Below are 56156 nucleotides of genomic sequence, written 5' to 3'. Positions count from 1 at the left end.
CCCGGGATGAGTTCCAGTGCGATGAAGCTGTCGGTGATCGCCTGAAGCTCGTCGCCGATGGCCGGGGTGACCGGGGCGAGGGGCTTGGCGCTACGGGCCAGGGCGCGGCTGGTGACGTCCTGCGGGATCTTCAGCTCCGGCGCGAGGGTGCTGGCTCGCTCCTCGGGATGGGCGATGCCCCAGTCGGTCACCTCGCGGTAGCGCTGGAGGAACGCCCGGATCTCGTCCGACCGCTTGTCCACCGCCCGGGGCGTGGCCAGGACGTACTCGCGGTTGCTGGCCAGGCCGGTCGCGTCGGCGAGCACCTGGACCCCCGGTTGCTCGGCCAGGGCGAAGTACGGGTCCCAGATCACCCACGCGTCGATCTGGCCGCCGTCGAACGCGGGTCGCCCCTCGGCGGGCCTGAGGTACTTGACCTGGATGTCCTTCAACGTCATGTTGTTGGCCTCCAGCAGCCGCACCAGCAGCCAGTGCACGTTGGACCCCTTGTTGAGGGCCACCGTCTTGCCCTTGAGGTCGGCGAAGCTGCGGTAGCCCCGGTCGGCCTTGACCAGCACGGCCTCACCCTGCGGAATCGGCGCCGAGGTGCCGATGACGGAGAACCGGATCTTCCCGGCGGCGGCGAAGACGGGCGGCGCCTCGCCGACCTGTCCGATGTCGATGGAGCCGGCCTTGAGCGCCTCGGTGAGCGCGGGGCCACTCTCGAACAGCGACCACTCCACATCCGGTGCGGCGCCGCGCGCCTTGACCAGGCTCAACCCGCCGAAGCGCTGGTAGCCGATCCGGAGCTTGTCCTTGGTGCCGACCGCATCGGCGGACCCGCCGCACGCGCTCACCGCGACCGTGGCGAGCAGCGCCACGGTGGTGAGCACGGCCGTCAGGAGGCGGCGTTGCGGGGGACGGCTCGTCGACGGGGTGGGCATGGCGGCTCCTCGGGTCGGGGCAGGCGGACAGCAGCGCATCGACAGGTGTCGGCGTCGGCGGTAGCCTACTAACCCGATAGGTTTTATGGGTAGGCTGTCGGCGGGATCGTCCCACCCCTCAGGAGGTGCCCGCCTCGCCGCGTGCGCCGACCGCCCCCGCTGGAGGAAAGAGCCCCGATGACCCTCACCTTCCACTGGTTCCTGCCCACCAACGGCGACAGCCGGGACATCGTCGGCGGCGGCCACGGCGTACCGACAGGCGCCGCCGGAGGCGCCCGCCCGGCCAGCGTCGCGTACCTCGGGCAGATCGCCCGCAGCGCCGAGCAACTCGGCTTCGTCGGCGCGCTCACCCCGACCGGCGCCTGGTGCGAGGACGCCTGGCTCAGCACCGCGATGCTCGCCGAGGTGACCGAGCGACTCAAGTTCCTGGTCGCCTTCCGGCCCGGGCTGCTGGCCCCCACACTCGCCGCCCAGATGGCCTCGACCTTCCAGCGGCTGTCCCGGGGCCGGCTTCTGCTCAACGTGGTCACCGGCGGTGAGTCGCAGGAGCAGCGGGCCTACGGCGACTTCCTGGACAAGGACGCCCGATACGCGCGGGCCGACGAGTTCCTGCACGTGGTGCGTGCGCTGTGGCGCGGCGAGACCGTCGACCACGACGGCACCCACGTCCGCGTCGAACAGGCACGGCTGCACCGACTGCCCGACCCGGTGCCGCCGGTCTACTTCGGTGGCTCCTCCGCCGCCGCCCTCCCGGTGGCGGTACGGCACAGCGACGTCTACCTCACCTGGGGCGAGCCGCCGGCCCTGGTCGCCGACAAACTGGAGCGGGTCCGGGCGCTGGCCGCCCGCGCCGGACGGCAGCTGCGCTTCGGCATCCGGCTGCACGTCATCGTGCGCGACACCGCCGAGCAGGCCTGGGCGCAGGCCCAGCGTCTGCTCGACGGAGTCTCCGAGGCCGACATCCGGGCCGTGCAGGAGGGGCTACGCCGCAGCGAGTCCGAAGGGCAGCGCCGCATGCTCGACCTCAACGGTGGCTCCCGCGACGGCCTGGAGGTCGCCCCCAACCTGTGGGCGGGGGTCGGGCTGGTCCGTGGTGGGGCCGGCACCGCGCTGGTGGGCAGCCACGCCGAGGTCGCCGACCGGATCGCGGAATACCACGCGCTCGGCATCGACGAGTTCATCCTCTCCGGCTATCCGCACCTGGAGGAGGCGTACTGGTTCGGTGAGGGCGTGCTGCCGATCCTGCGCGACCGAGGGCTGTGGCGGCACCCCGACGGCCAGCCGGGGACCGCGAACCACGTCGACGTCCCGTTCGCCGGCGTGCCAGCGCCGCAGCCCGCCGGAGTCGGCTGACCGGTCGACCCGCGGCAACCGGCGCCACGGCCGCCTACAGGTCCATCGCGTAGACCCGGACCTGGCGGCCCGTGTCCGGCTGCACGGTCTCGCGCTCCAGTGACATGCCCAGCTTGACCATCACCCGCGCGGACGCCTCGTTGCCGACGACGTGGATGCTGACCAGCCGCCGCAGGTCGAGCTCGGCACGAGTGTGGGCGACAACGGCCCGGGCCGCCTCGGTGGCCAGGCCCCGACCCCAGTACGCGCGGCCGAGCCGCCAGCCGATCTCCACGGCCGGCATGATCTCGGGCAGGAAGGTCGGCACCGCCAGTCCGGTGAAACCGGCCAGCTCGCCGGTCTCTCTGATCTCCACCGCGTACAGGCCGAAGCCGTGCTCGTCCCAGTGCCGCTGATAGGTGGCCAGACGCTCCGCGGTCGCGGCCCGGTCCAGGGTGCGGCCGTCATGGATGTAGCGCATCACCTCGGGCTGCGCGTTGACCGCGGCGAACCCGTCCAGATCATCGCTTCGCCAGCGGCGCAACAGCAGGCGCTCAGTCGTGAGGGACGTGGCATCAAAGGGGCTTGTCAGGTCAGGCACGTCCCCTTCGTAGCATTTCGGCGTCCACGGGGCGATGCGTTATCTCTACGTGGGTCGGCCGGCGAATCGCTGGCCGACCCGCCGCGCCGCGAGGCTCACCACAGTGCTGCCGGCCGCCATCCCGAGCAGCACCAGAATCCCCCCGACCACCCACAGCCCGCTGTCGTCGGTCGACGCCGCCCGCCACGACCAGGCCGCCGTGAACGCCACGGTCATCACCGGCGCCACCAGCCACGGGCTGAGCCGCGTTGCGGCGAGCGCGGCCAGCACCACGAGCGTCAGCACACAACCGATCACCTGCCACGGCTCGTACGGGCCGCTGCTCGCGCCCGTCTGCGCGTCGACCGTGTACTCGGTGTCCCAGCCCAACCAGAGGATCCACACCCCGACCGTGGCCGCCGCCAGGAACAGAACACCGAGCAGTGCGCGGGTACCCCTCGTCGCCGTCATCCGGCGATCATCCCCTGCCTGCCGCTCAACGGGAACACGGGCCGGCACCCGGCCGCCGACCGGCGTGATCCCCAATGGACTGTTGCCTCGGTCGGTGGCGATCCTCTACGGTCTGCTCAGCGGTGGGCGGTGCGGTCCGCATCCGACCCGACACCGCCGGTTGCCCGTCGTGCGGGCCGGGATGGTGGAGTCTCGGGTCGCCCCGTCGGCGGTGACCCGGCGGTCGTGTGACTCCCAGCTCGTCCCCTCGGGTCCTGGTGCCCGGGTGGCTCCGCGTGGAGCCGACGGCGAGCCGGGGCACGCCGACCCACCGGGAGAGCCCCGTGTTCCTCAGCCCCCACGAGCAGGACCGCCTACTCGTCCACGTCGCGGCCGATGTCGCCCGCGCCCGCCGCGAACGCGGCCTGCGCCTCAACTACCCCGAAGCCGTCGCGGTGCTCACCGCGTTCCTCCTCGAAGGAGCCCGCGACGGCCGGTCGGTGGTCGACCTGATGTCCGCCGGCCGGACGGTGCTCGGTCGTGACGACGTCCAGGACGGCATCCCCGAGCTGCTGAGGGAGGTGCAGGTGGAGGCAACGTTCCCGGACGGCACCAAGCTCGTGACGGTGCACCACCCGATCCCGTGATCCCCGGGGAGATCCTGCCGGCAGCCGACCCGGTCGAGATAAACGTGGGCCGTCCGGTGACCACAGTGCTCGTGGTCAACACCGCCGACCGCCCGGTCCAGGTCGGCTCGCACTACCACTTCGCCGAAGCCAACCCGGCGCTGTCGTTCGACCGGGGCGCGGCCTGGGGGCAACGACTCGCCGTTCCGGCCGGCACCTCCGTCCGGTTCGAGCCAGGCATCAACCGCAGCGTCGACCTCGTACCACTTGGCGGCGCACGCGTCGTGCCGGGCCTGCGCGGAGAGTGCGCGGGACCGTTGGACCCGCCGCCGCACGCGGTCACTGCCGACGGGGCGCCGCGGTGAGCGCCGTGCGGCGGGACCGCTACATCGACCTGTACGGGCCGACGACCGGTGACCGGATCCGACTGGCCGACACCAACCTGCTGATCGAGGTGGAGACCGACCACTGCGTGGGCGGCGACGAGGCGGTCTTCGGCGGCGGGAAGGTGATCCGCGAGTCGATGGGGCAGTCCCGTGCTACCCGCGCCGAGGGGGCACTGGACACCGTCATCACCGGCGCGGTGGTGCTCGACCACTGGGGCGTGGTCAAGGCCGACGTGGGGCTGCGCGACGGGCGCATCGTGGCGCTCGGCCGGGCCGGCAACCCGGACACCATGCCCGGTGTCCACCCCGACCTGGTCATCGGCCCGTCGACCGAGGTGATCGCCGGCAACGGGCGGATCCTCACCGCCGGCGCGGTCGACACCCACGTGCACTTCATCTGCCCGCAGATCGTCACCGAGGCACTGGCCAGTGGCATCACCACGATGGTCGGCGGTGGCACCGGCCCGGCTGAGGGGACCCGCGCGACCACTGTCACCCCGAATGCCTGGCACCTGGCCCGGATGCACGAGGCGCTGGACACCATGCCGGTCAACGTGCTGCTGCTCGGCAAGGGCAACACCGTGTCCAGCGAGGCGCTGTGGGAACAGCTCCGGGCCGGTGCGGGCGGCTTCAAGCTGCACGAGGACTGGGGCACCACACCGGCGGCGATCGACGCCTGCCTGCGGGTGGCGGACGCGTCCGGTGTCCAGGTGTCGATCCACACGGACACCCTCAACGAGGCCGGGTTCGTCGCCGACACCCTGCGGGCGATCGGTGGACGGGCGATCCACTCGTACCACACCGAGGGAGCCGGTGGCGGGCACGCACCGGACATCATCACCGTCGCCAGCGAACCGAACGTGCTGCCGTCGTCGACCAACCCGACCCGGCCGTACACCGCCAACACCCTGGCCGAACACCTGGACATGTTGATGGTCTGCCACCACCTCAACCCGTCCGTGCCGGAGGACCTGGCCTTCGCCGAGAGCCGGATCCGACCGTCCACGATGGCCGCCGAGGACCTGCTGCACGACCTCGGCGCGATTTCGATCATCGGCTCCGACGCGCAGGCGATGGGCCGGGTCGGCGAGGTGATCATGCGGACCTGGCAGAGCGCCCACGTGATGAAGGACCGGGTCGGCGCGCTGCCCGGCGACGGGCCCGCCGACAACCACCGGGCCCGACGGTACGTGGCGAAATACACCATCTGCGCGGCGATGGCCAACGGGCTGGAACGGGAGATCGGCTCGGTCGAGCCGGGCAAACTCGCCGACCTGGTGCTCTGGGACCCGGCGTTCTTCGGCGTCCGGCCGCACCTGGTCCTCAAGGGCGGCATGATCGCGTACGCCCAGATGGGCGACGCCAACGCCTCGATCCCGACACCGCAGCCGATGCTGCCGAGGCCGATGTTCGGGGCGTACGGCGCGGCGGCGGCCGCCACCAGCCTGGCTTTCGTGGCCCCGGCGGCCCTCGACGCCGGGCTCCGACTGGACGTGCGTCGCCGGGTGGTGCCGGTGAGCGACGTACGGTCGCGGGGCAAGGCCGACCTGCCGGAGAACAACGCGATGCCGCGTATCGAGGTGGACCCGGACACCTTCACGGTGCGGATCGACGGGCAGGTGGTGGAGCCGGACCCGGTGACCCGGCTGCCGATGGCCCAGCGGTACTTCCTGTTCTGATGGCGACGCCGAGCCTGCTGTTGTTGTTGGCCGACGGACGCTTCCCGGCCGGGGCCCACGCGCACTCCGGTGGTCTGGAGGCGGCCGTCGCCGCCGGCCGGGTCACCGACCTGGCCTCGTTGGAGGCGTTCCTGGCCGGCCGGTTGGCCACCGCCGGGCTGGTCGGCGCGGCGTTCGCGGCGGCCGCACACCGGGTGGCGATGCCCGAGACGGTCGGCTCGGCGCACCCGGCCCGGTCCGCCCGGCCATCGGAGGCGCCGGCCGGGTCTGCCGCTCGGCCGGACGCGCCGGCCGGGTCTGCCGCCCGGTCGGAGGCGCTGGCTCGGCTCGACGCGGAGCTGGACGCGCGTACCGCCGCCCCGGCGTTACGGGCGGTCTCGCGCCGACAGGGCCGGGCGCTGCTGCGGGCCGGCCGGACCATCTGGCCGGACGCCCCGTTCGCCGACCTGCCCGCGACGCCCGCTGGCGCACACCAACCGCTGGTGCTCGGGCTGCTCTGCGCCGCGGCCGGGCTGTCCCGCGTCGAGACCGCCACGATCGCCGCGTACGGGACGCTGACCGGGGCGGCCAGCGCCGGGGTACGTCTGCTCGGCCTCGATCCGTACCAGGTCCAGGCCCTGCTGGTCGACCTGGCCGACGCTTGCGACGGCACGGCCGCCGACGCGGCGCAGGCGGCCGATGACCCACCGGAGCGGCTGCCGGCCGCCGCCGCTCCACTCGCCGACATCCATGCCGAAATCCATGCCACCTGGGAGGTGCGTCTCTTTGCGTCCTGACACTGTTGTGCCGAGCGCTGTGCCCGCCGTCGAACTGATCACGCCGCCGGCCACCCCACCCCACGACGAGACCGTTCCGCACACCCATCCGGAGCCGGGGGTGGACCCCCATCCGCCGTTGGCGCGTGCCGGCCGTGCCCTGCGGGTCGGCATCGGCGGCCCGGTCGGTTCCGGCAAGACGGCACTGGTGGCCGCGCTCTGCCGTGCCTTCGCCGACGAGTTGCGGCTCGGCGTGGTGACCAACGACATCTACACGACCGAGGACGCCGACTTCCTCCGGCGGGCTGGCGTGCTGGACCCGGCCCGGATCCGCGCGGTGGAGACCGGTTGCTGCCCACACACAGCGATCCGCGACGACATCGGCGCCAATCTGGACGCCATCGACGAACTGGCCGAGGCGGTCGGCCCGTTGGACCTGGTCCTCGTGGAGAGCGGTGGGGACAACCTGACCGCGACCTTCAGCCGGGGGCTGGTCGACCGGCAGATCTTCGTGGTCGACGTGGCGGGCGGGGACAAGGTGCCCCGCAAGGGCGGGCCGGGGGTCACGGCCGCCGACCTTCTCGTGATCAACAAGACCGACCTGGCGCCGATGGTGGGCGCCGACCTCGCCGTCATGGATCGTGACGCGCGGGCGCGGCGCGGCGACCTCCCGACCCTCTTCCTGTCCATCGTGGGAGACCCCACGGCAACGTCGGTCGCGGACTGGATCCGGCACGAGTTGGCCCACCACGCCGCCCTGCACCCACTGGCCGTGCCGGTCGGCCCGGCCTGATGCGAGCGCTCGCTCGGCTGGTCGCCCGGACCGACGGCCGGGGCGGCACGGCCCTGGTCGAGTTGCACGGCGAAACGCCGTTGCTGCTGCGCCAGACCCCGACCGACGGTGGTGTCGCCACTGTGCACCTCGTCGGCGGGGCGGCCGGTCCGCTCGCCGGCGACGATCTGCGCCTGGAGATCGAGGTCGGGCCGGGCGCGGCGGTCCGGGTGCACAGCGTCGCCGCGTCGATCGCCCTACCCGGTCGCGCGGGTGCCGTCTCCCGAATGGCGGTGCGGGCGGTCGTGCACACCGGCGCCACGCTGCACTGGCTTCCGGAACAGTTGGTCGCGGCGGCCGGCTGCGCGCACCTCGCCGAGTCCCGGATCGAGCTGGCCGCCGGTGCGAGCCTGCGGTGGCGCGACGAGCTGATCTGCGGCCGGTACGGCGAGGCGCCCGGCGGCGCCGTCGTGCACACCCAGGTCGACTACGCGGGTCGGCCACTGCTCCGCCAGTCTCTCGCGGTGGGACCGCACGCGCCGGGCTGGGCCGGCCCGGCCGTACTCGGCGGCGCTCCGGCCACCGGATCACTGCTGGTGGTCGACCCGTCGCAACCCGCCCAACCTCCGACGGCCGAGGGCAGCGTCGCCCGGTTACCGCTGGCCGGCGGCCCAGCGACACTGTGGACCGCCACCGCTCCCGACGCACACACCCTGCGCGCCCACCTGACGCCCTAGCAAGACCGACGCCGGTCGTCGTGCGGGCCACTAACTCTGTGGGGCCGGTTGTCGTGTGGGGGCCGGTGGTCGTGCGGTGCCGGTCGTGGTGCGCGGCTGGCGGTCGTGTGGGGCTTGCGGTCGTGCGGCGCCGGTCGTAGTGCGGTGGCCGGTTGTCGTGCTGGGCCGGTGGTCGTGTGGCGCCGGTCGTCGTGCGGGGCTGGTGGTCGTGTGGGGCTGGTGGTCGTGTGGGCTGGCCATCGTGCGTGGTGTCGGCTGTGGTGGAGGTCCGCCCGGCGGCACTTCCGCTCACGAGGGCTATACCTGTAAGTCATATTTATGCCTCACAGGTATATCGCTCTCCGGGGTGACCGACCTCTGAGGCAACCCGGGCGACTGCAACCCGGGCGACGGTCGGGACTTCGGCCCGGCGTGCCGGCCCGGGGCGACGACTGCCGCTGTCCTGCAGGCGGTCCGGCGCGACCTGAGTGAACAGTTGCCGTCCGACGTTGCCCGGCCGGCCTACCGGTCGGCCCAGCAACGCCTTGCCCGCAGCGGCCGCTAGCGGTGGGGGCCACCGGCGGCGCGAGCATCGACGCGATCGTCGCGGAGGGCGGGGTCCTGGCGGAGGGCGGGATCGTGGCGGCGGGCGGGGTCGTGGCGGCGGGCGGGGTCGAGGCGGCGGGCGGGGTCGAGGCGGCCGATCAGGTCGTCGAGCTGACTCACCAAATCGGCGGCCGGTGGCACATCCGGGTTGCTGCTCTCTGCGGCGCCCAGCCCTGCGCTGTCGAGCCCTGCGCTGCCCAGCCCCGCAGTGCCCAGCCCCGCAGTGCCCAGTCCCGCGCTGCCGAGTCCCGCGCTGCCGAGTCCCGCGCTGTCGAGCCCCGCGCTGCCCAGCTCGGCGATGCCCAGTTCGGCGATGCTGGCTCGGACCCGTTCGTCCAGGCGGGCGTACTCGCGGCGGCCCCGAGCGGTGAGGTACGCCCGGATGCGTCGGCGGTCGATCGGATCGATCCGGCGGAAGACAAGGTTGCGGTCGACGAGTTGGTCGACCAGCTTGGTGAGGGTGCCCGGCGGCAGTGACGCCTCGGCGGACACCTCGCTCATCGGGTGACCCTGGCCGTCGGCGAGCAGGCAGAGCACCCGCCACGCCTCGATGCTGATCGCGTCGTCGGCCAGAACGGCGCCCAGCCGGCGGGAGAGCAGCCGTTCGGCGCGGGTGAGCGAGCGCAGCAGGTCGGCTGGCGCCCCGGGCACGTCTGACATGAAACTCCCTGGTCCGGTGGCCCTGTCATGGTAGCGAGTCGTCCCGGTCAGTGGTGAGTGCTGGTCTTCCGTCGTGGGCCGGACAATCATGTGCTCATGTCCGCGCCGGCACCGCCGTGGCTGACCGTCGACCGTGCCGTGGTCAGCATCGCGTTGGTCTACCCGATGCGCGGGCCGGCCGGCATGTTCGGCCCCACCTGTGAGCTCTGTGCGCAGCTCGCGGTCGAGGAGATCAATCGGTGCGGTGGCGTGCTGGGCCGGGAGGTTCGGCTGGTGCCGGTCGACGGTGGCGCACCGCCGGCCGAGGTGGCGGCCGAGGTCGAGGCGTTGGTGTCGGTGGGGGCCGTGCAGGGGGTGACGGGGTGGCACATCTCCTCGGTGCGCCAGGCGTTGGCGCCCCGCGTCGCGCACCGGGTGCCGTACGTCTACACCGCACTCTACGAGGGCGGCGAACGCACCGAAGGGGTCTTCCTGACCAGCGAGACGCCGGATGCCCAACTGTGGCCCGCGATGCGGCTGCTCGCCGGGGAGCAGGGCGTGCGCCGCTGGTTCGTGGTGGGCAACGACTACGTGTGGCCGCGCCGTACGTCGCGGGCGGCCCAGCGGTACGCGCTGCGCGGCGGTGGGCAGGTGGTGGGCCGGCACTTCCTGCCGTTGGACGCGCACGACTTCACCGAGGTCCTGCGCCGCATCGAGCACAGTGACGCGGACGCAGTGTTGATGCTGCTGGTCGGCGCCGATGCGGTGCGGTTCAACCGCGCGTTCGCCCGATCCGGCCTGGACCAGCGCTGCCTGCGGCTGAGCACCCTGATGGACGAGAACATGCTGCTGGCCAGCGGCGCCGGCGCGACCCGGAGGCTGTACAGCACGGCGGGTTTCTTCGCCGGGCTGGTCACCCAGGAGAATCTCGACTTCCACGGCGAGTTCGCGCGGCGCTTCGGGGTGGAGGCGCCGCCGCTGGGCAGCCTGGGGGAGTCCTGCTACGAGGGCGTCATGCTGCTCGCCGCGCTGATCGGCCAGGCCCGCACCCTCGACGTGCGGGCCATCGAGACGGCCGCCGACACGGTCGCCTACCAGGGGCCGCGTGGGCGGTTGCGGCTGCGCCAGCGGCACGTCCGGCAGCGCATCTACCTGGCCGAGGCCGACGGGCTCGACTTCACAGTGCTCGCCCAGCTCTGAACCGGGCACTACCGGTCGGCCCGTCCGACCCTTGACAGCGCCACCCGACACCGCCCTAAGATGCTTCCTGGGTGAAGTATCCGGCCACGGGGCCAGATCTCACCATTGCGTGCCCACCGTCGGCGGATTCGTCCGTCGGCCATTGTGGTGGCACCTATTCTGCGGTTTTCCCAACGGCCGACACCGTTTCCTCCCCAACGGTGTCGGCCGTTTTTCGTGCGCGCCCCGACGGTCCCTCGGAAACAGTCAATTAAGGACCGGGAAACACCCACGCAATCATGGCGGTCGACGCTTTCGGTGCCCATATCCGATCCGGTGCCCTGCGCGGCGTCCACCCGTCGACCTTGGTATCGCCCACGTCAGCTCAATCGGACCGCACCGACCGTCCTAACGCCACTTGAGTGCACCGCAGGGAGAGTAGATGTCATTATTCCGGGGCCGCCGCATCCTGGCGGGTGCCATGACCCTGGTCGCCGCGGCCGCGATGACCGCGTGCGGCAGCAAGACCACCGACGAGGGTGGCGCGACCGGCGTGACCGCCGACGTCTCCGGCGACACCGTCAAGGTGGGCCTGCTCAACTCGCTCTCCGGGACCATGGCGATCAGCGAGGTCACCGTCCGCGACTCCATCATGCTCGCCGTCGAAGAGATCAACGCGGCCGGCGGCGTCCTCGGCAAGAAGATCCAGCCGGTCGGTGAGGACGGCGCCTCGGACTGGCCCACCTTCGCGGAGAAGGCCGAGAAGCTCATCTCCGAGGACCGGGTGGCAGCCGTCTTCGGCTGTTGGACGTCGGCCAGCCGCAAGGCGGTCAAGCCGGTGTTCGAGAAGAACAAGGCGTTGCTGTTCTACCCGGTGCAGTACGAGGGACTTGAGCAGTCGCCCTACATCTTCTACACCGGAGCGACGACCAACCAGCAGATCGTTCCCGGGCTCGACTACCTCAAGTCGCAGGGCGCGAAGTCGGTCTATCTGGTCGGTAGCGACTACGTCTTTCCCCGTACCGCCAACAAAATCATCAAGGCGTACGCCACGGCGAACGGGATGACCGTGCTGGGTGAGGATTACGCGCCGCTGGGCTCCACCGAGTTCGGCACCATCGTCAACAAGGTCAAATCGTCCGGCGCGGACGCGGTTTTCAACACGCTCAACGGTGACAGCAACGTGGCCTTTTTCAAGGAGTACAAGTCCGCGGGCCTGAGCGCCGCCGCGATGCCGGTGGTGTCGGTGTCCATCGCCGAGGAAGAAGTCAAGGGCATCGGCACCCAGTACCTGGAGGGCCAGTTGACGGCCTGGAACTACTACCAGACCACCCCGGGCGCGGCGAACTCGAAGTTCGTGGCCGCGTACAAGGCGAAGTACGGCGCGGACAAGCCGACCAGCGATCCGATGGAGGCCGCGTACGTCGGCGTGCACCTGTGGAAGGCGATGGTCGAGAAGGCCGGCGCCTTCGACGTGGAGAAGGTCCGCTCCGCCTCGGACGGGATCACCTTCGACGCGCCGGAGGGTCTGGTCACCGTCGACGGCAAGACCCAGCACATCGCCAAGACCGCCCGGATCGGCAAGATCGGCGCGGACGGCCTGATCACCGAGGTGTGGAACTCCGGCAAGCCGGTCGCCCCGGACCCGTACCTCAAGACCTACCCGTGGGCGAGCGGCCTGAGCTGACGACGCCGGCCCGGGCGGAACGCGTTGCCGCGCGCTCCGCCCGGGCCACCCGACCAGCAGTTCGGAGTACCCACCGTGACAGTCCTCTTCGGTCAACTCTTCACCGGCATCAGCATCGGCGCGGTGCTGCTGCTCATCGCGCTCGGCCTCGCGCTGACCTTCGGCCAGATGAACGTGATCAACATGGCGCACGGTGAGTTCATCATGGCCGGCGCGTACACCACCTACGTTCTGCAACAGAGCATCACCGGCGCCGGCCTGTCGCTGGTGGTCGCGCTGCCGGTGGCGTTCGTGGTCGCCGGCACCATGGGTGTCCTGCTGGAGGTGCTGCTCATCCGCCGGCTCTACGCCCGGCCACTGGACACCCTGCTGGTCACCTGGGGTGTCTCACTGATCTTGCAGCAGCTGGCCCGGGACATCTTCGGCAGCCCGAACGTGCAGACCCGCGCGCCCGAGCTGCTCACCGGCAACGTGGCGCTGCCCGGCGGGCTGACCATCGCCAACAACCGGCTGTTCATCCTGGCCCTGGCGCTGGCCGCCGTCGCGGCGCTCACGCTGGCGCTACGCCTCACCCCGCTCGGGCGGCGTATCCGCGCTGTGGTGCAGAACCGCGACCTCGCCGCGGTGTCCGGCATCGCCACCTCCCGGGTCGACCGGACGACCTTCTTCCTCGGCTCCGGCCTGGCCGGGCTCGCCGGGGTGGCCCTCACCCTGCTCGGCCCGATCGGCCCGACCATGGGCACCAACCTGATCATCGACGCCTTCCTGGTCGTCGTGGTCGGCGGGATCGGCCAGCTCAAGGGCAGTGTGATCGTCGCCTTCGCCCTCGGCGTGCTCCAGGCCACCGGGGAGTACCTGACCACCCTCAGCGTCGCCAAGGTGATCGTGTTCGTGGCGATCGTCGCGTTCCTCCAGTGGCGGCCACAGGGCCTGTTCACCCTGCGGACCAGGAGCCTCGCATGACCGCCGTCACTCCCGCGCCACCGAGCACCGCCGTCCGCCCGGCGCCTGCCGGCCCCGTACCACCGGGTCGGCCCGCCGGCCGCTCGCGGCTACGGACCCTGGCCGGCTTCGCGTTCGGCGCGGCGCTGCTGTTCGCCGTTGCCCCGCTGGTGTTGTCGGACTTCCGGTTGGCGTTGCTCGCCAAGTACCTCTGCGTCGCCATGGTCGCTGTCGGCATCGGGATCGCCTGGGGCCGGGGTGGGATGCTCACCCTGGGCCAGGGCGTCTTCTTCGGCCTCGGCGGCTACGCGATGGCCATGCACCTCAAGCTCGCCGACGCGGGCCCGGGTGGGATGCCCGACTTCATGCAGCTGTACGGGCAACTCGACGAGCTGCCGCTGTGGTGGCGGCCGTTCGCCAGCCCGTGGTTCGCGCTGCCCGCCACGGTGCTGCTGCCGATGGCTGTCGCCTTCGGGCTCGGCTCGCTGGTCTTCCGTCGCCGGGTCCGCGGCGCGTACTTCGCCATCCTCAGTCAGGCGCTCGCCGCCGCGATGGTGATCCTGCTGATCGGCCAGCAGGGCACCACGGGCGGCACCAACGGGCTCACCGACATCAAGGGCTTCTTCGGCTACGACCTGGACGGCCCGGTCAACCAGCGGATGGTGTATTTCATCATCGCCGGGACGCTGCTGGCGTTGCTCGCGTTGACCCGTCAGCTCATCCACAGCCGTTACGGCGAGCTGCTGGTGGCGGTCCGCGACGGTGAGGAGCGGGTCCGCTTCCTGGGCTACGACCCGGCGTCGGTCAAGCTGGTGGCGTACGTGGTGGCGGCGGGCATGGCCGGGCTGGCCGGGGCGCTGTTCGTGCCGGCGGTGGGCATCATCTCGCCCGCGCTGATCGGGATCGTCCCGTCGATCGAGTTCGTCATCGGCGTCGCGGTGGGCGGCCGGGCGACACTGCTCGGGCCGGTGCTCGGCGCGGTGGCGGTGGCCTGGGCGCGTACCGCGCTCTCCGAGCGTTTCCCGGGCACCTGGACGTACCTTCAGGGGTTGCTCTTCGTGGTCGTGGTGGCGTTCCTTCCCGGCGGCCTGGCGTCGCTGTGGGCCTTGGCCCGCCGCCGCGACGTCGCCGCGGAGCCGCAGCGGCGCGGGCGGTTGTCGCTGGGCCGACGACGCGCCGAGCGGACGGAGGTGCCGGCGGCATGAGCGGCGAGCGGTTGGACGGGTTGTCCGTCCGGGACGTACGGGTCAGCTTCGACGGCTTCACCGCCGTGGACGGCGTCTCGTTGGAGGTGCCCGCCGGTGACATCCGGTTCCTGATCGGGCCGAACGGCGCCGGCAAGACCACACTGGTCGACGCGATCACCGGTCTGGTCCGGGCCACCGGCTCGGTCCGGTTCGGTGACGAGGAACTGCTCGGCCGGCCGGTGCACCGGATCAGCCGGCTCGGTATCGGGCGGACCTTCCAGACCTCGACGGTCTTCGAGGAGCTGTCGGTGTTGCAGAACCTCGACATCGCGGCGGGCGCCCGACGCAGCTGGGCGACCCTGGCGCGCCGCCGCCAAGGTGTGCCCGACGAGATCGCCGCCGCGCTGGAGACCATCGGTCTGGCCGCGCGGGCCGCGGACCTCGCCGGGACGCTCGCGCACGGCCAGAAGCAGTGGCTGGAGATCGGAATGCTGCTGGTGCAGGACGCGCGACTGTTGCTGCTGGACGAGCCGGTCGCCGGGATGAGCCACGAGGAACGCGATGCCACCGGCACCCTGCTGGAGACGGTGAGCCGGGATCGCACTGTCGTTGTGATCGAGCACGACATGGAGTTCCTGCGTCGGTTCGCGCGCAGCGTCACAGTGCTGCACGCCGGCCGGGTGCTCAGCGAGGGCACTGTGGCGCAGGTCCAGGCGGACCCGCGCGTGCAGGAGGTCTACCTTGGCCACCCGGTCGACGCCGGGTCGGCCCGCACCGGCCTGGAGGCATGATGCTGACGCTGCGCGGGGTGCACGCCGGGTACGGGCGTTCCCGGGTGCTGCACGGGGTCGATCTGGCGGTCCCGCCCGACGGGGTGGCTGCCGTGCTCGGGCACAACGGTGCCGGCAAGAGCACCCTGCTGCGGGTCGCGGCGGGTCTGTTGCGCCCGAGTGCCGGCACCGTCGAGCTGGACGGCGAGGACGTCACCCGCGCCGGGCCGCACGAGCGGGTGGCGCGGGGGATGGCGTACGTCCCGCAGGGTCAGCAGTGCTTCCCGCACCTGACCGCGGCGGAGAACCTGCGGCTGGTCGCCGACGGTCGGCGCGACGGGGCGGTGGCCACGGCGGAGGTGCTGGATCTGTTTCCGGCGTTGCGCCCGTTGCTGCGGCGTCGGGCCGGGCTGCTCTCCGGGGGTCAGCGCCAGCAGTTGGCCATCGCCCGCGCCCTGATCACCCGGCCGCGGCTGCTGATGCTCGACGAGCCGACCGAGGGCATCCAGCCGTCGGTGGTCGCGGAGATCCAGGAGCGGATCGTGGAGTTGACCCGGCAGTCCGGGTTCAGCGTGCTCCTCGTCGAGCAGCACCTGGGCTTCGCGCTGCGGGTGGCGGACCGCTACCACGTGCTGGAGTCCGGTCGGGTCACCTCGCACGGCGACGGGGGTGTCACGGCGGAACGGGAGGTCCGGGCGGCCCTGGCGGTCTGATCGGCGCGGCGTGGGTCAGGTTCTCGGCGCGGGCCCGGTCGAGTCGCGGACGACCAGCAGGTGCCCGGTGGGGCGGCGGCGAGGGCGTGTCGTGCGTGGCTTGAGCGCGAGGGTGAGTGCCGTGCGGCCCATCTCTGTCATCGGCAGGCGGATGGTGGTGAGGCTGGGTGCGAGGTCGGCCGCCACGGAGACGTCGTCGAAGCCGACCACTGACATCCGCGCGGGCACCGGCACGCGGCGGGACCGCAGCGTCGACAGCACGCCCATGGCCATCGCGTCGTTGAGCGCGATGATCGCCGTCGTCTCGGGATGGTCGTTGAGGATCTGCTCGGCGGCGGCGCGTCCACCGCCGCGGGTGAAATCGCTGTGCACGACGGCGAGGTCGGCGGGGGACCGCCCGCGCTCCCGCAGAGCCGACGACACTCCGGCCAGCCGATCGGCGACAGTGGTGAGGCCGGCGCTGCCCGCGGCGACAGCGATTTTTCGGTGCCCGAGATCCATCAGGTGCTGGGCGAGCGCGTGGCCGCCGGCCTCGTTGTCCGGCAGGACGGCGTCGACGCCGAGCGCGTGCCGTCCGATGGCGGCGGCCCGTCCGCCGTGGTCCTGGAACGCGGCCAGCTCGGCGCGCGCCGCGCTCTCCATGCGTGGGTCGTCATAGCCGGAACCGCTGATCAGAACGATGCCGACCCGCTGGGCGATCAGGTGGCGCAGCTGTTGCAGCTCGTAGTCGGGGTCGCGGCCGGACTGGCAGATCTGCACCAGCAGCCCCTGCTCGGAGGCGAGCTGGATGACCCCGGCGGCGATCTCGGAGAAGTACGGGTCGTCGACCTGGTGGACGATCAACCCCACCGTCGAGGTGGCCCCGCTGGCCAGGGTGCGGGCGTACGGGTTGGCCACGTAGCCCAGCTCACGGGCGACCTGCCGGATCCGGTCGGCCACCTCGGTGCTGACCCCCTCACGGCCGGCGAGGGCGCGGGAGGCGGTCGCCAGCGAGACGGCGGCGTGTTCGGCGACGTCCACGAGGCGCGGCCGGTGGCTGGCCCTGGACATCGGCAACCCTCCGAGAACATTCATGTCACCCGATCTGTTGCGAGTGGCATCGATCGAAGCCTAGGGTACGTAAGCGCTTACGTAAGCGCTTACGTGACCGGCATCCGGCATGCCGCGAAACGAGGTGACAGCCATGTCCAGGGCCCGACGAGCGGCCGTCTCCCTCCTGGCGATCGGCGCGCTGACCGGCGCCAGCGCGCCACCGGCGCAGGCGGATCGGAGCATGTCGCCCGACGTCCACCCGGCGCTGCGCGCGCACCTGGTCGCCGCGTACGACTTCGACCACCCGGTGCCCGGCGACCCAGCGCTGGAACGCGACCAGGGGCGTTCCGGCACCGAGATCGAGCTGATCAACGGCGGCACCGCCATGCGGGTGCCGGACCGCGCCTACCGGGGCAGCCGCAACGCCGTGCAGACCCGGCAGGTCGCCCCCGCCGTCGCCGGCAACGACGACTGGAAGGCCGGCACCTGGTCGGCCAGCGGCGTGCGGACGCTGCGTGCCTTCAGCGCCACCGCCGGCACCACGGTCATGGGCTGGTTCAAGCTGAACATGGACAGCCCGCTACCAAACTCCACCACCGCCGACCCGGACGACAGGTACAACGCTATCGGGCTGGCCGGAGTGCTGACCGGCGACTCCGACGGCCACGGCGTCCGCGCCCTGCTGGAGCTGATCGACGTCGACGGAGAGTTGCGTCTCGTCGCGCTCGGCCGGCGGCTCGACGGCGGCAACTCGCAGACCTTCGCCGCCACCCGGGACTGGCGTGAGCTGCTGCCGGTGGGGGAGTGGGTGCACCTGGCCGCCACCTTCGACTTCAACACCGGCGCGCTCGCCCTCTACCGCAACGGCGAACCGGTGGACGGCTTCTACACCCGCGCCGACGACCCGTGGCTGGTGTCCGGGCCGGGCCCGCACGTGACCACCGCGTCCGACCCCCGGGGCATCAAGATCGGCGGCAGCTTCCCCCAGGACACCCTGGAACGCAACCCGTGCGACTGCCGGATGGACGGCCTGATGTTCCTCGACAGTGTGGTCTCCGCCAAAGACGTGCGGAGGCAGTACCGCCACCTTGCCCGCTGACCACCCTCGGCACCGTCCCACCGAGAAGGAGACACGCGTGCGCACCCTGCACCGCCGCGCCGGCACCGTCCGCCGGCCCACAGTGAGGGCCGGCCTCACCGCCCTCGTGCTGATCCTGTCCACACTGGTCGCCACGCCCGCGCGCGCCGCCGACGCGGTCTACGACCCGATCCCCGAGATGCCGGTCCAGTCCCGACTGGGGCTGGTCCTCAGCGAGTACGCCAGCTTCCCGCAGTCGTACCCCACGCCGGCGCCGACCGACGCGCGGCTCATGCGTACCGCGCGGATCAACACCATCATGGAGGTGCCCGACGGCTCCGGCCGGCGGGCGGTGCCCGACCTCAACGGCAGCCTCTACCTGGTCGAGGGCGGCGTGCCGCACGTCTACCTGGACGTGGCCGCTACGTTCGCGCCGCGGTTTTTCTCCGGTCGTGGGCTCGGCCAGGGCTTCGGGTACGTGGCGTTCCACCCGGAGTTCGGGGTGAACGGCCGGTTATACACCATCCACACCGAGTTGGCGTCGACGACGACCGCCACACCGGACTACGCCCAGCCCAACACGCTCTTCCACGGTGTCATCACCGAGTGGACGGCGACGGATCCGGCCGCGGCCACCTTCGCCGGTACGCACCGGGAGGTGCTGCGCATCGGCTTCGGCGGCCAGGTACACGGCATCCAGGAGATCAACTTCAACCCGACTGCCAAGCGCCACGACCGCGACTACGGCCTGCTGTACCTCGCCGTCGGCGACGGTGGCCAGGGCGCCCGCAACACCGACCCGCAGAACCTGGCCCTGCCGCACGGCAAGCTGCTGCGGATCGACCCCCGGGGCACCAACTCCGCGAACGGGCGCTACGGCATCCCGGCGGGGAACCCGTTCGTCGGCCGGGCCGGCGCGCTCGGCGAGCTCTACGCAGTGGGTTTCCGGGACCCGCACCGGTTCAGCTGGGACCGGGCGACCGGCCGGATGTACCTCGGGCACATCGGTGAACACGCCGTCGAGGCCATCTACGAGGTCCGCGCCGGGGACAACTTCGGCTGGAGCGAGCGCGAGGGCTCCTTCGTCTTCGACAAGACCGCCACCAGCCCGTGCGACCGGCTGCTCCCGCTGCCCGCCGACGACGACAGGTACGGCTACACCTACCCGGTCGCTGCGTACGACCACGACCCCCCCGCCGGTTGGAACTGCACCGACGACGTCGGTGTCGCGGTGGCTGGCGGCTTCGTCTACCGGGGGCGGGCGCTGCCCGCGCTGCGCGGCAAGTACGTCTTCGGCGACCTGGTCGACGGCCGGGTGCTCTACACCGAGGCCAATCAAATGCGCCGGGGCCGAGGGCTGGCCACCATCCACCAGCTCGCGCTCTTCGACACGGCCGGCACCCCGGTCCGGATGCGCGACCTGTCCGCGCCGGGCGCGCCCGGTGACCCCAACCGGGTGGACCTGCGCTTCGGCACCGACGCCGCCGGTGAGCTCTACGTCGTCGCGAAGGCCAACGGAAAGGTCTGGAAGGTGACCGGTACCCGGGAGTTCGCCAGCGGTGACGTCGGGGACGTCACAGTCCGCCGCACCGCCGGAGCCGCGAACTGGTCGCCGGTGACGCCGGCGAAGTGGCAGTTCACCGGCGACCAGGTCATCCTGGCCGAGGCCGGGGAGAGCCGGCCGGGCCCGCGCCGGCCCTTCGAGTACGCCGTGCTGACAAACGGCCCGGCGTGGTCGTCGGTGCAGGTCGACGCCCAGGTACGACTCGACACACCAGTGGAGGTCACCAACCGGGACGTGATCATCGTCTTCGGCTGGCGCTCGGACACCGAGTTCTACTACGCCCACCTCTCCACCGACAACACGATCTATCCGCACAACGGCATCTTCAAGGTGGACAACGCCGACCGGGAGCGCATCGACCACCAGTGGAACGGCCGCTCCCGGGGCGCCAACCCGGCGATCACCGATGCCAGGTGGCACCGCGTCCGGGTGGTGCACCTGCCGGCCACCGGCGAGATCGCCGTCTACGTCGACGGGCATCGGGACCCGCTGCTGACCGCGAAGGACACCACGTTCGGCTCAGGACGGGTCGGCTTCGGCTCGTTCGACAACGTGGGCCGACTGCGCAACCTGACCGTCACCGGAACACCGGCCTGAACCGGGGGCGCGGTGGGGACGACGGCGTTCATACCGGCGTCCCCACCGCGTCATCCGTCGACCTGCCCCGGCGGGGCCGGTCCGGTTCGTAGACTTCCTGCCATGCCGGAGATCGTCGAGTTGCTGGCCTCGCCCGTGCACCGCTTCCTGGGTCGGCCCGCCGACGGCCCGGCCCCGGCCCCGCCCGGTGAGCTGGTCGACGCCGTCCGGATCCGGGCCGGCCTCGGCATCGTCGGCGACCGGTACTTCGGCCAGCAGGCACACCGCGACGCCAGCGTCACCGTCATCGCCCAGGAGTCGCTGCCGGTCGGCATCGGCCTGACCGAGGTGCGGCGCAACATCCTCACCACCGGGATCGCCGTGGACGAGCTGATCGGCAGAGTGCTGGTGCTGGACTCCGGCGACGGCCCGGTCAGCCTGCGGGTCAACCGGGCGGCCCGACCGTGCGCCTGGATGGACGTCACCGTCGGCCCGGGGACGTGGAAGGCGCTGCGCACCACCGGCGGCATCCGCTGCACGCCCCTCAACGACGGCACCCTGCGCGTCGGCGCGATCGACGCCGTCGTGAGCTGAGGAAAGGGCTCGACGTCGGACTCCCGGACCGGCATGGTGTACGTCGAGCTGACCGGCGCCGTCGCTTGGCCCGGCTGGCGGATTCGGCGAGGTGACGCTCTGGCGAGCTGGTGCGTGGTAGAACCAAACCGCGCATCGGCTCGCAGGTCTCCGGGCAGCCGGGGGCAATGCCGGACGGGACCTCATCCGAACGGAGGTGGTGCGTTGAACCTCGAGCTGCGGCAGCTCATCGAGGAGCTGCGGGCTGAGCTGGCCGATCTGCCGGACAGCCTGGCCTACGCCGAGTTCGGCGAGGGGGCGGCCATCGACGCCGTACCGGCGGGGCTCCCTGCCGACCTGCGGGACCTCCTGCTGGTGGCCGACGGGCTGCGGGCGGGTCGGGTCGAGTTGGCGTCCTCGTCGACGCTCGCGGGGATGCAGTACCACCTGGACTACGCGCCGGACTTCTCGTCCATCCCGCAGGACCGGGCGGGCTGGCTGGTGGTCGGCGCCCGCAGCGACGAGCCGATCTTCATGGACCGTGGCACGGGAGCGATCTGGTACTTCCCACCCACCGGCACCGAGTGGTTCATGTCCGACGCGTTCGAGGAGCTTGCCCCCGACGTGGAATCCTTCGTGGACTACTACCTGCTCGGCCCGGGCTACGCCGACCTGACCCCCGCCGACGACCGGTGGTTCGCGTTCCTCGACGAGCAGGGTCTGCTCGACGAGGACGACGAGGACGGCAGCTGAGTCAGACCGGGCTGATGTGTGCGGCCAGGACCCGCCAGCCGTGTGGGTCGTCGTGGACCCACGTCCGGGTGTAGCGCAGCCGCGCAGCGAACGGCGCTCCCTCGAAGACCCCGGACACCCGGCCCAGGAAGAACGTCACCCCCGTCGCGCCGACGACGAGCAGGTCCAGCTCCTCCTCGACCAACTCCTCAACGACCGAGCGGCGGTCCCGGTGGGCGGCCAGGTCGTCCTGCTTGCTGTGGGTACGCCCGTCCGGGCCGATGGCGATCAGCTGGTCGACCAGCAGCTGATCGAGGGCGGCGACGTCGCCGGCCCGTTGGGCGGCCTGCAGGGTGCGCTCGGCGTCGAGCAGCTCGGCCTCGCGTGCGCTGTCCGGCATCGTGGCGTCCTCCCGTTCGGGTCCGACCCGGTGCCACCGTCGGCGCGGGCTGTCCGCATTGTGGCAGCCAACCTGGCCCGGGCGGGTGGGGATCGCCGCTGACGTTCACAGACTCAGGCGAATCCGTACGACGGTCTCCCCGGGGCTGGTGAGCACCGCGACCTCGTCACAGATCTGCTCCACGATCGCCAGCCCGCGACCCCGTACCGAGTCGGCGGCCGGCATGCTCCGGCCGAACGCCCGCGTCGGACCCTGGTCGACCACGTCGCAGAACAGCTGACCCGGTTCGGCCCAGAGCCGTACCCAGCCGCCGCCGGTGGTGTGCTGCAACGTGTTGGTGGCCAGCTCGCTGACCGCCAGCGTCAACAGCTCCATCCGCTCGGCCGACAGGCCACGGGCCAGTGCCCCGGCGCTGACGAACGCGCGCAGCGCTCGTATGTCGGTCGCGACCTGATAGGCCATGGTGTCCGCGGCGTGGGTGGCGACACTCTGCTCGGCCACGGTCTCCCGTCGCTCGCCGGGCATCAGCCCGTCCGGTGCGGCTGCCCGGCCAGCGGCACCGCGTTCCGCGCGGGTGTCGTGGGCGTGCGAGCCTCGAAGTGCGCCATCGGGCAGCCGGAACCCTTCTCGTAGCGACAGCTGTTGCCGCCACATCATGTCACCCACTGCCCTCTTGCCTGTCTCGTCCGTTCGGCGGTTGATCACCTGCGGGCGGGCCCGACCAGCCTCGCAGCCCGACAGCGGAACTCGGCGTCAGGGGCGGATGTCCAGGGCACCGATGAGCCCGTCGCGCAGCGTGAACCGGTACCGCAGCTCGATCGGGCTGCCGGGGAAATCGCCGGACACCCGGGTGATGGCCAGGTACGAGTCGCCCGCCTGCGACGTGACCCGGACCGGCTCGGCGGTGTACGAGTAGGCGTCCATCGTCTTCTGTCGCCAGGCGCGGATCGAGGCCCGCCCGTCGTACAGCTTGTCCTCGTCGGCGACGCTCGCGGTGTCCGCGAAGCAGGCGACGAAGGCGTCCAGGTCCCGGTCGTTGACGGCCCGGAAGTACCGGTCGATCACGTCGGGCAGGTCGAGGGCCATCTGCTCCTCCTGCGGCACGGGCCGCCGTCGGGCAGCCGTCGGGTTCCCGGTCCGACCTCACGGTACGAGAAGGGGACGGCGCCGCGCGGAGCAACCAGCAGAACCATCTCGCTGCCGCTGCCGGGTTTGCTGCCGGTGGGCCCGGGTAGCCACGCGTTTCCGAAGGTGAAGGGCGGGGGGATGGCCGAGCTGGCGTTCGTCGAGAAGGTTGCGGCACGGGCGGGTCTCCCGCCGGAGCAGGCGCGTTCGCTCACCGAGGCGGTCCTGCGGACTCTCACCGAGCGGCTCAGCGGTGGGGAGGCGGGCGCTCTGGCCCCCCACCTGGCCGACGAGCTGAGCCCGCTGCTGGTCAAGGCAGCGGAGCCGCCGGAAACGTTCGGCTACGACGAGTTCCTGGGCCGGGTGGCCGACCGCGCCGGGATCGACCGTCCGGCTGCCGAGCGGGGCACCCGCGCGGTGCTCCAGACGATGCACCGGGTGGTCGGGCACCGGGAGTTCGAGGACGCCCTGGCCCAACTCCCGGCGGACCTGCGGGCACTGGCGCAGCCGCTGCCGCAGGGCCCCTGACCCACACCGACGGCGTGGCCCGACCCGCCGGTCAGACCACGCCCCTTCGGCGACTGTCAGCCGGTTACCCCGCTACTGACCACCCACTTCTGGTGGGCGCCGCCCGCGTACGTGCCGAGTTGGATCTGGGTGCCGTCGCCGGTGTTACCACCGGCGGCCTCCATGATCTTGCCGGACTGCGGGTTGCGGATCGACCCGTCGGCCTGCGGCTGCCAGACCTGCGCGCCGGTGCCGTTGCAGGTCCAGAGCTGGACCTTCGTACCGTTCGCGGTGCCGCCGTTGTCGATGTCCAGGCACTTGCCGAGCACCCGGTACGTGTCGCCGACCCGCGTCCACGACTGCGCGGTGGTGCCGTTGCAGGTCCAGAGCTGGATCTTCGTGCCGTCGGCGGTGCCCGCGTTGTCGACGTCCAGGCACTTGCCACCGGCGCCGGTGATGGTGCCGCCGGTGGGCGGCGGGGGACTGCCCGGGATCGAGTTGAGCGTGTACCACGCCTCGGTGCTCCACAGGGACTGGCCGCTGGTGGAGGTGAAGGGGCGCGGTGAGCGCAGGTGCACCACCCTGCCGGCCTTGCGACCGGGCACCGTGAGGCTGACCTTCTTGCCGTCCGCCGAGAGGGTGGCCGAGGTGACGGTCAGGGTCTCCTCGTCGATCTTCGGACCGCCGTAGTTCGACGTCGCCACGTACCGCCACTGCTTGAGCTTGTAACGCGCGGCCAGGTCGGTGGCGGTCGCCGTCGACACCGGCTGGGTGTACTCCACCTCGAAGCCGGTCGTGGTGGCGCGCATCGCGAGCATCTCGAACGTGGTGGCGGTGTTCGGGGTGAGCTTCTGCAGGCCGTACGACAGTTTGCCGGTCTGGCCCCAGTTGCCGCCCGCGCCGAGCCCGCCGACGTAGATCGCGCCGTCCGGGCCGACGTTGACCTCGGAGACGCCCGCCTCCAGGCCCTGGGTGAGTCGGAACAGCGCGCCCTGGTACTCGCCGTTGACCTTCTCCACATTCGCCCGTTGCAGGCCGCCGTAGGTCACGTCACCGATGACGAACTGGCCGGCGTAGCGACCGCTGGGCAGGTAGAGCGGAGTGCTGGGCGAGTTGGCGATCTCGTTCTGCGGCATCCAGAGCACCGGCTGCGTGACCGGAGCGGTGTCGAACGGACCCGCGGGGTTCGTGAAGTGGTTGAAGAACCGGCCCTGCTTGACGTGCACCAGCTTCGACGAGGGCAGCCAGCCGCCCTGGTTGTCGGTGACGAAGATGCCGCCCTCCGGGCCCCAGCCGATGCCGTGTGGCGTACGCAGACCGCCGGCGACGTAGCTGACCGCGCCGGTGTCCTTGTTGACCTTGAGCGTGGTGCCCCGGTTGGTGGCGGGCTGCGGGTTGGTGGTGGCGCCGCCGGAGTTGATCGACACCGACAGGTTCAGATAGAAGAACCCGTCCTGGTAGAGCAGGCCGAACGCGAACTCGTGGAAGTTGCCGCCGTACGGCCAGGTGGCGACGGTCTCCAGACGCTCGGCCACCTCGTCACCGCCGGTGTTCACCAGCCGGGTCAACCGCTGCTTCTCGGTCACGTAGACCACCCCGTCGACGACCTTGAGCCCCATCGGTTCCTTGAGGCCGCCGGCGATCTTCTTGGTGGTCACGTTGCCCGGGGTTGTCGACCCGCCGGTGTTGCCGAGGATCCAGACCTCGCCGTCCTGGGAGGTGCCGGACTGGTCGCTGCCGCCCCAGGTGCTGATGACCAGCCGGCCGTCGGCCAGCCAGTCCATGCCGGTGACCTTCGGCTGGAAGCCGCTGGGCCGCAGGTTGGTCAGTGTGTAGCCGGGGTGCACGCCGGTCAGCGGCAGGCCGTCACCGGGGGTGTCGGAGACACCCTCGCACTCCTTGCGTCCGGGTGCGGTCACCCGGACCACGCCGGCGTCGGTGCTCAGCGCCGAGTTCGGTACGACCACGAAGGTCGACGATCCGGGAGTCTTCCACTCCAGGGTGATCTGCTGCCCGCCCCCACGCTCGAAGTGGTCGATGCGCAGCGGGTGTAGGCCGGCGGTGAGGGTGACGGTGCCCTCTTTCGGCGGGGTCGCGCCGTGCAGGCCGTCATGGTTGATCACCACGGCGTTGTCGATCGACAGCTTGGAGCCGTCGTCGCTGCTGAGCCGGAAGGTGTAGCTGCCGGCCTGGGTGGTGGTGATGTTGCCCAGCACCTGCGAGACGAAGTTGTCCTCGAAGCCGAAGTCGGCCGCCGAGGTCCAGTTGATGGTGGACATCAGCTTGTCCACGTTCGGGGTCTGGGCGGGCTTGAGCGTGCACAGCTCGGACAGCGGCACCTGCACGTCGAAGACGCGCAGGGTGACGCCCGGTTCCTGCGCGGGGGCGGCGTTGGCGGGGACGGCCCAGAGACCGGCGGCGAGGACGAGTGCCAGCGCACCCAGGACGGGATGGTGGAGTCGGCGTAGCAGGCGTGTGCCCATCGTTCCTCCAGGAGGCAGTGGAGTGTCCGACGGCCGGCGTGGAGCAGCGGTGAGGATGACCGTCGGCCCCGGCTCCGTAACGTCCTCGACGCCGACGAGTGACGTTGCGGAAACACCGGGTGGATGGCTCGGAACATTAAGGTGTTTCGATTGGACTGTCCATGGCTTCGCCTCGATACATCAAAAGTTTCCAATGTCCGTGCGAAAGTTCGCGAGGGTACGCGGAGAATGCCCGGCTATTGCGACGGTCTACCGCCGTCCACGCCGCGCCGGACCACCGGCCCGATTGCCGCTCTTCCGGGTCGGGTTGGCGGGCTTGCGGGTTGCGGCTCCGCCCCGGCCCGCGCCGCCGACAGAACGGCGATCCGCAGTGGAGGCTCCGCGCGCCGCGGGTCGACGGCGGGCCGCCACCAGCACGATCGCCGAGACCACGACGACGATCAGGGCCGGGATCAGCCAGGCCGGGAACCCGCCGTCGCGTTGCTCCTGAGTGGCGCCGGCCGGGTCGTCCACCGCAGTGCCGGTGGGGGCGACCGGGCTGCCGGTGGCCCCAGGGCTCGATCCCTCGCCCTCGGCTTGGCCGAGCAGCGCCGGATCCGGCCCCGCCGTGGGTGCCGACCAGCCGGCCGGGGCCGGCTTGCCCGGGCCCTGGTAGTCGAAGGTCACCTCGCCCCGCACCGCCTCACCGTCGGAGGCGACCGAGAGGTAGCTGGCGGTGTAGCGGCCCTTCGCGGGCCAGTGCGCGACGGTAACCATGGCCGGGAAGCCGGTGTGGTACAGCCGTGGCTCGAACACGCCGTTGACCATGAAGTACTCGGTGACCGGCTTGTCGAGTCGCTTCGGCTCACCGTAGGACCAGCCGTTGTCCACTCGCGACCCGTCCGGACCGCTGATGGCGAAGTGCGCGTTCGACGCCGGCTTCTCGGTGAAGTACAACGCCAACTGGGTCAGCGGCTCGCGTACGACAGTGCCCTTCAGCGGCGTGGAGGTCGCCAGCTGGCCGTGCGCGGACGCCGGGGCGACCGGCAGCAGCAACGACACCACCACTGTCGCCGCCAGTGCCGCCACGACACGGCTCAGGACCTTACGCACAGTGACCAGCTTCGATCGCATTCGTTCATCATGGTCATTTCCCCGGCACCGAACAAGACGTAGAGTTCTCCTCCCCGACGATCAACCCGACACCCGTCCCCCTCGCGTCGTTCGGAGTCCGCCCGTGTTCGTCCGTACCCCCGCCGCCCGAACCGTCGCCGCCCTCGCCGCCGCCGCTCTCGCCGCCCTGCTCCTCGCCGGTTGCGGGCAGGACGACGACCCCTCCGTGGCCACCCCCTCGACGGCGCCGACGTCCGCGGCCCCGTCGAGCGCCACCCCCACCGCGCCGACCCCGACGGCCACCAGCACGCCCAGCGCCTCCGCCAGCACCACCGCGGTGGACCAACAGATCACCGTCACGATCGTGAAGAAGCGGGTCGATCCGCCGACCGGACGGGTCACCGTCAGTAAGGGCCAGCTGGTCCGGATCACCGTCACCTCCGACGTGGCCGACGAACTGCACGTGCACGGCTACGACCTGGGCGCCCGGCTGCCGGCCGGCACGCCCGGCTCGGTGGAGTTCCGCGCCGACAAGACCGGGCTGTTCGAGGTGGAGACGCACGAGTCCGAGCTGGTGCTCTTCCAGCTCGTCGTCCGCTGAACGACATGTCGGCCGCTCCCACGCTGCTGGCACACGGCGTCGGCGGCCGCCAGGACCTGCCGATCACACTGCCGCAGCTTGTCGTCGCCGCAGCGCTGACCCTCGTCGTCACGTTCGTGGCACTGGGCCTGCTCTGGCGCGAACCCCGGCTCGACCGGGACGCCACCGGCGGTCGCCCGGTGCCGCGGTGGCTCGCCCGACTCGTCGACGCGCCCGCGTTCCGGTGGGCGCTGCGCGGGCTCGGCCTGCTCGCCACCGCCTGGTTCTGCCTCGGCCTGCTGGGCGGGCCGGACACCGCGGACAACCCGACCGCCGGCGCGCTCTACGTGCTGCTCTGGGTCGGGCTGGCCCCGCTGTCGCTGCTGCTCGGCCCGATCTGGCGGGCGGTCAACCCGCTGCGTACGGTGCACCTGCTCGCGGCGCTGGCGGCGCGGCGCGACCCGAACCGTGGGCTTCGTGAGCTGCCGGACAGCGTCGGTTGGTGGCTGGCCGCCGCCACCCTGTTCGGGTTCGTCTGGCTGGAACTGGTCGCCCCCGACCGGGCCACCCTGCCGGTCATCACCGCCTGGCTGGCCGGGCACGCGGTGGTCCTGCTGGCCGGCGCGGTGCTGTTCGGCGCCGGCTGGTTCGACCACGCCGACCCGTTCGAGGCGTACAGCACAGTGATCGGTCAGCTCGCCCCGCTCGGCCGGGCCGCCGACGGCGTCCTGGTCTGGCGCAACCCGCTCGACGGGATCGCCGGCCTGCGACCCCGCCCCGGGGTGGTCGCCGTGGTGATCGTGCTGCTCGGCTCGACCATGTACGACAGCCTCTCCAACGCGCCAGGCTGGTTGCGTTTCAGCCAGGAGAACGGCCTGCACCCGGCGGTCACCGGCAGCGCCGGCCTGAGCCTCGTCATCGCCGCCGTCGCGGTGGCCTACCTTGCCGCCACCGGTGCCGCGGCGCGCATCGGTCGCGCCGACGCGGCCGGCGCCCGGGGGGTGCCGGGCGAGATCGCCCACTCCATCGTGCCGATCGCGGTGGGGTACGTGGTCGCGCACTACTACTCGCTGCTGATCCTGGAGGGCCAGCGCACCGTCGCGTTGCTCTCCGACCCCCTGGGCACCGGCGCCAACTGGCTCGGCACCGCCGACTGGGAACCGCAGACCGCGCTGATCACGCCCTCCGGGGTGGCGACCCTCCAGATCACCGTCATCATCCTCGGGCACCTGCTCGGCACGCTGCTGGCCCACGACCGCGCCCTGTACCTGTTTCCCCGGGCCCGGGCGGTGGCCGGCCAACTACCCCTGCTGGCACTGATGGTCGCCTACACCGTCGCCGGTCTGCTGCTGCTCTACGCGGGGTAGCCCCGCCCGGGTGCCGACCCGTGCGTCATGATGGCCCGTGCACTCCGATCTTCAGCGCTACCTCGATGACCTCGTCAGCACCGCCCGCGACGTGCTCGGCACCGAACTGGTCGGCGCGTACGCGGCCGGTTCGGTGGGGCTCGGGGCGTACCAGCCCGGTCGCAGCGACGTGGACGTGGCGCTGCTCAGCGCCGGACCGCTCACCGAGGCCGCCAAGCGGACGTTGGTCGCCCGGCTGCGGCACGAGGCGCTGCCCTGCCCCGCGCGCGGACTGGAGTTGGTCGTCTACGACCGGGCGGTGGCCGCCTCCGGCACCCCGGAGCCCGGCTTCGAGGTCGAACTGAACACCGGGGCCGGCATGCCGTTCCGGCGCACCCTCGACCCCGCCGAGCGCCCGGCCGCCGACGGCCGATTCTGGTACGGCCTCGATCGCAGCATCCTGCACCAGAGTGGACTCCCACTGCTCGGGCCGCCGGCGGGGGAGGCCTTCGCCGACCTCACCCCGGCCGACCTGCGCCGGCTGCTCATCGAGGCGCTGTCCTGGTGGCTCGCCCTACCCACACCGCCGGACGATCAGCCCGCGCCCGGCACCGAGGACGCCGTGCTCGGCGCCTGCCGGTCACTGGTGCGCCACCGCGACGGCGTCTGGTTGGCGAAGGTGGCCGCCGGTCAGCGGCTGATCGATGCCGGCGACCGGGCCGAGGTGATCCGTCTGGCGGTCGCCGCACGCCACGGTGGGCCGCCGCCCACCGGGGCGCAGGCCCGCGCCTTCCAACAACGGGTACGCGACGAGATCGCCGGATAGCCCCGTTGTGCGGTTGCCGGCCGGGCCTCGCGGCGCTCAGCGGACCGGCTTTGGGCCAAGGTCGAGGACGAGGAGGTCCATGGGCGGACCCCAGGGCAGGACTGATGTGCCGACCTGCCGCCATCCGTTGCGCGCGTAGACCTTCCGTGCCCGGGAGCGGGGGTCCGAGGCGAGAGTGGCGTACAGCTCCGAGCGGTCGGCGAGCAGCCGGCGCATCAGCTTCGCGCCGACGCCCTCGCCGCGGCGGTGCGGGTGGACGATCCACTCCATCACGGCCAGTTTCGCCGCCGCACGGATCTCGGCCGGCGGGTCGGTGTCGGCCCGGGACCACCATTCGCCGGCCGCCATGGTCCACCCATAAGCGGCACCGACCAGCGACGAGTCCACGGCGACGGTGACGAGGGTGAAACCGGATCGGTCGGTCTCCCCGGGCAGGCGGTCGCGGAAGCGGGCCACCTGGTCGGGGCCTTCCTCGTACGGCGGCTCGGCGTACACGCACTCGTACAAGTCGACCAGCGGTCCGAAGAAGCGGGCCGCGTCCCGGCCGTGGCTGGTGGTGTAGATCAAGCCCATGCCCGGATGCTAGACGCGTACCCGGTCTACCAACTCGCCGTAAACCGGTCGGTGTCGCTCGGCGTCGGGAACGGCGGCGGCAACCTGCCGGGCTACCGCCCGTACGAGTTCGTTGTGCTGTTCGGCGGGTAGCTGGTCGAGCAGGTCTGCGGCGAGGCGTAACCCGTCGGGGATGTGCCCGCTGCGGCACAATGCCGCCGCCTGGTGCAGCTGCACCTGCGTTCGTAGCCGCTGCTGCGACGGCGGGTACAGCTCCAGGGCGCGCTGCTGTGCGGCCTCGGAAGCGTGCTGGTCACCGGCGTGGGCATACACCCACGACTCGGTGTGCCGTAGCCGGTGCTCTGGCCATCCCCACAGCGACTCCACGTCGGCGGTCACGGTGGCGGGCAGCTCCTCCATCTGGTCGGCGAGGGCGCGCACGCAGGCCACCGCCTCGGCGTGCCGGCCGCCGAGCGATAGTGCCTGCGCCCGGCCCGCGAGCAGCCCGCACGTCGCCGCCGAAGGCGTACAGTCGGACAGCGGCAGCACCTGGTCGGCCAGCGCTATCACCGTGGTGGGTGCCCGACCGTCGTAGCAGCCGTTCACCACGTCCCACGCCCGGCTGAGCACCCGCGTGTCTGCATCGCCGGATTCGTCGGCGATGCGCTTCGCGCTGGCCCGCCACCTGCCAGCCAGCACGGTCTGCCCGCACGCGTTCAGGCTGAGCGCCACGATGACCGACAGGCGGCCAGCGGCGCGTAGCAGCAATGGACGATGATGCTCGTGGGCGGCGGCGATCTGGTGCTGCAACACGGCCAGGTCCCGCCCGAGTTGGGCCATGAGTTGGTCGTGCGGTTGGCGGTAGTAGCCACGTCCGTAGTCCGCGACTATCTCGGTCCACTCATCGAAGTCGACATCGACGGCGGCGCCGAGCCCATGCCGCAGGGCCTCCCATCCCGCCAGCCGATCCACTGCGGGCACCGCAGCGAGCGCGCCCATTGCCTGGAGTACCGACCGTCTGCGCACATCCTTGTCGCCTGCCTGCTTGCTCCCGTACGCCGTCTCCAATGCACCACCAGCCGACAACGCGCGGTCGTAGGCGGCCACCACCGCTGGGTTGGTGGGGCGGTCGCCGCGTTCGATCTGCCCGAGGTAGCCGAAGTCGTACGCCGTCAGCTCGGCGAACTTCCGCAGCGACCAGCCGGCGGCTTTGCGGTGCAGTCTGAGTGTGTCCCCGAAACCGTCCATCTCACCCCCGGCCTGTGGGCTCTCGTGTGGGCCCACTGCTCACGGCTGTCACACCCCGCAGCGTAGCGGCCACGCTACCCATGTCGGTCGATCTCGGGCGGCGAATAGGCGCGGCGGATCGCTGCCGGATGGCGTGGTCAGTCGTAGCCGCTGGTTGTGGTGGCCGACCGGAATACCGCTCTTGTCGGCCATCACGCACAAGCCTTGGGGTGGATGTCATGAACTGGATCAGGAGAGCGCCGGCCGTGGATGTCGACGTGGAGGTCCCCGCCGGAACCAAACTGCTCCTCCTGGCCGGGGAGTGGCTGTGCGAGCCCACCGTGCCCGCCCGACGGGACGAGGTGGTGATCGTCGTGGCCATCTCTCAGGGGGCGACCAGCGGCTGGGTGTGGGTGAGAGGGCACGTGTGCCGCCGCCAGGACCCTCCGGACTGCGGCACCGGGTCCTGCTTTGAGCACCAGGTGCTCGCCTCGGCGATCCGCCTGAACCTGGCCGGCCAGCGGTGAGCGCGGATCAGCCCCTGGAGGTCGACACGGAGCGGCACGGACTCACGGCCCACCCGGTGCACGACGGCGAGAGCCACACCCCGCTGCGCCCGGTGTGGCGTTGCCGGGTGGACGGCCAGCAGTGGCCCTGCCACAACGCAAAGCTGCTGCTCAGGGCGGAGTTCGATGACAACCCGTCGGGATTGACCATCTACCTGGCAGGCATGTTCTATGAGGCCACCCAGGATCTTCACTACCTCAACCCCTACGACGGACCCAGCCCGCGCGAGTTGTACGACCGCTTCGTGGCCTGGGGTCGGCGGGCCTCGCGGCGCTCAGCGGACCGGGCGGGATTCCAGCGAGGCGAAGAGCAGGTTGAGACCCTCGGTCATGGTCGGGTGGGTGATGACCGCGTCCCGCAGTGCGGTCCACGGCATCCCGGCGAGCATGGCCAGCTGCACCGAGGTGATCACCTCACCGGCCTCGGCGCCGAGCAACGACGCACCGAGAACCCGGTCGGTGCTGGTGTCGATGACCGCCTTCCACATGCCCTGAGTCTGGCGCAGGGTGCGTGCGCGGGGGATGGCGGCGACCGGCAGGTGGGCGACCTGGATGTCGTACCCGGCGCGGCGCGCCTCGGTCTCGGTCAGCCCGACTCGCGCCAGCTCGGGGGTGGTGAAGACGGTGTACGGGATCAACCGGTCGGCGGTGCTGCGCTGGCCTCCGGCGAGGTTCGCCCGGATGATCCGGTAGTCGTCCAACGAGACGTGGGTGAACTGCGGGCTGCCGGCGACGTCCCCGGCCGCCCAGGTGCGCTCGGCGCTGGTGCGCAGGTGTTCGTCGACCTCCACGAAGCCCCGCTCGCTGAGCCGCACGCCGGCCACGTCCAGGCCGAGCCCGTCGGTGACCGGTTCCCGGCCGGCCGCCACCAGCACGTCGTCCCCGATCACCGCGCTGCCGTCGTCCAGCGTCACCCGCAGCGAGCCGTCGGCCTCCCGGTCGACCCGCGCGACCGCGACACCCACCCGTACGTCGATGCCATCATCGAGGAAGACGCGCATCACCGCGTCGCTGATGTCGGGGTCCTCGCGGGTGAGCAGCCGTGGACCACCCTCGACCACCGTCACCGCGCTGCCGAACAGCGCGAACATCTGCGCGAACTCCACCCCGACGGTGCCGCCGCCGAGCACCACCAGCCGGGCCGGCAGCCGGTCCAGGTGCAGCAACTCGTCGCTGGTGAGCACCCCGGCCTCGGTCATCCCGGGCACCGACGGCAGATGGGGGCGGGTGCCCGTGTTTATCACCACGTCGCTGCCGCGCAGCAGTCGCTCGCCGCCGTCGGCGAGTGCCACCCGTACGGTTCGTGGGCCGACGAACTGGGCCTCGCCGATCACCAGGTGCAGACCGGAGTCGAGGAACTGCTGCCGGTTGGCGGCGACCATCCCCTCGACCACGTCCTGCTTGTGCGCGCGCAACAGGTCGATGTCGACCCGACCGCCCTCCACCGTCAGGCCGAGCGCCGACGCGTCCCGCAGCTGGCGGGCGGCCCGCGCGCTGGTCACCAGCGCCTTCGTCGGGATGCACGCGACGTTGATGCAGCTGCCGCCGATCATGCCGCGCTCGACCATGGCGACCCGCTGACCGGATCGGGCGACGTCCATGCTCAACGTTTTGCCGGCCTTGCCGCCACCGACGACGAGCAGGTCGAACTCCTCCGGTTGGTCGGTCACCGGTCGCTCCTCTCGGTCACCGGCCGGGCCGGCGGCCACCGCTGGTGCGCGGCGGCCAGCCCAGCCTGCCAGCTCAACCGGCTACGGCGACCCGGTTCCACGCAGAATCGCCCGCGCCTTGATCGGTTCATGAGAAGTAGATCGCCGTGCCGCCGTGGCGAGCCCGGTGAGGGATCATTGTTGGATGCCTGAACTCCCGCTGCGGTTCCGTGCACGGGTCCGCCATGAGCCTGATCGCTCGTACGCAGTGCTGGTCGAAGGACCCGAGGGGGAGGTGCTGGTCGGCGTCACCGGCAGCCTGAGGGAGGTGGGCACTGTGGCACGCGAGGGCGCGGCCCGCCTGTTCGGTGTGCCGACGGACCGAATCGCCGAGGATCACCTGGACGTGGTGATCCCTCAGCCGCCGTATGGGCGCGACGGGCAGTTGGTGCGAATCGTCTCGGCAGGTGAGTCCACCGCGCCGGACGACGCCGTCGACGTCGGTATGGCCGGACAGGCGCACTGGTTCGGCCACGAGGGCGCCTGGTTCGTCACGGTGGCCGGCTCCGGCACAGCCGTCCATCCCAGCGAGCACCTGGACTTCGCGCCCGTCCTCACCGAGGAGGAGGTCGCCGAGCTGCGGAGGTACCTCGATCGGTCAGCTCAGTCGCCCTCTTGAGTGGCCTGGTCATCGACCGACGACCGGCCGGCGATCGGCCCGGGCCCGTGCGGATCGGCTCCGGGCCCGGGTGCAACCGCGGCTGAGGTCAGTGCCGGGCGGCGCCGTTCTCGCTGACCGGCTGCCCGAAGGCCAGGAACGGTACGGGCGTCGGTGCGTCCGTGCCGATGTGCCGAGGGAAGGTCCGCTCGGCGTCGTCGACGCTGACCTCCCGGGCCGCCGTACGTTCGGACGTCGTCGACTCGTCCGCCACCGCCGGTACGTCCGCATGCTCGTCGTTCGCCTGCTCCGCCGGGGCCCGGTCGCCATTGGCCTGTTCCACAGGGGTCAGGTCGGCGTAGCCGTTCTCGACCGGGCTCCGGTCGGCAGGTGCGGCGTTGAGCGGGGCGCGGTCGGTGGTGGCACGATCGGCGTCCGCGTCGTCCACTGTGGGTCGCTCCGCGGGGTGCCGGTCGCCCCCGACGCGGTCGACGTTGAGCCGCTCGACGCCCACCCGCTCCGGGGCGGGCCGGTCGGCGTTGGAGCGGGAACCGACCATCGGGTACTCAGCGGTCTCCGTACCGCCGGCTGCCGCGGCCATGACCGCGGCGGCGGCGAGGTCGGCCACCCGCTTCGCCTCCCGCTGTACGCGGGCGCGGACCTCCTTGGCGTGCCGCTCGGCGGAGTCCCCGGCCCGCCGGGCCTCGTCCAACCGGGCACTTTCGGCGGTCAGGTCCCGACGGACCTCACTGAGTCGCTGCTGCATCCTGGACAGCTCGTTCTCCAGCGTCTCGCCCTCCTGGCGGATCTCGGCGAGCTGCTGGCGGCCGGTGTTCAGCTCGGCGTTCAGCTCGGCGGCCTCCTGCCGGCGTTCCTCAAGCTCCTTCTGCAGGGCGGCGAGCTGCTGCTGGTGGCTGGCGGCCTGCTCGTCGGCGCGGTTGCGCAGCTCGGTCACGTGCTGCTGCGCCTCGGCCAGCAGCGCGGCGATCTGCTGCTCGGTCGCGCTGCGCTCCTCGGCCAGCTCCTGCTCGGCGGCGGCCTGCTGTTCGGCGATGTCCTGCTCGGCGGCGGTACGCCGTTCGTTGACCTCTCGCTCCACGTTGGCCTGCCACTGGGCCATCTCCTGCTGGTGCTTGGAGCGGGCCGACTGGAGTTCCTGCTGGATCTGGGTACGGGCCGACTTCATCAGCGCGTCGGCGGCGACCCGGGTCTGGTTGAGCTGCTGCGCGCTCTGCTCGGTGATCCGCTTGGCCTCGTGCTGGGCGCGCTCGTGCGCGGCCTCACCGTCGGCCCGCAACTGCTCGGCGTGCTCGCGGATCGCTGTCAATTCGGCCTCGGCCAGGGTGCGCCGTTCCTCGTGCGCCTGCTCCTGCTCGGCCCGCCGGGCGGCCAGCTCCTCGGCCAGATCCTGACGTGCCTGCGCGGCCCGCTCACGGGTGTCGGCGAGGATCCGCTCGGACTCGCTACGCAGCTCGTTGGCCCGGTCGGTGGCCGACTCGGTGATGATGCCGGCCTGCTTCTCGGCGAGCGCCATGATCTCGCCGACCATCGGGCCCAGGTCATGGAACGAAGCGCGGTCCACCTGCACGGGTTGCTCCTGAAGCTCGGCCAGTTCGGCGCGCAGCCGCTGCACCTCGGCGGTCAGTTCACGGACGCGGACGGCGGAGCGCCCGTGCTCCCCGCTCAGCATCGCGATCTGGCCGTCGAGCTGCTCCAGGTGCCGGTCCACCTGGCGTTTGTCGTATCCGCGCAGGGCGAGCTCGAAGCTCGGCCGGGAGGCCGCATCGTCGCGTGCTGCGTGCGGCTCAGCGCCGATGGACATGCACCATCCTCCGTACGATCGGGGCGTCAGGGTCGGCGGTCGCCTGCCCCGCGGGCCGTCAGTGTGGCGCAACGCTACCGCCGAGCGGACCTCATGCGAAGTCCTGCCCCACCACCTCTCACGTTGCCGTCCCGCGTTGCCCCGATCCCGCGCCGATCATGGAGTCGTGGTGCCGGAAAGGTGATGCTCCACCACCTTTGTCATCCAGCACCACTCCATGATCGACGCAGGTCAACATGGGATCCGTAGCGCGACGTGGTCGCGCGAGGTCAGCGTCGGCGGGCCACCAGGACCGCGTCGTGGAGGGTGATGTCCTCGCCGTTCTGGTTGGTGGCGAGGCGGGAACGTTCCTCCGCCGCCAGCACCTCCCAGTGGGCCGGCTCCAGATCGGCGGCCACGTCCTGCGCGGTGTACATCGCGTCCGGCATGTGCATCCGGTGCGCCAACCCCCACAGATCGGACGGGTGGTGCCCGACGATCAGCAGGACGCCACCGGGTGCCACCGCCGCGGCCAGCCGGCCGAACAACTCCCGCCGCTCCGCTGGCGGCAGGTGCATGAACTGCGCGGACACCAGGTCGTACGCCTCCTCGGTGGGCGGCTTGTCCCGTAGGTCGACGTGGGTGAACTCGATCCGATCACCCACTCCGGCGGCCTCGGCGTGCGCGGCGGCCCGGCTCAACGCCGTGGTGGAGATGTCCACCGCCGTCACCTGCCAGCCGCGCTCGGCCAACCACACCGCGTCGGCGCCCTCGCCGCTGCCCACGTCCAGGGCGCGCCCCGGGGCCAGGTCGGTGACCTCGGCGACCAGCTGCGGGTTCGGCCGGCCACTCCAGACCGAGGGTCGGGACTGGTAGCGCTCCTCCCACGCCGGCTCCTCGAACGTCGTGGCCACCAACTGCCGGTACGCGGACACCGCGTCGCGGGTCTCCTCGGCGATGAGATCGGCGCTGATCGCCGCCGCCGCGTTCAGGCCGGCCGCGGCGGACGTGATCACCTGACTGCGGATGTCGGCCACGTTGCCCGCCACCCAGACACCACTGACGGTCGTCGCGCCGGTGGCGTCGGTCGGGATCTGGGCACCGATGACGTGCTCACCCATCGTCACCTCCTCCGGGGCCAGACCCAACCCCACCAGCACGTCGGCGCGGGGAGTCAGCCGCGTCGCCACCACGATCGCGTCGAGCGCCACCACCCGGCCGTCGGCGAGCCGTACGCCGGTCAGCGCGTCGTCGGTCACCTCCACCGCGGCGACCGGGCCGGGCACCACAGCGATGCTGCGGGCGGCGAGCCGCTCGGCGGTCTCCGCGTCCGGCGCCGGGGAGTCGTGCAGCAGGAGCAGTACGCTCGGGCTCCACTGTCGCCACATTTCGGCCTGGTGCACGCTCAGCGGGCTGGTCGCCAGGACGCCGATCCGGCGGTCCCGAACCTCCCACCCGTGGCAGTACGGGCAGTGCAGCACGTCGCGACCCCACCGCTGGGCCAGGCCGGGCACGTCGGGCAGCTCGTCGGTCAGACCGGTCGTCACCAGCAGCCGGCGGGCCCGCACCGATTCCCCGCCGTCGAGGCTCAGCCGGAACCCGTCGTCGTCCCGGGCCGCGGCCTCCACCCGCCCGGTGCGGAACTGCCCGCCGTACCCGGCGACCTCCGCCCGGCCGATCGCGAGCAACTCGCCCGGCGGCGTCCCCTCCCGGCCGAGGTAGTTGTGTATCCGGTCGGCCGGCGCGTTGCGGGGCTCACCGGAGTCGATCACCAGCACCGACCGTCGGGCCCGGCTCAGCGCCAGGGCCCCGCTGAGCCCTGCGGCACCGCCACCCACCACCACCACGTCATATGTCTCGTCCACCGCTATATCTCCCTCTTGCTCTGTCGGCTGCGCCCACCATCCGTCGCCGTCGGCAAGGTGGCAACTATCCTTGCCGTTATGGCAAACGAGGACAGCGCCGCGCTGGCGGCCGTCGGCCCCCGGCTGCGTGCCCTGCGTCACCAACGCGGGACCACGCTGACCCAGCTCGCCGACCTGACCGGCATCTCGGTGAGCACCCTGTCCCGGCTGGAGTCCGGTAGCCGTCGCCCCACCCTGGAGTTACTGCTCCCGCTGGCGCGGGCCTACCAGGTGGCGCTGGACGAACTGGTCGACGCCCCCGCCACCGGCGACCCCCGGGTACGCCCCAAACCAATCGTCATCCACGGCGTGACGTACCTGCCGCTGACCCGCCGACCGGGCGGTGTCCAGGCGTTCAAGCAGATCTTCCCGCCGGACCCGTCCGCCGGGGGCCGAATCCCGCAGGCCCACGAGGGGTACGAGTGGCTCTACGTGCTCTCCGGCCGGCTACGCCTGCTCCTCGGTGACCGTGATCTGACGCTGACCCCGGGGGAGGTGGCCGAGTTCGACACCCGCATTCCGCACCTCTTCTTCAACCCCGGCCCCGGCACCGCGGAAGCCCTCAGCCTCTTCGGGCCGCAGGGGGAGCGGTTGCACGTCCGCGCCCGCCCCGCCACGCCCGACAAGCAGCAGTGATCAACTCGGCTTCCATGGCGGGTACGGCGGGGTCGTCGGTGCGAAGATGGCCTGATGATCGATGCGGCATCCCGAGGTTGGACCGACCGGGTCGAGCACCGCGACATCGTCGTCAACGAGGTCCCGGGCTTCCGCCCGCTGACGTTGGACCTTGCCGTGCCGGTCGGGGCCGCCACACCAGCCCCGGTCCTGGTGTGGATCCACGGTGGCGCATGGTTGTTCGGCTCGCCCAAGCACCCGGCGGACTGGCTCATGGAAGTCGATCCCTTCGCCGCCGCCATCCGCGCCGGATTCGCTGTCGCCTCCGCGCAGTACCGGCTCAGCGGCGAGGCGCACTTCCCGGCTCAACTCGACGACGTCAAGGCGGCGGTGCGCTGGCTGCGCCGACACGGCGACACGGTGGGCGTGGACCGCGAGCGGATCGGGGTGTGGGGTGAGTCGGCCGGTGGGCACCTGGCCTCGATGCTCGCGCTGACCGGGGACGACCAGGACGACAGCGGCGTCCGGGCGGCGGTCTGCTGGTACGCGCCGTCGAACCTGTTGACCATGCAGTCGCAGGCACACCCGTCCGGAACGATCGACCACGACGCGGCGGACTCGCCCGAGTCACTGCTGATCGGCGCCCCGTTGGCCGAGAACCCGGGGCTGGGCCGGGCGGCCAGTCCGATCACCTACGTGACCGACCAGGCCCCACCCATGCTGCTGGTGCACGGCGACCAGGACCTGGTCGTACCGGTGGGGCAGAGCGAAGAACTCGCCGCAGCGTTGACCGTGGCGGGTGCCGAGGTCGAACTGTCGGTGGTGCAGGGGGCCGACCACTGTTTCGCCGGAGTGCCGCTGGAGCCGCTGATCCGCGACACCCTGACGTTCTTCACCCGGGTCCTCGCCCCCGACACCGGGGTGCTGCCGCCTCACTAGGGTGACCCGGTGACCGCCTACGACGTCGCCGTCAAACTTCCTGACATCGACCGGCTGCGGCAGCGCTGCAAGGCGTTGGCCGTGCTCGAGCGCATCATCGACGGCGGGGATCCCTACTACGCCTACACCTCGAACTGGGGCCCGGACGAGGCGGCGTCGATGAGCAACGGCAGCGGCGACGAGTGGGCCATCGTGTTCACCGCCGACGGCGCCTTCATCCGACTCTTCGATCATGAGTCGGCGATGTCGCCGTACTGTCATCCGGACCACGAGCTGTGGCCGGGCCTGGTCGACGGTGTACCGGAGGCGCTGCTTCCACAGGTGACGGAACCCGCCTTCTGCGACGAGGACGGGCAACTCGTCGCGACGACGGTGCTGTGGCGGCTGGCGGGGGACGATCGCTGGCACGCCGGGAACGGCATCGCCTTCCCACCACCGAGCGGGCCGTACGACGACAACGGCCCGGACGGGTCCGGGCTGCTCGACATCCTGTTCGACGACATCGTCGACCGCTTCGTCGAGTTCGCCGTCGGCTACTACGAGATGACTGTGGACCGGGCGGCAGTCGAGCACATCGTCGCCCATCGACCGCTCACCGACACCGTCACAAGGGCTCTGAACCCGCAGCTCACCGTCGCCGACCTGCGGGTGGACCTCACCGAGATCGGCTACCCGATCGCCGGGGACGGTGCCGCGACGGTAGAGGTCGGACCCCATGGCGCGTTCTCCACGAACAGCGTGGGACTGGACCGCGCGCCCTTCCCGTTGAGCTTCAGCGTTCGCGAGACAGGCGGCTCCTGGATGGTGACCGCGACCGCGGCGCAGGCCGCCGAGCTGGCCGACGTGCTCATGCTCGCCGGTAACGACACCATCATGGTTGTCGGCCTGGAGACCAACAGCTTCCTGGATGAGGAGTATCAGCAGTGGCGGCCGTCGCGGATCGCGGCGGAGCAGGGCGTCAGCTTCGAGGTGCACCAGGTCGGTGCGCTGGCGGCCGGGGTCGTCGGCCTCAGCGAAGAGGCCCTGGTGATCCGCCGTGAGCAGCTGCCCCGGTTCCTGGCCGGCTGGTACCCCTACGAGCTGACACTTGTCGACGTGCCCGGTACGCCTTCCGCCGCACGGGTCGACGAGATGATCGTGGTCATCGGAACGGCCACGTACGACGAGCCGGTCCTCCCCGCGCTGGCAGGCTCACGCCTGCTGTTCTCCGGGCACGACGACTGCTACGTGGCTGTCGAAACGACGGACGGCGCGGTACCCGCGGCGGTCCTCGGCCGGCTCCTGGCCTTGCTGGTCGGCTCGGCGCTTGTCGACACCACGATGGTGGAGGTGACGGCGCCCGACGTCGAGACCGTGCGGAGGCTGATCGAGGAGAGCCGGCATTGGATCGGCGAGTTGGGCGTCGCGACGCCGGGCTTGGTGACTGTCAATCTGCACGCCACGTCCGAATCGTGGCGGCTCGGCCAGTCGGTCCCGAAGCAGGTCGACCGCAGGATGGTCTACGACGTCGCGAGCAGGGCCTGGCGGCTGACCGAGGTGGTCGCGCCACTGCCGAATCAGTGACGTCGACCGTCGTGGTCGTCGGGTGACGTGCCGTGAGCGCCGGACCCGAATGGCGGTCCCTGCCGGCGGGCTTCGAACTGTGCGCGCCGACCTTCCGTGTTTATGATCGACAACCCCCGACCGGGGATCCGACATGGCCGATCGGTTCGGCCCGGAGCAGAGCTGAGGTGCGCGACGGTGATCCGCGAGGCGTACGCCTGCTGGGTGCGCGAACCCGGCGTGGCCGAGATCCAGCCGGTGTCGCTGAGCGCCCCGGGCCCCGACGAGGTGCTGGTCCGGGCCCGCTACTCCGGGGTCAGCCGGGGCACCGAGACGCTGGTGTTCGCCGGCCGGGTGCCCGCCGACCAGTACGCCTCGATGCGCGCGCCGTTTCAGGAGGGCGAGTTCCCCGGCCCGGTGAAGTACGGCTACCTCAGCGTCGGCGTGGTCGAGCAGGGCCCGCCGGAGCTGCTCGGGCGGACGGTGTTCTGCCTGCACCCGCACCAGAGCGCGTACGTCGTGCCGGTGAGTGCGGTGGTGCCGGTGCCGGAGGGGGTGCCGGCCGCTCGAGCGGTGCTCGCCGGAACTGTGGAGACCGCCGTCAACGCGCTGTGGGACGCGGCGCCGCTGGTCGGTGACCGGGTCACCGTGATCGGCGCGGGCATGGTGGGCTGCTGCGTCGCGGCGCTGCTGGCCCGGTTCCCCGGCGTGCACGTCGAGTTGGTCGACACCGACGCGCGCAGGGCTGGCGTGGCCGGGGCCCTCGGCGTCGACTTCGCCAACCCGGCCGACGCCCGCGGTGACCGGGACCTGGTCGTGCACGCCAGCGCCACCGCCGCCGGCCTGCAACAGTCGCTGGACCTGCTCGCCCCGGAGGGCACAGTCATCGAGCTGAGCTGGTACGGCGACCGCCCGGTGCAGGTGTCACTGGGCGGCGCGTTCCACTCCGGTCGACTCAGCGTGCGCAGCAGCCAGGTCGGCATGGTGGCACCCGCTCGACGGGGACGGCGCAGTTACGCCGACCGGCTGGCGCTCGCCCTGGACCTGCTCGACGACCCGGCCTTCGACGCGTTGATCACCGGCGCGTCGCGCTTCGCGGAGCTGCCCGACGTGCTCGCCAGACTGACCTCGGGCGACCTGCCCGCGCTCTGCCACCTCATCACCTACGAAGACGGAGAGTGACCGTGTTCAGCGTGACCGTTCGGGACCACATGATGATCGCCCACAGTTTCCGAGGCGAGGTGTTCGGGCCCGCCCAACGGCTGCACGGCGCGACGTTCGTGGTGGACGCGACGTTCCGCCGGCCTGACCTGGACGCCGACGGGATCGTGGTGGACATCGGCCTGGCCACCGAGCAGCTGCGGGCCGTGCTGAGCGAGCTGACCTACCGCAACCTCGACGACGAGGCGGCCTTCGCCGGGGTGAACACCACCACGGAGGTGCTGGCCCGTACGGTCGCGGACCGGCTGGTCGAGCGGGTGCACGCCGGTGAGCTGGGCGCGGGGGCGCGCGAGCTGACCGGCATCACCGTCACCCTGCACGAGTCGCACATCGCCTGGGCGAGCTACGAGCGGTCGTTGTGACCGATGCGGGCCGGGCGGTGCACGTCGTCCTGCCCGGTGACATCGACGATCCGGCCACGCCCAGCGGCGGCAACTCCTACGACCGGCGGATCTGCGTGGGGCTGGGCGAGCGCGGCTGGTCGGTGCACGAGCATCCGGTGCCCGGCGCGTGGCCGCACCCCGACCCGGCCGAGCGGGCGGCGCTGGGCGGGGTGCTCGCCGCCGCGCCCGACGACGCCGTGGTGCTGGTCGACGGCCTGATCGCCTCGGCAGTGCCGGACCTGCTCGCCCCGCACGCCCGTCGGCTGCGCCTGGTGCTCCTGGTGCACCTGCCGCTGGACGACGAGCCGGAGGCCCGCGCCCTGGCCACCGCCCGGGCCGTCGTCACCACCAGCGAATGGACCCGCCGTGCCCTGCTGGCCCGCCACCCGGCCCTCGCCGGCCGGGTCCGGGCCGCGCCGCCCGGGGTGCGGCCCGCGCCGCCCGCGCCCGGCTCGGTGTCCGGCGGCCGGTTGCTCTGCGTCGCGGCGGTCACCCACCACAAGGGGTACGACGTGCTGGTCGACGCGTTGGCCACGCTGGTCGGCCGGTCCTGGACGATGGTCTGTGCGGGCACCCTGGCCCGGGAACCGGATCTCGTGCACCGGCTGCGCGACCGGTTGACCGGAGCGGGCCTCACCGAGCGGGTGCGCCTGGTCGGCCCGCTGACCGGCGCGGCGTTGGACGACGCGTACGCCGCCGCCGACCTGCTGGTGCTGCCGTCGAGAGGCGAGACGTACGGCATGGTCGTCACCGAGGCGCTGGCCCGCGGCCTGCCGGTGTTGACCACCGAGGTGGGCGGGCTGCCGGAGGCGCTCGGTCACGCGCCCGGCGGTGAGCGTCCGGGGCTACTGGTTCCACCCGGTGACCCGGCGGCGCTGGCCGCCGCGCTGATCCGCTGGCTGGACGACGACGCGCTGCGCGCCCGGCTGCGGCGTGCCGCTCTCGCCCGGCGCGACACCCTGACCGACTGGCCGGTGACCACCGCGTTGCTGGCCGGCGTGCTGAAGGAGGTGGCGGAATGACCGCCGAGGAGACCCTGCCGTTCGCCGACTGGCTGCGGTTGCGTGAGCCGGCCGACGCGGCGGCGCGCGCCGAGGACCTGCTGGATGCCGTCCGTGCCCGGTTGACCGGGGACGCCCCGACGGTGATCCACGACCTGGGTAGCGGCACCGGGTCGATGAGTCGGTGGCTGGCCGCCCGGCTGCCCGGGCCACAGCACTGGGTGCTGCACGACCGGGACGCCGACCTGCTGGCCTGGGCCGCCGAGGGCATGAGGGGGGTGACCGCCGCCGACGGCGCCCCGGTCACCGTCCACACCCGCTGCGGCGACCTCACCCGGCTGACCGCCGCCGACCTCGCCGACGGTTCCCTGGTCACCGCGTCCGCGCTGCTGGACATGCTCACCGCGGAGGAGGTCGAACGGGTGGCGGCCGCCTGCGTCGGCCGACCAGCCCTGTTCGCCATCTCGGTGACCGGGCGGGTCCGGTTCACCCCGGCCGACCCGCTCGACGAGGCGGTCGAGGCCGCGTTCAACGACCACCAGCGGCGTACCGTCGAGGGCCGGCGGCTGCTCGGCCCGGATGCCGTCGCCGCCACCGCCGCCGCGTTCGCCCGGCGCGGCGTCGACGTGCGGGAACGGCCCAGCCCGTGGCGTCTGGGCCCGGAGCAGGCCGACCTGACCGCCGAATGGTTCCGAGGGTGGCTCGGGGCCGCCTGCGAGCAGCGCCCGGACCTGGCCGGGCCCGCCCAGGCGTACGCCCGCCGCCGGTTGGCCGACGCGGCGGCCGGCCGACTCACCGTGCTGGTCGAACACACTGACCTCCTCGCCGGTGGATGAACCGTTCACGCCCTGGGTACGTGCACTAGGGCAAGTGGACGATCTTCAAAGGGGAGGCCGGCGCCGATGTTCTGGGCCTGGGCACGAGTGGTCGGCGGGGTGGGTCTGCTCGCCGTCCTGCTGTGGCAGGTGGGCAGCGGCCCGTTCCTCGCCGGAGTACGACTGATCGACGCGTCAGCGTTGGCTGCGGCGCTGGTCATCGGGGTGCTCACCACGGTCTGCGCGGCGTGGCGCTGGAGCCTGGTCGCCGGCGGCCTCGGCGTACGCCTGCCGCTGGCGACCGCTGTGGCGCACTGCTACCGGGCCGTGTTCCTCAACGCCACCCTGCCCGGCGGGGTGCTCGGCGACGTGCACCGGGCGGTACGCCACGGCCGCGACGCCGGTGACGTGAGCCGGGGCATCCGCGCGGTGGTCTGGGAGCGTGCCGCCGGGCAGGTGGTCCTGGTCGGGGTCGCGCTGGTGGTGCTCGCCGCCTTCCCGTCCCCGGTACGGCCGTACCTGCCGGTGGCCGCCGCGCTCCTCGTCGCCGGCGGGCTGGTCGTCGTGTTGTTGGCGCGGGTCCTTCCGAACGGTGGCGGGTCGCGCTGGGCGACGGCACTGCGTACCGCCGTTGCGGACGTACGGTCGGGGCTGCTGGCGCGGCGCACCTGGTTCGGCGTGCTGGTCGCCTCGGCCGTGATGGTCGCCGGCCACCTGGCCACCTTCCTGGTGGCGGCGCGCACCGCCGGATCGGACGCCCCGCTGTCCCGACTGCTGCCGTTGACGCTGCTCGCCCTGCTCGCCATGGGCCTACCGTTGAACGTGGCTGGCTTCGGGCCGCGTGAGGGGGTGGCGGCGTGGGTGTTCGGCGCGGCCGGTCTCAGCGCGGCCGAGGGTGTCGCCACCGCCACCGTCTACGGTGCACTGGTGTTGGTGGCCAGCCTGCCCGGCGCCGCCGTGCTGCTGGTCCGTCGGCGTCGAATTCCGGTCGCCGCCCGGGAAGCGAGCTCCGGCGGCGGCTGTTGAAGTCGGTTGTGAGACGGTACGCGTCGCCGGACGGCGGTGGCGCCGGACGAAGGAGTCCCATGCCCGAAGCATTGCCGGTTGCCACGATCCGCACGCAGGTCACGGTGCCGCTGGCGTTCCCAGACGGCTACACCACGACCGCCCGGGTGTTCACCTTCAAGGGCCTGGTGGACGGTCGGGAGCACCTGGCCCTCGGCCTCGGCGACTGGGCCGGCGCCCTGGACCGGCTCGCCGTCGGGGGAGAGGCCCCGCTGGTCCGTCCGCACAGCGAGTGCCTGACCGGCGACGTGTTCGGCAGCCAACGCTGCGACTGCGGCCCGCAACTGCGCGAGGCGGTGCAGCGGATCGCCGAGACCGGCGGTTTCCTGCTCTACCTGCGACAGGAGGGCCGTGGCATCGGCCTGTACGCCAAACTCGACGCGTACGCGTTGCAGGACGCCGGGTTGGACACCTACCAGGCCAACGTCGCGTTGGGCCGGGGCGAGGACGAGCGGGACTACACCGCCGCCGCGCAGATGCTGGCCACGTTGGGTGTGCCGCGGGTCCGACTGCTGAGCAGCAACCCGGACAAGGCCGAGCAGTTGACCCGGCTGGGCGTGGACGTGGCCGAACGGGTGCTCACCAGCGTCTTCCTCTCGCCGGCCAACGCCGACTACCTGGCGGCGAAGGCGGCCAAGGCGGCGGAGGTCGAGGCGGCCGAGGCGGCGGATGCGCTCGCGGGCCGTGCTCCTGAGCGGCCCGTCTCCCGATGAGCTGGCGGCCGGGGCCGACGCGGCCGTACGTGCTGCTGAGTTGTGCCGCCTCCATCGACGGGTACATCGACGACGCCTCCGAGCAGCGGTTACTGCTGTCCAACGAGGAGGACCTGGACCGCGTCGACGCGGTCCGGGCCAGCTGCGATGCCATCCTGGTCGGCGCTGGAACCGTCCGACGAGACGACCCTCGGCTGCTGGTGCGCTCCCCGAGCCGCCGGGCCGAGCGGGTGGCGGCCGGTCGGCCGGCGTCGCCCACCAAGGTCACCCTGACCGCTCAGGGCGACCTCGACCCGACCGCCCGCTTCTTCACCGCCGGCGATTCGGCCCGCCTCGTCTACTGCGCCACCGGCGCGCTGGAGAAGACCGAGGAGCGGGTCGGCCGACTGGCCACCGTGGTCGACGCGGGTGAGCCCGTCGACCCGGGGTGGCTGCTGACCGACCTCGCCGCCCGGGGCGTACAGCGGCTGATGGTGGAGGGCGGCGGGACGGTGCACGCCCAGTTCCTCGCCGCCGGTCTCGCCGACGAACTGCACCTGGTGGTCGCCCCGTTCTTCGTCGGTGACGGCCGGGCGCCCCGGTTCGTCGGCGAGGGTCGCTTCCCCTGGCACCCGGGTCGCCGCGCCCGCCTGGCCGAGGCCCGCCAGATCGGCGACGTGGTCCTGCTGCGCTACGCGCTCTCCGACCTCTGCCCCACCGACCCCGCCCGCAACTAACGGTTGATCATGAGGTTGGCGGGTGATTCGATCTCCGCAGAACCCGCCAACCCCATGATCAACCCGACCGGGTGGGGTGGGGTTATTTTGTGGACGGTGGGGGTTGGGTCGGACAGGATTTCCGGATGTCCGTACCGAGCCTGACTTTGCTGCGCTGGCAGTTCGACCTGACGTGGTCGCTGTTCGAGTACCACCTTGAGCGACTCGAACCCGCGGACTTCCTCTGGGAGCCGGCCGACCACTGCTGGTCGGTGCGGCAGGGCACCGACGGCACCTGGAGCCCGGACTGGGCCGACACCGAACCAGACCCGGTCCCGGTGCCGACGATCGGCTGGCTCACCTGGCACGTCGGCTGGTGGTGGACAGTGGCGATGGACCATCTCCGGGGTGGATCAGCGCGGCAGCGCACGGCGGTTGTCTTCCCCGGTGCGGGCGAGCCCAGCGTCGCCTGGCTGCGTGACCTGCGCACCGAATGGCTCGGCCTGCTCGACCAGCTCGGCGACAGCGACCTCGACCGCATCGCGACGTTCCCGTGGCCGGAGGGAACCGACCACACCGTCACCCACACGATCGGTTGGGTCAACTCGGAGCTGATGAAGAACGTCGCGGAGATCGGTCAGCTCCGGCTGCTCCGCGCCGCACGGACCGATCGGTACGGCCCGACTGCTCGACAGTAGTACTTTCGTCACACGGAGTGCCGTGACGAAACCGGAGGCGGCGTGCTCAGTGCCCGGTGTGTCGAGTGCGAGGCGGACCTGCCCGTCGGCGCCGGCCGGGGACGCCCGCGCCGCTACTGCTCGCGGCGCTGCCAGGCCCGCGCGTACCGCAGGCGTCGCGAGCACGGCCCCACCAGCACCCCGCGTCGGATTCGGGACCTGCCCGCGCCGACCGGCGGCGACCCGCGCCACCGGTTGGTCGCCCTCGCGGTCGAGCTGGCGGACGCCGGGGGCCTGGACGCCGTCTCCCTGCGGGTCCTCGCCCAACGCGGCGGCCTGCCCGCCCACGCCGTGTACCGGCACGTCCGGAACCGGGCCGACCTCCTCGCCGCGATGGCCGAGCGGATAACCGCCACCCGCCCGCCCGGCACCGCGCCACTACCGCGTGATCCGCGCCAACGGCTCGAACGGCTGGCCGGGGACGAGTGGGCGATGTACCGCCGCCACCCCTGGCTGCTGGCCGTCCTCGCCACCGACCGGCCGCCGACCGGGCCGGCGGTACTCGCCATGGTCGACCGGGTGGTGGCGGCATTCACCAGCGCCGGATTCGAACCGGCCGAGGCATTCCGCGCGTACCTGGCGCTCAGCGGCTACATCCAGGGCATGGCCCTGCTCATCCGGCGTGACCCCGAGGACACCACCTACCACGCCTGGTGGTCGGCGACCCTCACCCGGCTGGAGCGGACCGGCCGTACCCGGGACCGGCCCTGGCTGGCCGCGGCCGGGCAGACCAGACCCGACACCGACCTGGACACCTGGTTTCTGTTCGGCCTGCGCGGGCTGCTCGACGGCCTGTTGCACAGCCCCGCTCGGTAGGGTGGCCGGCGTGCCGCGACTGGTGAAAGTCACTAAAGACAATGTGGAGGCCGCGTGCCGGGTCAGCGTGCGGCCCGACCAGGAAAAGTTCTCGTCTCCGGTCGCCTGGTCCCTCGCCGAGGCGTACGCGCAGCCCGAGATCGCGTGGCCGCGTCTGATCGTCGAGGATGACGAGATCGTCGGCTTCCTAATGGGCTTCTTCGACATCGTGTGGGATCCGGCCCAACCGGACGACAGGCGCTCGGGGCTGTGGCGGCTGAACATCGCCGCCGAACACCAGGGCCGGGGGTACGGCCGCTTCGCGGTACAGGCCGTCCGCGACGAGGCCCACCGACGGGGGCACGACCGCGTCTACACGACGTGGAAGCCGGGGCCGGACGGTCCGGAGCAGTTCTACCTGAAACTCGGGTTCCAGCTGACCGGGGAGACCAGCGAGGACGAGGTGGTGGGCGTCCACTCCACCCACTGACGGGACGCCACCGACCACCCCGGACCGAGTGATCAGCAGTGCGGCGGGGCCTGCGTACGATGCGGGGTCGAGTTCCCCTCGTCGCGGCGGAGGTATCGGGCAATGGCAGGCCAGCACGAGGGTTTCGCTCTCGGCATCGACCTCGGCACGTCCAACACGGTCGCGGCGCTGCGCTGGCCGGACGGGCGGACCCGTCCGCTGCTGATGGACGGTCAACCGCTCAGTCCGTCCGCCGTCTACGCCGACCCGGACGGCACCCTGCACACCGGCTGGGACGCCCGCCGGTTGGCGCAGGCCGACCCGGCCCGGTTCGAGGCGAACCCGAAGCGTCGGGTGGACGAGCCGACAGTGCAGCTCGGCGACCGCGCGTACCCGCCGGCCGACCTGCTCGCCGCGGTGCTGGCGGCGGTCGGCCGGGCGGCGGTGGGCGCTGTGGGCTTCCTGCCGCCGGCCGTGGTCACCTGCCCGGCCGCCTGGGACGCGACGCGGCGGCAGGTCCTCGCCGACGCGCTGCTGCGGGCGGGCTGGCCGCAGGCGGTCGAGCACACCCTCGCCGGGCCGACGCCGCCCGGCACCCGGCTGCTGCGGGAGCCGGTGGCCGCCGCCCGCTACTACACGCAGGTGCTGCACCGTCCGGTGCCGGTCGGCGGGGCGATCGCGGTCTTCGACTTCGGTGGCGGGACGCTCGACGTCGCGGTGCTGCGCAACGAGGGTGCGGACCCCTGGGGTGACTCCGGCTTCAGCGTGGTCGCCGACGGTGGCCTGCCCGACCTGGGCGGCCTGGACCTCGACGCCGCGCTGGTGCGGCGGGTCGGCGAGCTGGTCGGTGAGCGGCACGCCGCGCAGTGGGCCCGGCTCACCCGGCCGACGGATCCGGCGCAGCGCCGCGACCAGGTCCGGCTCTGGGACGAGGTACGCGGTGCGAAGGAGACCCTGTCCCGGTCTGCGGTCGCCCCGGTCGCCGTGCCGGGGGTGGCCGAGACGATCCAGCTGACCAGGGCGGACGTCGAGCGGGTGGCCACGCCGCTGCTGCGCCGGGCGGTGCAGCGGGCCCGGGAGGTCATCGCCGCCGCCGGGCTGCGCCCCGATCAGCTCGACGGGCTCTTCCTCGTGGGCGGGTCGTCACGGATCCCGCTGGTGGCCCGCATGCTGCACGCCGAGCTGGGGATCGCGCCGACGGTGCTGGACCAGCCGGAGTTGCCGGTGGCCGAGGGTGCCCTGACCGACCTGCCGCTGCGCAAGCCGCTACCCGCCCCGGCGTACGCGGGAGCGCCGCTCGCACCACCCGCTTCGGCTCCGGTGAGCCCACCCGCCCCAGCCGGAGCCCCCGCGCCGGTCGTACCGTCGCAGCCCTGGCCGGGGTCGACGCCGCCGGCGGGTCCGCCGCCCGGGCCGGGCCTGGCCGGCGGCACCCCGACCCCGCCGGGCGGCGCGACCCGCTGGCGGCGGGCGCGCTGGGTGGTGCTCGGCACGGTGCTGGCCCTGGTCGGGGTGGCCACCGCGGCGACGCTCTACCTGACCCGGGACCGCTACCCGGATCTGAAGTTCGACTCGCTGCGCGAGCTGTCCCGGCCGTCGGCCGGCGCCGAACGGCCGGTCGACATGTGGACGGCGGTGCTCGACGACCGGGCCTACCTCGCGTTTCCGCTGCCGGACGACCGGGTCGAGGTGGTGGCAGTCAACGCCAGCAACGGCGACACGCTGTGGCGCAAGCCGACAGACGTGCGGGCCGACGACTGGAAGGCGATCATCGCCATCCCCGGTGGGGTCGCGGTCCTCGCCGACGCACCGGGCGACAGCACTCCCCGACCGCTGGCCGTCCTCGACGGACGTAAGGGCGAGCAGCGCTGGCAGCGCGTACTGCGTGGTGACGACGACGTCTACTTCGCCGACGACACGGCGGTGCTGGTGGACAGGGCCGCTGACGAACTGGTCGGCCTGCGCCTGACCGACGGCTCGGCGAAGTGGAGGCAGCCCAACCCCCGCGGCCAGTACGCCGGTGGCCGTACCGTGGTCCGGCCGGTCGGCACCGACGCGGCGGCGGGCGGGCCCGCCTTCCTCGACGGCACGCCCCGCAACCCGTGGACGAGCAAGGGGCGGCGACTCGTCCAGGTGGGTGCGGACCGCTCGGTGCGGCTGCTCGACATGGCATCCGGCGCGGTGCTGCGCCAGTGGGGCAGCGTCGCCGACCTCGACGACCTGGTGGTCGCCCACGAGGACCGCCTGTACGTGGCCGCCAACGAGGGTGGCTACCAGCTGCTCGCGTACGACCTGGGTTCCGACGCCGAACCGGTGGTGCTGCACCGTTCCGGCAACGACGAGTACCGCCCGAAGGAGCTCATCGCCTGCGGTGAGCGGCGGGCCTGCCTGTTGCAGGTGCCGAACAATGACGTCGCGCGCACCGAGGTGGTGGCGGCCACCGAGGGTGAGCAAATGATCAAATGGTCGGCGCCGGGCGTGACCGGCCTGGTTGCGTTGGGTGAGCAGGTGCTCGCCCAGCGGGAGTTCCCGGAGCCGATCGTCACCGTCTTCGACGCCGCCGGCAAGCCGGTGCTGCGCGACCGGGGCGGGGTGGCGGTCCGCCTCGATGCGGGCAACCTGCTGGTCTTCGCCAAGGCTCCCAGCGTGGTCGCGGACAACCGGGTGCTGGCCGGGGTGTGGGCCGAGTCCGGGGAGGTCGACGAGTTGGGTGAGCTGAAGGACGTGCGCAGCTCGTCCTGCTCGTGGAACACCCACGTGATCGCCTGTGGCGCGGACAAGGACTTCGTGCTGTACCGCTTCACCGACGACTGACGTCAACGGTCCACCGGACGGCTCGTACGATGCTCCGGTGAATCTTCGAGGTACGGTCCGCGCCGATCGTCCGTTGGTGGTTCTTGCCGTGGGGGAGGAGGCCCGCTACCTGCCGCCTGAGCTGCCGGTCCTGCTCACCGGTATGGGCAAGGTGAACGCCGCCAGCGCGGTGGCGGCGGTGCTGGCCGCCGGGCCGCGCCCCGCCCTGCTGCTCAACCTGGGTACGGCGGGCGCGTTGCGTCCCGGGTGGGCCGGCATTCACGAGGTCGCCACCGTGCTCCAGCACGACCTGGACACCGAGCTGCTGCGCACGCTCACCGGCGAGACCTACGGGGCGCCGCTGTCGCTGGCCGCCGAGGGCGCGGTGCTGGCCACCGGTGACACCTTCGTGGCCGACGACGCGGAGCGGGACCGGTTGGCGCAGCGCGCCGACCTGGTCGACATGGAGGGGTACGCGGTGGCCTGGGCCGCGGCGCAGGCCGGCGTGCCGTGCCGGCTGGTCAAGCAGGTCAGCGACGAGGCGGGGGAGGGTGCGGCCCGGACCTGGCAGGAGTCGGTGGACGCGTGCGCCCGGGACCTCGCCGAGTGGGCCGCTCGACACTTCGCCTGAGCGTGGCGGGTCAGTCGTCGGGTTGCCGCAGTCGCAGGCCCGGCGTGGTCTCCCGGGCCGCTCCGGGAACCAGGATGTGCGCCGCCAGCGTGAGCGCCACGACCGTGGTGACCAGCAGCGGCGGCCAGCGGCCGGCCCACGGCAGCGTGAGCAGCGGCAGGGGGAGGCAGAGCATTCGCCGCCACGGCACGAGCATGGACACCAGCAGGGTGAACAGGGCGCGGCCGATCACGAACAGCGTGGGCCCGCCCATGATCAGTAACAGCCACCCCACCGGCGTGGTGCCGGTCGGCCGGCTGACGACCCTGTCGAACGAGGCCGCCGTGGCGACCACCCCGACCAGCATCACCAGGTGGGTGTACGGAGCCACCCGCGCCGGCCGGCCCGACTTCGGCCCGGCCCCAGCCTCCAGCAGCTCGCCGGCCCGAAAGACGTAGACCTGCCAGAGCAGCAGCATGATGGCGAACGCGCAGAACAGCGCGGCGACCCGGAGCCCGGCCAGCGGGCCCCGGCTGACCTGCAGCGTAGGCACCAGGATGATGTCGCCGAGGGCCAGGATGACGAACTGCTGATACCGCTCGCCCAGATGCGCGGTGGTCCGCTCGTACTGGTCGAAGGGCACCCGGCCCAGCCAGGGCGTGGGGTAGCGGGCCGCGGCGGAAAGCAGGTCGATCGTGATGGCGATGGTCCAGAGGGCCCAGTTCACAGTGCCGGACACCGCGCCGGTGATCCAGAAGACGCCGGACACCACGAACCAGAAGAAGAACCGGGTGGCCCGGACCATGGCCGCCCGATGTCGCTTCCGGTACAACGTCGTGACCAGGATGATGCCGCGGATCACGTGCGTGCCGACGTAGGAGATCGCGAAAACCATCGCGTGCCCGTCGGAGACCATCGGCAACGACGCCGCCATCCCCACCGAACCGACCATGGCGACCATCAGGATGGTCTGGATGGGGCGCTGCTGCGGGTCGTAGAACTCGGTGGTGGTGGAGGTGACCGACCAGGTCCACCAGATCGCCGTCAGCATCAGCAGGACCATCGCGGCGCCGGACCAGTCGTGGACTTCCGCGAGCAGGGTCGAGGTCAGCGCGAGCGAGGCCACGAAGACCACGTCGAAGAGCAACTCCAGCAGCGTGGCCCGCGTCGAACCGTCCGGCCGGCGTACCAGTGCCGCGGTGCCTCCGGTGGTCATGCGCGGCCTCCCGCCGTGTCTCCGAGGATTATCGGCGGTGCCGGCGCGGCCCGTCCCCGGATCGGCGATTCCCGCCGGTCGGGGAAGCGCGGCGGCCGGAGGTTGCCACGGCGAGCGCGGGTCAGTCGTCGGGTTGCCGCAGCCGCAGGCCCGGCGTGGTCTCCCGGGCCGCTCCGGGAAACAGGATATGACCGGCCAACCCGAGCGCCACGATCGTGGCTACCAGCACCGGCGGCCAACCGCCGGCCCACGGCAGCACCAGCAGCGGCAAGAGCTGCCAGGCAATTCGCCGCCACGGCACGACCCACGACACCGCCATGGTGAAGAGGACGCGGCCGAGCACGAACAGCGTCGGGCCAGTGATGATCAACACGAGCCACGGCACCGGCGTCGTTCCGGTCGGCCTGGTGACGATCAGGTCGAAGGCGGCGGCGGTGCTGGCCACGCCGGCCAGCATGACCAGATGGGTGAACGGGGCCAGCCGCGTTGCCCGGCTCCCCTTGGACCCGGCCGCCACCAACAACTCGCCGGCGCGGAAGACGTAGATCTGCCAGAGCAGCAGCATGGTGGCAAAGGCGCAGAGCAGGGAGGCGAGCCGGAGGTGGTCGAGGTGGCCCCGGCTGACCTGCAGGGTCGGCAACAGGATGATGTCGCCGAGGGCCAGGATGATGAACTGTTGGTACCGCTCGCCCAGGTGCTCGGTGGTCCGTCCGTACTGGGGGAGCGGTATCCGGCCCAGCCGGGGCGTGGGGTAGCGGGCCGCCGCGGCGACCAGGTCGATCGTTATGGCGATCGTCCAGAGCCCCCAGTTCGGAGTCTCTGACAACGCGCCGGTGACCCAGAAGACGCCGGACACCGTGAACCAGAAGAGAAACCGGGTGGCCCGCTCCCTGATTGTCCGGTGCCCCTGCAGGTGCAGGGCGGTGACCAGGATGATGCAGCGACTCACGTGCGTGCCGACGTACGAGATCACGAAGACCATCAGGTGCCCGATGCTGACCATCGGCAGCGATGCTGCCATCCCCACCGACGCGACCATGGTGATCATCAGGATGGCCTGAATCGGGCGTTGCTGCGGATCGTAGAACTCGGTCGTGGTCGTGGTGACCGACCACGTCCACCAGACGGCGGTCAGCATCAGCAGCAGCTTGGCGCCGCCGGACCAGGAGAGCTCTTCGGACAGCAGTTTCGATGTCAGTGCGAGGGCGGCCACGAAGACCACGTCGAAGAGCAACTCCAGCAGTGTCGCCCGGGTCGACTGGTCCAGCCGGCGTACCAGCGCCGCATTCCCTTTGGTGGTCATGCCTGGCCTCCCGCCGCGTCTCCCGAGGAATTATCGGCGGCCCCGACGTGGGCCGTCCCCGGATCGGCGATTCCCGCCGGTCGGGGAAGGGGGCGGCCGGAGGTTGCCACGGCTCGGGACGCCGGGTGATGCTTTATCGCATCCATTAATCTCGATCTCTTCGGAGGTTCGGATGCGCCGCTCCCCGCTGGCCGCCCTCGTCCTGACCACTCTGCTGCTCGTCGCTCCCGGTGCGGCGCAGGCCGCCGTCCCCGACCGGGTCGCCGTCCCCGCCGCCGACGCGGCGGCCACGCTGACCGGGGTACGTACCGCGGGCACCGCCTGGGGTCTCGACCCCGCCACCGGCCGGATGACCCTCACCGTCGACGACACAGTGGTCCCCAGCGAACTGGCCGCACTACGGACGGTGACCGACCGGGCCGGCGTGCTGCTGCGCCGCGAACCCGGAACGCTGCGCCCCCTGATCGCCGGCGGGCAGGGCATCTACGGCGGCGGTGGCGCGCGCTGCTCGCTCGGCGCGAACGCGCGCAGCGGCAGCATCTACTACGTGATCACCGCCGGGCACTGCACCACCGCCGCTGCCACCTGGTACGCCGACAGCGCCCGGACCACAGTGCTCGGCACCCGCACCGCCACCAGCTACCCCACCAACGACTACGGGCTGATCCGCTACACCGGTCGGATCGCCCACCCGAGCGCGGTCTACACCTACCCCGGCCTGCTCACCATCAACGGCCCCGGCAACGCGTACATCGGCCAGTCCGTGTGCCGCAGCGGTAGCACCACCGGCGTGCGCTGCGGCACCGTCACCGGTCTCAACCAGACCGTCAACTACGCCACCGGCGTGATCTACGGCCTGATCCGCACCAACATCTGCGCCGAGCCGGGGGACAGCGGCGGACCGCTCTACGTGGCCGCCACCGGCACCATCCTCGGCATCCTTTCCGGCGGCACCGGCAACTGCACCGCCGGCGGCACCACCTACTACCAGCCGATCGCGGAGGTGCTGGCCGCGTACGGGTTGACGTTGC

55 protein-coding genes and 1 pseudogene (2 of these 56 only partly in view) are annotated in these 56156 nt (G+C 71.9%); 39 read left to right on the top strand and 17 right to left on the bottom strand.

The window, feature by feature from the left end; translation table 11 throughout:
* Nucleotides 1-923 carry the 5' portion of an aliphatic sulfonate ABC transporter substrate-binding protein gene (locus tag MED15_RS01325; RefSeq protein WP_112589593.1) on the bottom strand. The gene continues 55 nt to the left of window position 1, outside the view, so only the first 923 of its 978 coding nucleotides appear in the window; it begins with the start codon at nt 921-923; its stop codon lies beyond the left edge, outside the window.
* A gap of 177 nt (nt 924-1100) precedes the next feature.
* On the opposite strand from MED15_RS01325, the gene MED15_RS01320 reads away from it, so the two are divergent.
* Nucleotides 1101-2276: an LLM class flavin-dependent oxidoreductase gene (locus MED15_RS01320; RefSeq protein WP_112698042.1), complete on the top strand. Its 1176-nt coding sequence runs from the start codon at nt 1101-1103 to the stop codon at nt 2274-2276.
* A gap of 34 nt (nt 2277-2310) precedes the next feature.
* Here MED15_RS01320 and MED15_RS01315 read toward each other — a convergent pair whose 3' ends face one another.
* Both MED15_RS01315 and MED15_RS01310 read right to left on the bottom strand, forming a co-directional pair.
* Nucleotides 2311-2856, bottom strand: a complete 546-nt coding sequence (locus MED15_RS01315) for a GNAT family N-acetyltransferase (RefSeq protein ID WP_112698041.1) — start codon at nt 2854-2856, stop codon at nt 2311-2313.
* 45 nt (nt 2857-2901) lie between these two features.
* Nucleotides 2902-3306 (bottom strand): hypothetical protein, encoded by a 405-nt coding sequence (locus tag MED15_RS01310; RefSeq protein ID WP_112698040.1) that lies wholly within the window; start codon nt 3304-3306, stop codon nt 2902-2904.
* Nucleotides 3307-3629: 323 nt separating this feature from the next.
* Between MED15_RS01310 and MED15_RS01305 the strand changes: the two genes are divergently transcribed.
* The 6 genes from MED15_RS01305 to MED15_RS01280 are packed head-to-tail and all read left to right on the top strand — an operon-like array spanning nt 3630 to nt 8240.
* The gene (locus MED15_RS01305) at nt 3630-3932 is read left to right on the top strand and encodes an urease subunit gamma (protein ID WP_112589601.1); all 303 of its coding nucleotides are present in this window, start codon (nt 3630-3632) and stop codon (nt 3930-3932) included.
* The gene (locus tag MED15_RS01300) at nt 3929-4276 is read left to right on the top strand and encodes an urease subunit beta (RefSeq protein ID WP_112698039.1); all 348 of its coding nucleotides are present in this window, start codon (nt 3929-3931) and stop codon (nt 4274-4276) included. Before MED15_RS01305 ends, MED15_RS01300 begins: the two co-directional genes overlap by 4 nt.
* Nucleotides 4273-5976, top strand: a complete 1704-nt coding sequence (locus tag MED15_RS01295; RefSeq protein ID WP_112589605.1) for an urease subunit alpha — start codon at nt 4273-4275, stop codon at nt 5974-5976. The genes MED15_RS01300 and MED15_RS01295 overlap by 4 nt, the downstream gene beginning before the upstream one ends.
* A complete protein-coding gene (locus tag MED15_RS01290; protein ID WP_112734603.1) occupies nt 5976-6752 on the top strand; it encodes an urease accessory protein UreF in 777 nt (258 codons plus the stop codon). The genes MED15_RS01295 and MED15_RS01290 overlap by 1 nt, the downstream gene beginning before the upstream one ends.
* Nucleotides 6742-7524, top strand: coding sequence for an urease accessory protein UreG (gene ureG, locus MED15_RS01285; protein ID WP_249037860.1), 783 nt, complete (start codon nt 6742-6744; stop codon nt 7522-7524). The genes MED15_RS01290 and ureG overlap by 11 nt, the downstream gene beginning before the upstream one ends.
* Nucleotides 7524-8240 carry an urease accessory protein UreD gene (locus tag MED15_RS01280; RefSeq protein WP_112734602.1) on the top strand — a complete coding sequence of 239 codons (717 nt, stop codon included), beginning with the start codon at nt 7524-7526 and terminating at the stop codon, nt 8238-8240. The genes ureG and MED15_RS01280 overlap by 1 nt, the downstream gene beginning before the upstream one ends.
* Before the next feature lie 540 nt (nt 8241-8780).
* Here MED15_RS01280 and MED15_RS33950 read toward each other — a convergent pair.
* Nucleotides 8781-9485 carry a MarR family winged helix-turn-helix transcriptional regulator gene (locus tag MED15_RS33950; RefSeq protein ID WP_244220322.1) on the bottom strand — a complete coding sequence of 235 codons (705 nt, stop codon included), beginning with the start codon at nt 9483-9485 and terminating at the stop codon, nt 8781-8783.
* Nucleotides 9486-9581: 96 nt separating this feature from the next.
* On the opposite strand from MED15_RS33950, the gene MED15_RS01270 reads away from it, so the two are divergent.
* From MED15_RS01270 to urtE, 6 genes are all read left to right on the top strand, one after another.
* The gene (locus tag MED15_RS01270; protein WP_112590253.1) at nt 9582-10664 is read left to right on the top strand and encodes a substrate-binding domain-containing protein; all 1083 of its coding nucleotides are present in this window, start codon (nt 9582-9584) and stop codon (nt 10662-10664) included.
* A gap of 421 nt (nt 10665-11085) precedes the next feature.
* Nucleotides 11086-12330: an urea ABC transporter substrate-binding protein gene (gene urtA / locus MED15_RS01265; RefSeq protein WP_181541648.1), complete on the top strand. Its 1245-nt coding sequence runs from the start codon at nt 11086-11088 to the stop codon at nt 12328-12330.
* Between the two features lie 75 nt (nt 12331-12405).
* On the top strand, nt 12406-13293 hold the full coding sequence (gene urtB, locus MED15_RS01260) for an urea ABC transporter permease subunit UrtB (protein WP_091398903.1): 888 nt from the start codon (nt 12406-12408) through the stop codon (nt 13291-13293).
* Nucleotides 13290-14477 carry an urea ABC transporter permease subunit UrtC gene (gene urtC, locus MED15_RS01255; RefSeq protein WP_112734601.1) on the top strand — a complete coding sequence of 396 codons (1188 nt, stop codon included), beginning with the start codon at nt 13290-13292 and terminating at the stop codon, nt 14475-14477. The genes urtB and urtC overlap by 4 nt, the downstream gene beginning before the upstream one ends.
* The gene (gene urtD, locus MED15_RS01250; protein ID WP_112734600.1) at nt 14474-15250 is read left to right on the top strand and encodes an urea ABC transporter ATP-binding protein UrtD; all 777 of its coding nucleotides are present in this window, start codon (nt 14474-14476) and stop codon (nt 15248-15250) included. Before urtC ends, urtD begins: the two co-directional genes overlap by 4 nt.
* Entirely contained in the window at nt 15250-15942 is a 693-nt protein-coding gene (gene urtE / locus MED15_RS01245) for an urea ABC transporter ATP-binding subunit UrtE (RefSeq protein ID WP_112625517.1), read from the top strand. The genes urtD and urtE overlap by 1 nt, the downstream gene beginning before the upstream one ends.
* Nucleotides 15943-15957: 15 nt before the next feature.
* On the opposite strand, the gene MED15_RS01240 is transcribed toward urtE, so the two are convergent.
* The gene (locus MED15_RS01240) at nt 15958-16992 is read right to left on the bottom strand and encodes a LacI family DNA-binding transcriptional regulator (protein ID WP_112734599.1); all 1035 of its coding nucleotides are present in this window, start codon (nt 16990-16992) and stop codon (nt 15958-15960) included.
* A gap of 133 nt (nt 16993-17125) precedes the next feature.
* On the opposite strand from MED15_RS01240, the gene MED15_RS01235 reads away from it, so the two are divergent.
* The 4 genes from MED15_RS01235 (at nt 17126) to MED15_RS01220 (ending at nt 21518) form a co-directional block, all read left to right on the top strand.
* Nucleotides 17126-18073: a LamG-like jellyroll fold domain-containing protein gene (locus MED15_RS01235; protein WP_208646439.1), complete on the top strand. Its 948-nt coding sequence runs from the start codon at nt 17126-17128 to the stop codon at nt 18071-18073.
* Nucleotides 18074-18110: 37 nt separating this feature from the next.
* Nucleotides 18111-20213, top strand: a complete 2103-nt coding sequence (locus MED15_RS01230) for a PQQ-dependent sugar dehydrogenase (protein WP_112734598.1) — start codon at nt 18111-18113, stop codon at nt 20211-20213.
* A gap of 102 nt (nt 20214-20315) precedes the next feature.
* Complete coding sequence (locus MED15_RS01225; protein WP_112700081.1) at nt 20316-20786, top strand: molybdenum cofactor biosysynthesis protein; 471 nt, start codon at nt 20316-20318, stop codon at nt 20784-20786.
* 204 nt (nt 20787-20990) lie between these two features.
* Nucleotides 20991-21518 carry an SUKH-4 family immunity protein gene (locus tag MED15_RS01220; protein ID WP_112734597.1) on the top strand — a complete coding sequence of 176 codons (528 nt, stop codon included), beginning with the start codon at nt 20991-20993 and terminating at the stop codon, nt 21516-21518.
* 1 nt (nt 21519) lies between these two features.
* Here MED15_RS01220 and MED15_RS01215 read toward each other — a convergent pair whose 3' ends face one another.
* The 3 genes from MED15_RS01215 to MED15_RS01205 all read right to left on the bottom strand — a co-directional run bounded on the left by MED15_RS01215 (nt 21520) and on the right by MED15_RS01205 (nt 22983).
* Complete coding sequence (locus tag MED15_RS01215; RefSeq protein WP_091398883.1) at nt 21520-21897, bottom strand: nuclear transport factor 2 family protein; 378 nt, start codon at nt 21895-21897, stop codon at nt 21520-21522.
* Nucleotides 21898-22002: 105 nt separating this feature from the next.
* Nucleotides 22003-22554, bottom strand: a complete 552-nt coding sequence (locus MED15_RS01210) for an ATP-binding protein (protein ID WP_309251417.1) — start codon at nt 22552-22554, stop codon at nt 22003-22005.
* A gap of 96 nt (nt 22555-22650) precedes the next feature.
* On the bottom strand, nt 22651-22983 hold the full coding sequence (locus tag MED15_RS01205; protein ID WP_112725061.1) for a nuclear transport factor 2 family protein: 333 nt from the start codon (nt 22981-22983) through the stop codon (nt 22651-22653).
* Nucleotides 22984-23163: 180 nt separating this feature from the next.
* Between MED15_RS01205 and MED15_RS01200 the strand changes: the two genes are divergently transcribed.
* Nucleotides 23164-23550 carry a DUF2267 domain-containing protein gene (locus MED15_RS01200; protein ID WP_112589899.1) on the top strand — a complete coding sequence of 129 codons (387 nt, stop codon included), beginning with the start codon at nt 23164-23166 and terminating at the stop codon, nt 23548-23550.
* Nucleotides 23551-23606: 56 nt separating this feature from the next.
* On the opposite strand, the gene MED15_RS01195 is transcribed toward MED15_RS01200, so the two are convergent.
* Together MED15_RS01195 and MED15_RS01190 are read right to left on the bottom strand one after the other, a co-directional pair.
* Nucleotides 23607-26012, bottom strand: coding sequence for a ricin-type beta-trefoil lectin domain protein (locus MED15_RS01195; RefSeq protein WP_112589902.1), 2406 nt, complete (start codon nt 26010-26012; stop codon nt 23607-23609).
* 249 nt (nt 26013-26261) lie between these two features.
* Nucleotides 26262-27125, bottom strand: coding sequence for a copper resistance CopC family protein (locus MED15_RS01190; RefSeq protein WP_112734596.1), 864 nt, complete (start codon nt 27123-27125; stop codon nt 26262-26264).
* A 103-nt stretch (nt 27126-27228) separates the two neighbouring features.
* Here MED15_RS01190 and MED15_RS34455 point away from each other — a divergent pair, with 103 nt between their 5' ends.
* From MED15_RS34455 to MED15_RS01175, 3 genes are read left to right on the top strand one after another with little or no spacing between them, the layout of a single operon-like run.
* A complete protein-coding gene (locus MED15_RS34455; protein ID WP_112589907.1) occupies nt 27229-27705 on the top strand; it encodes a cupredoxin domain-containing protein in 477 nt (158 codons plus the stop codon).
* A gap of 5 nt (nt 27706-27710) precedes the next feature.
* Entirely contained in the window at nt 27711-29051 is a 1341-nt protein-coding gene (locus tag MED15_RS01180) for a hypothetical protein (protein WP_112734595.1), read from the top strand.
* 37 nt (nt 29052-29088) lie between these two features.
* On the top strand, nt 29089-29856 hold the full coding sequence (locus MED15_RS01175; protein ID WP_112734594.1) for a nucleotidyltransferase domain-containing protein: 768 nt from the start codon (nt 29089-29091) through the stop codon (nt 29854-29856).
* 36 nt (nt 29857-29892) lie between these two features.
* Here MED15_RS01175 and MED15_RS01170 read toward each other — a convergent pair whose 3' ends face one another.
* Nucleotides 29893-30429: a GNAT family N-acetyltransferase gene (locus MED15_RS01170; RefSeq protein ID WP_112734593.1), complete on the bottom strand. Its 537-nt coding sequence runs from the start codon at nt 30427-30429 to the stop codon at nt 29893-29895.
* 9 nt (nt 30430-30438) lie between these two features.
* Entirely contained in the window at nt 30439-31656 is a 1218-nt protein-coding gene (locus tag MED15_RS01165; RefSeq protein ID WP_112734592.1) for a helix-turn-helix domain-containing protein, read from the bottom strand.
* 218 nt (nt 31657-31874) lie between these two features.
* Here MED15_RS01165 and MED15_RS01160 point away from each other — a divergent pair, with 218 nt between their 5' ends.
* Complete coding sequence (locus tag MED15_RS01160; protein WP_112734591.1) at nt 31875-32162, top strand: hypothetical protein; 288 nt, start codon at nt 31875-31877, stop codon at nt 32160-32162.
* A 314-nt stretch (nt 32163-32476) separates the two neighbouring features.
* On the opposite strand, the gene MED15_RS01150 is transcribed toward MED15_RS01160, so the two are convergent.
* A complete protein-coding gene (locus MED15_RS01150; RefSeq protein WP_112734919.1) occupies nt 32477-33871 on the bottom strand; it encodes a dihydrolipoyl dehydrogenase family protein in 1395 nt (464 codons plus the stop codon).
* Between the two features lie 184 nt (nt 33872-34055).
* Between MED15_RS01150 and MED15_RS01145 the strand changes: the two genes are divergently transcribed.
* Entirely contained in the window at nt 34056-34529 is a 474-nt protein-coding gene (locus MED15_RS01145) for a hypothetical protein (RefSeq protein ID WP_146762990.1), read from the top strand.
* Between the two features lie 88 nt (nt 34530-34617).
* On the opposite strand, the gene MED15_RS01140 is transcribed toward MED15_RS01145, so the two are convergent.
* Nucleotides 34618-36330: a coiled-coil domain-containing protein gene (locus tag MED15_RS01140; protein WP_112605869.1), complete on the bottom strand. Its 1713-nt coding sequence runs from the start codon at nt 36328-36330 to the stop codon at nt 34618-34620.
* 269 nt (nt 36331-36599) lie between these two features.
* Nucleotides 36600-38174: a bifunctional NAD(P)/FAD-dependent oxidoreductase/class I SAM-dependent methyltransferase gene (locus MED15_RS01135; protein ID WP_112725067.1), complete on the bottom strand. Its 1575-nt coding sequence runs from the start codon at nt 38172-38174 to the stop codon at nt 36600-36602.
* A gap of 78 nt (nt 38175-38252) precedes the next feature.
* Here MED15_RS01135 and MED15_RS01130 point away from each other — a divergent pair, with 78 nt between their 5' ends.
* From MED15_RS01130 to MED15_RS01060, 15 genes and pseudogenes are all read left to right on the top strand, one after another.
* The gene (locus MED15_RS01130) at nt 38253-38849 is read left to right on the top strand and encodes a helix-turn-helix domain-containing protein (protein ID WP_112589922.1); all 597 of its coding nucleotides are present in this window, start codon (nt 38253-38255) and stop codon (nt 38847-38849) included.
* A gap of 54 nt (nt 38850-38903) precedes the next feature.
* Entirely contained in the window at nt 38904-39767 is an 864-nt protein-coding gene (locus MED15_RS01125) for an alpha/beta hydrolase (RefSeq protein WP_112734590.1), read from the top strand.
* Between the two features lie 9 nt (nt 39768-39776).
* Nucleotides 39777-40442, top strand: a pseudogene (locus MED15_RS34735) (hypothetical protein); the annotation flags it as partial.
* Nucleotides 40443-41507: 1065 nt separating this feature from the next.
* A complete protein-coding gene (locus MED15_RS01115; RefSeq protein ID WP_112589925.1) occupies nt 41508-42491 on the top strand; it encodes a zinc-dependent alcohol dehydrogenase in 984 nt (327 codons plus the stop codon).
* Between the two features lie 2 nt (nt 42492-42493).
* Entirely contained in the window at nt 42494-42892 is a 399-nt protein-coding gene (locus MED15_RS01110; RefSeq protein WP_112700104.1) for a 6-pyruvoyl trahydropterin synthase family protein, read from the top strand.
* Nucleotides 42889-43935 (top strand): glycosyltransferase family 4 protein, encoded by a 1047-nt coding sequence (locus MED15_RS01105; protein ID WP_112725070.1) that lies wholly within the window; start codon nt 42889-42891, stop codon nt 43933-43935. The genes MED15_RS01110 and MED15_RS01105 overlap by 4 nt, the downstream gene beginning before the upstream one ends.
* The gene (locus MED15_RS01100) at nt 43932-44750 is read left to right on the top strand and encodes a small ribosomal subunit Rsm22 family protein (RefSeq protein WP_112725071.1); all 819 of its coding nucleotides are present in this window, start codon (nt 43932-43934) and stop codon (nt 44748-44750) included. Before MED15_RS01105 ends, MED15_RS01100 begins: the two co-directional genes overlap by 4 nt.
* 66 nt (nt 44751-44816) lie before the next feature.
* Entirely contained in the window at nt 44817-45755 is a 939-nt protein-coding gene (locus tag MED15_RS01095) for a lysylphosphatidylglycerol synthase transmembrane domain-containing protein (protein ID WP_112725072.1), read from the top strand.
* A gap of 59 nt (nt 45756-45814) precedes the next feature.
* Nucleotides 45815-46507: a GTP cyclohydrolase II gene (locus MED15_RS01090; protein ID WP_112589935.1), complete on the top strand. Its 693-nt coding sequence runs from the start codon at nt 45815-45817 to the stop codon at nt 46505-46507.
* Nucleotides 46504-47223: a RibD family protein gene (locus MED15_RS01085; protein ID WP_112589937.1), complete on the top strand. Its 720-nt coding sequence runs from the start codon at nt 46504-46506 to the stop codon at nt 47221-47223. The genes MED15_RS01090 and MED15_RS01085 overlap by 4 nt, the downstream gene beginning before the upstream one ends.
* 125 nt (nt 47224-47348) lie before the next feature.
* Complete coding sequence (locus MED15_RS01080; RefSeq protein WP_112734589.1) at nt 47349-47900, top strand: DinB family protein; 552 nt, start codon at nt 47349-47351, stop codon at nt 47898-47900.
* 42 nt (nt 47901-47942) lie between these two features.
* Nucleotides 47943-48755 (top strand): TetR/AcrR family transcriptional regulator, encoded by an 813-nt coding sequence (locus MED15_RS01075; protein WP_112734588.1) that lies wholly within the window; start codon nt 47943-47945, stop codon nt 48753-48755.
* Between the two features lie 10 nt (nt 48756-48765).
* Nucleotides 48766-49224, top strand: a complete 459-nt coding sequence (locus tag MED15_RS01070) for a GNAT family N-acetyltransferase (protein ID WP_208646437.1) — start codon at nt 48766-48768, stop codon at nt 49222-49224.
* Nucleotides 49225-49326: 102 nt separating this feature from the next.
* Nucleotides 49327-52017, top strand: a complete 2691-nt coding sequence (locus MED15_RS34450; RefSeq protein WP_112734586.1) for an Hsp70 family protein — start codon at nt 49327-49329, stop codon at nt 52015-52017.
* Nucleotides 52018-52054: 37 nt separating this feature from the next.
* Nucleotides 52055-52627, top strand: coding sequence for a nucleosidase (locus MED15_RS01060; RefSeq protein ID WP_112589950.1), 573 nt, complete (start codon nt 52055-52057; stop codon nt 52625-52627).
* Between the two features lie 10 nt (nt 52628-52637).
* On the opposite strand, the gene MED15_RS01055 is transcribed toward MED15_RS01060, so the two are convergent.
* On the bottom strand, nt 52638-53822 hold the full coding sequence (locus MED15_RS01055; protein ID WP_112734585.1) for a low temperature requirement protein A: 1185 nt from the start codon (nt 53820-53822) through the stop codon (nt 52638-52640).
* Between the two features lie 121 nt (nt 53823-53943).
* Nucleotides 53944-55125: a low temperature requirement protein A gene (locus tag MED15_RS01050; protein WP_112589955.1), complete on the bottom strand. Its 1182-nt coding sequence runs from the start codon at nt 55123-55125 to the stop codon at nt 53944-53946.
* 172 nt (nt 55126-55297) lie between these two features.
* Between MED15_RS01050 and MED15_RS01045 the strand changes: the two genes are divergently transcribed.
* Nucleotides 55298-56156, top strand: the 5' portion of a protein-coding gene (locus MED15_RS01045) for a S1 family peptidase (protein WP_112734584.1). Its footprint extends 5 nt past the window's final position; only the first 859 of its 864 coding nucleotides appear in the window; it begins with the start codon at nt 55298-55300; the stop codon falls past the right edge of the window.

Origin of the sequence: Micromonospora noduli, from assembly GCF_003264475.1 — a bacterium.
Classification (GTDB): domain Bacteria; phylum Actinomycetota; class Actinomycetes; order Mycobacteriales; family Micromonosporaceae; genus Micromonospora; species Micromonospora noduli.
This window is presented reverse-complemented; position numbering and strand designations above follow the sequence as displayed.

Bases quoted from the DNA above. Each gene is read 5' to 3' on its own strand.
- MED15_RS01270 (WP_112590253.1), top strand. From the start codon at position 9,582: ATGTCCGCGCCGGCACCGCCGTGGCTGACCGTCGACCGTGCCGTGGTC.
- MED15_RS33950 (WP_244220322.1), bottom strand. From the start codon at position 9,485: ATGTCAGACGTGCCCGGGGCGCCAGCCGACCTGCTGCGCTCGCTCACC.
- MED15_RS01180 (WP_112734595.1), top strand. From the start codon at position 27,711: ATGTCGGCCGCTCCCACGCTGCTGGCACACGGCGTCGGCGGCCGCCAG.
- MED15_RS01215 (WP_091398883.1), bottom strand. From the start codon at position 21,897: ATGCCGGACAGCGCACGCGAGGCCGAGCTGCTCGACGCCGAGCGCACC.
- MED15_RS01080 (WP_112734589.1), top strand. From the start codon at position 47,349: ATGTCCGTACCGAGCCTGACTTTGCTGCGCTGGCAGTTCGACCTGACG.
- MED15_RS01235 (WP_208646439.1), top strand. From the start codon at position 17,126: ATGTCCAGGGCCCGACGAGCGGCCGTCTCCCTCCTGGCGATCGGCGCG.
- MED15_RS01130 (WP_112589922.1), top strand. From the start codon at position 38,253: ATGGCAAACGAGGACAGCGCCGCGCTGGCGGCCGTCGGCCCCCGGCTG.
- MED15_RS01280 (WP_112734602.1), top strand. From the start codon at position 7,524: ATGCGAGCGCTCGCTCGGCTGGTCGCCCGGACCGACGGCCGGGGCGGC.
- MED15_RS01195 (WP_112589902.1), bottom strand. From the start codon at position 26,012: ATGGGCACACGCCTGCTACGCCGACTCCACCATCCCGTCCTGGGTGCG.
- urtC (WP_112734601.1), top strand. From the start codon at position 13,290: ATGACCGCCGTCACTCCCGCGCCACCGAGCACCGCCGTCCGCCCGGCG.
- MED15_RS01085 (WP_112589937.1), top strand. From the start codon at position 46,504: ATGAGCTGGCGGCCGGGGCCGACGCGGCCGTACGTGCTGCTGAGTTGT.
- MED15_RS01160 (WP_112734591.1), top strand. From the start codon at position 31,875: ATGAACTGGATCAGGAGAGCGCCGGCCGTGGATGTCGACGTGGAGGTC.
- MED15_RS01200 (WP_112589899.1), top strand. From the start codon at position 23,164: ATGGCCGAGCTGGCGTTCGTCGAGAAGGTTGCGGCACGGGCGGGTCTC.
- MED15_RS01170 (WP_112734593.1), bottom strand. From the start codon at position 30,429: ATGGGCTTGATCTACACCACCAGCCACGGCCGGGACGCGGCCCGCTTC.
- MED15_RS01310 (WP_112698040.1), bottom strand. From the start codon at position 3,306: ATGACGGCGACGAGGGGTACCCGCGCACTGCTCGGTGTTCTGTTCCTG.
- MED15_RS01205 (WP_112725061.1), bottom strand. From the start codon at position 22,983: ATGGCCCTCGACCTGCCCGACGTGATCGACCGGTACTTCCGGGCCGTC.
- MED15_RS01190 (WP_112734596.1), bottom strand. From the start codon at position 27,125: ATGCGATCGAAGCTGGTCACTGTGCGTAAGGTCCTGAGCCGTGTCGTG.
- MED15_RS01055 (WP_112734585.1), bottom strand. From the start codon at position 53,822: ATGACCACCGGAGGCACCGCGGCACTGGTACGCCGGCCGGACGGTTCG.
- MED15_RS01290 (WP_112734603.1), top strand. From the start codon at position 5,976: ATGGCGACGCCGAGCCTGCTGTTGTTGTTGGCCGACGGACGCTTCCCG.
- MED15_RS01050 (WP_112589955.1), bottom strand. From the start codon at position 55,125: ATGACCACCAAAGGGAATGCGGCGCTGGTACGCCGGCTGGACCAGTCG.
- MED15_RS01165 (WP_112734592.1), bottom strand. From the start codon at position 31,656: ATGGACGGTTTCGGGGACACACTCAGACTGCACCGCAAAGCCGCCGGC.
- MED15_RS01090 (WP_112589935.1), top strand. From the start codon at position 45,815: ATGCCCGAAGCATTGCCGGTTGCCACGATCCGCACGCAGGTCACGGTG.
- MED15_RS01125 (WP_112734590.1), top strand. From the start codon at position 38,904: ATGATCGATGCGGCATCCCGAGGTTGGACCGACCGGGTCGAGCACCGC.
- MED15_RS01210 (WP_309251417.1), bottom strand. From the start codon at position 22,554: ATGATGTGGCGGCAACAGCTGTCGCTACGAGAAGGGTTCCGGCTGCCC.
- urtA (WP_181541648.1), top strand. From the start codon at position 11,086: ATGTCATTATTCCGGGGCCGCCGCATCCTGGCGGGTGCCATGACCCTG.
- MED15_RS01100 (WP_112725071.1), top strand. From the start codon at position 43,932: ATGACCGCCGAGGAGACCCTGCCGTTCGCCGACTGGCTGCGGTTGCGT.
- MED15_RS01225 (WP_112700081.1), top strand. From the start codon at position 20,316: ATGCCGGAGATCGTCGAGTTGCTGGCCTCGCCCGTGCACCGCTTCCTG.
- MED15_RS01320 (WP_112698042.1), top strand. From the start codon at position 1,101: ATGACCCTCACCTTCCACTGGTTCCTGCCCACCAACGGCGACAGCCGG.
- MED15_RS01240 (WP_112734599.1), bottom strand. From the start codon at position 16,992: ATGTCCAGGGCCAGCCACCGGCCGCGCCTCGTGGACGTCGCCGAACAC.
- MED15_RS01140 (WP_112605869.1), bottom strand. From the start codon at position 36,330: ATGTCCATCGGCGCTGAGCCGCACGCAGCACGCGACGATGCGGCCTCC.
- MED15_RS01095 (WP_112725072.1), top strand. From the start codon at position 44,817: ATGTTCTGGGCCTGGGCACGAGTGGTCGGCGGGGTGGGTCTGCTCGCC.
- MED15_RS01145 (WP_146762990.1), top strand. From the start codon at position 34,056: ATGCCTGAACTCCCGCTGCGGTTCCGTGCACGGGTCCGCCATGAGCCT.
- urtE (WP_112625517.1), top strand. From the start codon at position 15,250: ATGCTGACGCTGCGCGGGGTGCACGCCGGGTACGGGCGTTCCCGGGTG.
- urtD (WP_112734600.1), top strand. From the start codon at position 14,474: ATGAGCGGCGAGCGGTTGGACGGGTTGTCCGTCCGGGACGTACGGGTC.
- MED15_RS34450 (WP_112734586.1), top strand. From the start codon at position 49,327: ATGGCAGGCCAGCACGAGGGTTTCGCTCTCGGCATCGACCTCGGCACG.